The organism is Terriglobus albidus (genome assembly GCF_025685425.1).
Lineage (GTDB): Bacteria > Acidobacteriota > Terriglobia > Terriglobales > Acidobacteriaceae > Terriglobus > Terriglobus albidus.
This window is the reverse complement of record NZ_JAGTAS010000053.1, coordinates 173015-222367: the sequence shown is the minus strand read 5'-3', so window position 1 is coordinate 222367 and position 49353 is coordinate 173015. Positions and strand designations below refer to the sequence as shown.

The 49353-nt window shown below is 55.2% G+C and carries 26 protein-coding genes and 1 tRNA gene (1 of these 27 running past the window's edge); 13 read left to right on the top strand and 14 right to left on the bottom strand.

Annotation, left to right across the window (positions count from 1 at the left end; genetic code table 11):
- Window positions 1-899: 899 nt before the first annotated feature.
- Window positions 900-1397, top strand: coding sequence for a DNA-binding protein (locus OHL21_RS13005; RefSeq protein ID WP_263417700.1), 498 nt, complete (start codon window positions 900-902; stop codon window positions 1395-1397).
- A 22-nt stretch (window positions 1398-1419) separates the two neighbouring features.
- Here OHL21_RS13005 and OHL21_RS13000 read toward each other — a convergent pair whose 3' ends face one another.
- Window positions 1420-3453: an O-linked N-acetylglucosamine transferase, SPINDLY family protein gene (locus OHL21_RS13000; protein ID WP_263417699.1), complete on the bottom strand. Its 2034-nt coding sequence runs from the start codon at window positions 3451-3453 to the stop codon at window positions 1420-1422.
- A 303-nt stretch (window positions 3454-3756) separates the two neighbouring features.
- Between OHL21_RS13000 and OHL21_RS12995 the strand changes: the two genes are divergently transcribed.
- Complete coding sequence (locus OHL21_RS12995) at window positions 3757-5409, top strand: alpha-L-fucosidase (RefSeq protein ID WP_263417698.1); 1653 nt, start codon at window positions 3757-3759, stop codon at window positions 5407-5409.
- A gap of 297 nt (window positions 5410-5706) precedes the next feature.
- Here OHL21_RS12995 and OHL21_RS12990 read toward each other — a convergent pair whose 3' ends face one another.
- From OHL21_RS12990 to OHL21_RS12965, 6 genes are all read right to left on the bottom strand, one after another.
- Window positions 5707-9312 carry a TonB-dependent receptor gene (locus tag OHL21_RS12990; protein WP_263417697.1) on the bottom strand — a complete coding sequence of 1202 codons (3606 nt, stop codon included), beginning with the start codon at window positions 9310-9312 and terminating at the stop codon, window positions 5707-5709.
- Window positions 9313-9507: 195 nt separating this feature from the next.
- Window positions 9508-10326, bottom strand: coding sequence for a class I SAM-dependent methyltransferase (locus OHL21_RS12985; RefSeq protein WP_263417696.1), 819 nt, complete (start codon window positions 10324-10326; stop codon window positions 9508-9510).
- A 439-nt stretch (window positions 10327-10765) separates the two neighbouring features.
- Window positions 10766-11881, bottom strand: coding sequence for a ferritin-like domain-containing protein (locus OHL21_RS12980; RefSeq protein WP_263417695.1), 1116 nt, complete (start codon window positions 11879-11881; stop codon window positions 10766-10768).
- Window positions 11882-12499: 618 nt separating this feature from the next.
- Window positions 12500-12895: a DUF3106 domain-containing protein gene (locus OHL21_RS12975; RefSeq protein ID WP_263417694.1), complete on the bottom strand. Its 396-nt coding sequence runs from the start codon at window positions 12893-12895 to the stop codon at window positions 12500-12502.
- Between the two features lie 465 nt (window positions 12896-13360).
- The gene (locus tag OHL21_RS12970) at window positions 13361-13726 is read right to left on the bottom strand and encodes a MerC domain-containing protein (RefSeq protein WP_263417707.1); all 366 of its coding nucleotides are present in this window, start codon (window positions 13724-13726) and stop codon (window positions 13361-13363) included.
- 575 nt (window positions 13727-14301) lie between these two features.
- Window positions 14302-17049 (bottom strand): TonB-dependent receptor, encoded by a 2748-nt coding sequence (locus OHL21_RS12965; RefSeq protein WP_263417693.1) that lies wholly within the window; start codon window positions 17047-17049, stop codon window positions 14302-14304.
- 1011 nt (window positions 17050-18060) lie between these two features.
- Here OHL21_RS12965 and OHL21_RS12960 point away from each other — a divergent pair.
- From OHL21_RS12960 to OHL21_RS12950, 3 genes are all read left to right on the top strand, one after another.
- The gene (locus tag OHL21_RS12960; protein WP_263417692.1) at window positions 18061-20361 is read left to right on the top strand and encodes a TonB-dependent receptor; all 2301 of its coding nucleotides are present in this window, start codon (window positions 18061-18063) and stop codon (window positions 20359-20361) included.
- A gap of 9 nt (window positions 20362-20370) precedes the next feature.
- Window positions 20371-24360: a cobaltochelatase subunit CobN gene (locus OHL21_RS12955; protein ID WP_263417691.1), complete on the top strand. Its 3990-nt coding sequence runs from the start codon at window positions 20371-20373 to the stop codon at window positions 24358-24360.
- A 639-nt stretch (window positions 24361-24999) separates the two neighbouring features.
- On the top strand, window positions 25000-26955 hold the full coding sequence (locus OHL21_RS12950) for a TonB-dependent receptor plug domain-containing protein (RefSeq protein ID WP_263417690.1): 1956 nt from the start codon (window positions 25000-25002) through the stop codon (window positions 26953-26955).
- Between the two features lie 353 nt (window positions 26956-27308).
- Here the strand turns inward: OHL21_RS12950 and OHL21_RS12945 are convergent, their stop codons facing one another.
- Together OHL21_RS12945 and OHL21_RS12940 are read right to left on the bottom strand one after the other, a co-directional pair.
- Window positions 27309-28289: a methyltransferase gene (locus tag OHL21_RS12945; RefSeq protein ID WP_263417689.1), complete on the bottom strand. Its 981-nt coding sequence runs from the start codon at window positions 28287-28289 to the stop codon at window positions 27309-27311.
- Window positions 28290-28694: 405 nt separating this feature from the next.
- The gene (locus OHL21_RS12940) at window positions 28695-29978 is read right to left on the bottom strand and encodes a hypothetical protein (RefSeq protein WP_263417688.1); all 1284 of its coding nucleotides are present in this window, start codon (window positions 29976-29978) and stop codon (window positions 28695-28697) included.
- Window positions 29979-30215: 237 nt separating this feature from the next.
- Here OHL21_RS12940 and OHL21_RS12935 point away from each other — a divergent pair, with 237 nt between their 5' ends.
- From OHL21_RS12935 to OHL21_RS12925, 3 genes are all read left to right on the top strand, one after another.
- Entirely contained in the window at window positions 30216-33833 is a 3618-nt protein-coding gene (locus tag OHL21_RS12935; protein ID WP_263417687.1) for a TonB-dependent receptor, read from the top strand.
- 144 nt (window positions 33834-33977) lie between these two features.
- A complete protein-coding gene (locus OHL21_RS12930; RefSeq protein ID WP_263417686.1) occupies window positions 33978-36353 on the top strand; it encodes a glycosyl hydrolase family 95 catalytic domain-containing protein in 2376 nt (791 codons plus the stop codon).
- Between the two features lie 49 nt (window positions 36354-36402).
- Window positions 36403-38724, top strand: coding sequence for an alpha-N-acetylglucosaminidase (locus OHL21_RS12925; protein WP_263417685.1), 2322 nt, complete (start codon window positions 36403-36405; stop codon window positions 38722-38724).
- A 218-nt stretch (window positions 38725-38942) separates the two neighbouring features.
- Here OHL21_RS12925 and OHL21_RS12920 read toward each other — a convergent pair whose 3' ends face one another.
- Window positions 38943-40493, bottom strand: coding sequence for an FAD-dependent monooxygenase (locus tag OHL21_RS12920; protein ID WP_263417684.1), 1551 nt, complete (start codon window positions 40491-40493; stop codon window positions 38943-38945).
- Between the two features lie 1348 nt (window positions 40494-41841).
- On the opposite strand from OHL21_RS12920, the gene OHL21_RS12915 reads away from it, so the two are divergent.
- Window positions 41842-42135 carry a tyrosine-type recombinase/integrase gene (locus OHL21_RS12915; RefSeq protein WP_263417683.1) on the top strand — a complete coding sequence of 98 codons (294 nt, stop codon included), beginning with the start codon at window positions 41842-41844 and terminating at the stop codon, window positions 42133-42135.
- 15 nt (window positions 42136-42150) lie between these two features.
- Here OHL21_RS12915 and OHL21_RS12910 read toward each other — a convergent pair.
- From OHL21_RS12910 to OHL21_RS12895, 4 genes are all read right to left on the bottom strand, one after another.
- Window positions 42151-42227 (bottom strand) — tRNA-Asp (locus OHL21_RS12910).
- Window positions 42228-42443: 216 nt separating this feature from the next.
- Window positions 42444-43316, bottom strand: coding sequence for a copper resistance D family protein (locus OHL21_RS12905; protein WP_263417682.1), 873 nt, complete (start codon window positions 43314-43316; stop codon window positions 42444-42446).
- A gap of 2 nt (window positions 43317-43318) precedes the next feature.
- Window positions 43319-43678: a copper resistance protein CopC gene (locus OHL21_RS12900; protein ID WP_263417681.1), complete on the bottom strand. Its 360-nt coding sequence runs from the start codon at window positions 43676-43678 to the stop codon at window positions 43319-43321.
- A 17-nt stretch (window positions 43679-43695) separates the two neighbouring features.
- A complete protein-coding gene (locus OHL21_RS12895) occupies window positions 43696-44526 on the bottom strand; it encodes a hypothetical protein (RefSeq protein ID WP_263417680.1) in 831 nt (276 codons plus the stop codon).
- Between the two features lie 457 nt (window positions 44527-44983).
- Here OHL21_RS12895 and OHL21_RS12890 point away from each other — a divergent pair, with 457 nt between their 5' ends.
- From OHL21_RS12890 to OHL21_RS12875, 4 genes are all read left to right on the top strand, one after another.
- Window positions 44984-46699, top strand: coding sequence for a M20/M25/M40 family metallo-hydrolase (locus tag OHL21_RS12890; RefSeq protein WP_263417679.1), 1716 nt, complete (start codon window positions 44984-44986; stop codon window positions 46697-46699).
- 79 nt (window positions 46700-46778) lie between these two features.
- A complete protein-coding gene (locus OHL21_RS12885; protein ID WP_317889982.1) occupies window positions 46779-47534 on the top strand; it encodes an ABC transporter ATP-binding protein in 756 nt (251 codons plus the stop codon).
- Window positions 47534-48988: an ABC transporter permease gene (locus OHL21_RS12880; protein ID WP_263417678.1), complete on the top strand. Its 1455-nt coding sequence runs from the start codon at window positions 47534-47536 to the stop codon at window positions 48986-48988. Before OHL21_RS12885 ends, OHL21_RS12880 begins: the two co-directional genes overlap by 1 nt.
- Window positions 48988-49353, top strand: partial view of an ABC transporter permease gene (locus tag OHL21_RS12875; RefSeq protein WP_263417677.1) — the beginning only. 996 nt of this gene lie beyond the right edge of the window; 366 of the gene's 1362 nt are visible here — the first part of the coding sequence; its start codon is at window positions 48988-48990; its stop codon lies beyond the right edge, outside the window. Before OHL21_RS12880 ends, OHL21_RS12875 begins: the two co-directional genes overlap by 1 nt.

Below are 49353 nucleotides of genomic sequence, written 5' to 3'. Positions count from 1 at the left end.
CAGCTTCCGCCTTCTTCTCCATAACAGACGCAGCGGTTCCTCACAGAGCTACTTCTGATTCAACCCTAGCTCCCTCTCCTCAACTCACTTTTTCTCCTCTCACGTACAAAGTAAGTGACATTAGGCTTTCAGCCCACGGTATATCGGCTCGATATGAAATGGGCTTTAGCCCTGGGCTTTTTCCTCGCGTACAGAGGAGGCCCAGGGCTGAAGCCCGCTGAACACCCCATCCAGCAAGGCTGGATGGGGACCCGCTGCTCCCACCAGTTTCAGTCATCCTCTGTCAGATCAACTGGAATTTGTCGATACGCCGTGGTTGCTAGAGACGGGAGGGGCTGTTTAACCTCTTTGTCATTTCGGAGCGTAGCGGAGAAATCTGTTTCTCTACCAAGACTCTTCCAGGCTCAAAAGCCGGACAACAAAGCAGATCTCTCCGCCATCGCCGCGAAAATACAACCAACTCGTGATGAACATCATCTTGGCGTCCATGAGAGACAAGACGGAACACAAAACACCAGACTCACCCGTGGCAGGACGCCCCCCGGAAGCGGGGATCAACTCCAGCATCATGAAAACGCTGGGCTTGGTGGTTGTCTTCATCCTCGTAGCCGTGGCAATCTGGTGGTTCTATCGCAACTAGAGCATTTCTCCCAAAGGTGTAGTGCGGAGCCTTGGGTCCGCAACTCCTCCGGTGGTGAAGTTATAGCGGTTTGCGGCGTTTTCCTGTGAAGAAAGCGGCATTCGTAGAGCTATTCAAAGCTATATCTTGGGTTCCGCAGTCTTCCTTCTCATCGAACTTGCCCTCCGCTCTTAGCTGCTCCCTGAATTTCCCAGGCGAGACAAAAGAAAACCTCCCATGTCTCTTTTCTCGTCGTAGACACCGTGTAAAGGAGGACGAAATGCCTGACAAATCAACAACCGAACGCGCAAAGAACGATCTTCGTGAAGGGAAGTCTCCGTCGACAGCGGCTGGAGAATTCGTGCATGAAGAGATCGACCATATTCGCGAAGGGAAACACGGTGCGCGATCGCCGCAGCAGGCCATCGCGATCGGTCTCAGCAAAGCACGCCGAGCTGGAGTCCCGCTTCCTCCTCCAGGAAAAGGACAGGCGAAGGAGAGTACGCGCAAGTCCGCTGAGAGAGAGTACGAAAAGGGCCAGGAGGGAGCCGAGCCGCCTTCTCCGAAGCGCTCCCGGGCCAGGGAGCGAGTGCTACAGCGCGAATCTCACAGATCCGCAACACGCGGCGCTCTCTCAAAGCAGGCGAAGACGGCTTCAAAAAAGCGGACATCGAAGAGCCGGCATGAGGCAGCGATGAAAGCTGTGGCTACCAAGGGTAAAGAGGGACTCAGACGTGCGGCTCGCAAGGCGGCGCAGACCCGTGGCAAAAAGAAGTAACCACAGCGAAGGAAAGGGTCCGCTAGAAAGTTACAGGAGGCAATCCCTCACACCAACGCTGCCAGGCCAGGCGCAGCTTCTGTACCAGCGTTTCTACGAGCTGATCATGCTGCCGCAGTGCACTTGCGGCAAACATGGCAGGCAGCTTCTCTCGAAGCTCGTTCAAGGCCTGCAGATTTTGTGTCCAGAACATTGCCTTCTGCACAAATTCGTCGCGATCATGCGCAATAAACTCCGGAATTCCAACGTGCGACGCAATGGACGTCCCCAGGCGACTCGAGACCAGGTCTCCGCGTAGGGTAAGTGTCGGAACTCCCATACACAATGCATGGCTGATGGTCGTACTGCCGTTGTAAGGGAATGTGTCGAGGCAAAGATCGGCCATCCGGTATTGCTCCAGTTGTTCCAATACGGAGCGCGAGTGAAGGAAGAGCAACCTCTCCTCCTGGATACCCTCAGCGGCAAACCACGCTTTTACGGTCTCCGGCGCGGAACCATTAGACATGGTCGCCAGCATCATTCGCGAGCGAGGCAGGGCCTTCAAAACCCGGGCCCACAGTGCGATGTGGGCTTGGTTGAGCTTATTGATACGAGCCAGGCAGCAGAAGGTGAAATATTCTTTGGTCAACGCGGGAAGAGCATTTCGTTCCGGAGCCGGTTCATGTGGATCAAAGCTGGTAGTTGCTGGCAGGTAGAGGATCTTCTCAGCGAACTGAGATTGCTCAGCCGGCGTAATCAGGTTGGCATCGCCCACGAAATAGTCCATCGCCTCCAGGCCCGTTGTTGCGACATAACCTATCCAGCTCATTTGCAATGGAGCCGGTTTGTGGGCGAAGGTTAGCATGCGGTTGTCGCCACTGTGACCGGACAGATCGAACAAGATGTCGATAACGTCGGCTCGTATGGCCCTCGCAAGGGCCGCATCTGAAGCCGTAGCCGCTCCGCGCCAGTAATGAAACAGCTCTTGATACTGTGCTGTGTAAGCATCATGCTGGCGGCTGGCGTTATAGGCGTAGAGCTGCAGGCCATCGTACTGTACAAGCCGTTGCAGTGCGGGCATGAGATAACGCACCACCGGATGATTGCGGAAATCGCCGGAGACGAAGCCAATATGCAGGATACGGTCAGGATCCCGCGTGTTGAGATAGTTGCCCCAATGAGATTTCAGCGGCGTTTCGAATTGTGCTGCGTAAGCACGGTGTTCCGCGAGTATTGCCGTGGGAGTGCAGTTATCTCGAAGAGCGAGCGTGAATAGCAGATTGCTGTGACCCTGGGCCAGGTTGGGATCGATCTTAAGTGCGTGCCGTAGCAGCATCTCTGTCTCGGCGACGAACCCGTGCTGCCCCATCAGTTCGCCCAGATTGACAAAAGGCGGGGCAAAGTTTGCGTCGAGCTCGATGGCGCGACGGTAATACGCCTCAGCTTCGGGGTAGCGATGCTGCTTGCTTAGAAGTTGACCGTAGTTATTCAGCAGACGTACTTCCTGGGGCATGACCCGCACGGCGCATCGATAATGCAGATCGGCTTCCTCCAACTGCTCGCGCATGTTGAGGATATTCGCCAGGTTCCCATGCGTCAGGCCATGATCGGGATCCATGGTCAATACAAAACGGAGTTTGCTCTCTGCTGCTGTCAGATTGCCCATTTCGAGCAATGTGACGCCCAGGTTGTAAAACGGTTCAATAGAGTCCTGATGCAACGCAATTGCACGCTCGTAATGACGGATCGCCTCACCACGGCGGCCGGCGCCCTTCAATGCGTTGCCATAGTTGTTGTGATATTGCCAATCATCATGCAGACTTGCGGGCGCCTGCTGATAGAGCGCAATGGCAGTGTCCAGGTCTCCACCGGTAGCGATGGTCGCGGCGAGAATCTTCCAGACAAGAGGGTGTTGCGGGTCGCGCGCATTCAAACTGCGAGCCAGGGCCTCAGCCTCTGCGAAACGTCCTTGAAGGAAACACTGTTCCAGCGCCGACAACTCCTGAGGGGAGATCGCGCCAAAGTTAAAAAAGCCTCGAGAAGAAGGGGCCTGTGTGCCGGCAAAAGCGGATTTCAAGGGGCAGTCCTCCGTGAATTCGTACCCATGGACCAACCCTCAGCATGGACAAGGGAGAGTCACGATTGTATGTAGCAATGCCATTACCATCGGCGGGGTACAGTTTGTTGGAAGGCTCTTATCTGGAACTGAAGGGTACTCTAATCCTCAAAAAATCCATGCAAGTTGTTGATTTATAGGTGCATAATGGCCTCCCTTTCTACCTTTTGGACCCTATGCTCAGCTGCGGGGAATGAATACTATTTCATTCGTGAACTTGTTTTTTCATGTATGGTTTTCGTGTTGCTTCATCGGAGGAAATCTGTGAGGGAAGTGCGACCGCTGCGCCAAATCATCCATATCCTGAGTCTTCTGTTTCTGATTCTCGTTTCTTTTCCTCTGGCCGGGATTGCTGAAGATGACCCGGAAAAGGGATCGCTGAATAAGCCGGACAGGTTGGAATGGTTTCGCGACCAGGGTTTCGGTCTCTTTATTCACTGGAGCGTCGACAGTCAGCTTGGCGTAGTGATCAGCCACTCGCTGGTAGGGGCTTCACCCGAATACACCGATCGCTTTTTCAATGAGCTGCCGAAGACCTTTGATCCGGATCGTTTTGAACCCAAGGACTGGGCCCGTCTCGCACATCTGGCAGGTATCCGCTACATGATGTTTACGACCAAACATCATTCGGGATTCACAATGTTTGATAGCAAAACGACAGTCTTCGGAGTTATGCATACTCCCTTTCATCGTGACATCACACGAGAGGTCTTCGATGCCTTTCGTTCCGAGGGGATTTCGACCGGCGTTTACTTCTCTCCTGACGATTTCTGGTGGCTTCATCAGAACGGCAAGATCATCCGCCGCTCTGTGCCTGATGTGCAACCGAGGAATAACCCGGGACTGATGCAGTACGACCAGGGGCAAGTCAAGGAGTTGCTGACGAACTATGGCAAAGTCGATGAGCTTTTTCTCGATGGGGAGGCGGTCGGTCTACGCGACCTTGCATGGAAGCTCGATCCCAACATCATTGTGACTCGTGGCGCCATCAAGACGCCCGAATTGACTGTGCCAGGCATGCCTCTTCCCGGGGCATGGGAGACGTGCATGACGATGGGAACAGCCTGGCAGTACCAACCCCAGAATGAACACTACAAATCAGGGGGAGAGCTGATCCGTCTGTTGGTGCAGACACGCGCCAAGGGGGGCAATTTCCTCTTGAACGTCGGGCCGAAACCGAATGGCGAGCTCCCGATCGAGGAAGAGGAGCGTCTGCGTGAAATCGGTCTCTGGATGTTCGTCAACTCCGATGCAATCTATTCCGTGCGTCCCTGGGTCATTACCAACGAAGGTGATATCTGGTTTACCAAAAAGAAAGACGGCAGCGCGCTCTATGCCGTCGTCGAATCCAACGCTCCATGGCCTCGTGCTACATGGAAGGAATTCACGCTCCATTCCGTTCGAGCGACGGAAAAGACAGAGGCGAGTGTCCTTGGCCAAAACGATGAAGTCGTGGAATATCACCCCGAAATTACTCCCAAATCGACATGGCATCAGGAGAAGGACGGGCTCCATGTACGAGTGCTGCAGGCCCAGCGGTTACAGGACAATTTTCGCTGGCCGAATCCGGCGGTAATCAAGATTACAAATGTCGAGCCCGCTCTCAAGCCACCACAGGTACAGACGACCGGTTCAGTCGTGGGCACATCGGGAGAAGAGACACTCGAAGGATCTGTCCTCGATATGGGTGACCAACCCTCGCTCGAAGTGACCTTTGAATATAGACCGGTGTCCGGAGAGGATGTGAATTCACGGACGGCTGTCTGGACCGCGACTCCGGCGCAGACAATCTCCAGACCGGGACCATTTACAGCAAACCTCAACGGACTGGATCCTAAGGGCATTTATGAGTTTCGCGCAGTGATTCATCACCCGCTGTTGCCACTCTACGGAACAGAGCTGAAGATGAAGCGCTAGTGTGGTGAGTGTGAAGTTCATCGCAAAATGTTGTCATCCTAACGGTAGTGAAGAACCTGCTTTTTAACGCTTCGGATGGCAGGAGCACTTCATGATTTATGGCATGGACTAATGACTCAGGACACTGGAGCATTTTCCCTGTAGGTGTGGCGTAGGGTTTCCACATCTATGGGCGTTTCTGCAATGCACATTTTTCCGGGATGCCCAGCAACAGGGGAAATGCTCTAACTGAAAAGGATCGTAAGAAAGCCTGTCCGAGAGATGCTTCGGACAGGCTTTCTTTACTCCTGGATGTTCTCAGAACTGGAACTTACCGGCGAATTGAAGAATACGTTGTGCGTTTCCGGAAGCCACTCCGCTGATAGTGCCAAAGGTTGAAGGTGTCGTTACCGTTGCCGCAGGATTGCCGAGAACCGGATGGTTCAGGACGTTGAAGGCTTCAGCATCGAGTTTGAAGGACACGTTCTCGCGAATTGGGAAGATACGGTGGATCGAAGTATCGAGCCCCCAGGACTGCTGTCCCTGTAGGAAGTTGCGAGGGGCATTTCCGAGTGTTCCGATTGCCGGTGTTTTGAAGGCGCAGGGATTGAACCATTGCGTCCGGGTACGGGTCGGACCGGCGGGCGGTGCACAGGACGGGTTGCCGTCGACCGGACCGGATTTATAAGGATCACCGACAAGGTCGGCACGTTCATAGGTACCGGCATTACCGGTGTTGGCAATGTCACCTGCTGCAGTCACATTGAAGTTCTGGCCGGAGCGGGCGGAGATGATGGCATTTACCTGCCAGTTTCCAACGACATAGTCGCCGATCGTGTTTCCCGTCGAGAACCGCTTGTTCTTTCCGACGGGAAGCTCATACACCAGGTTAGCGGCGAGAATCTGAGGGATATTGAAGCTAGCAGGTCCGCGGCTGCCGCGCGGGTTATATGGATCCTCCGGAACTCCGCCTTCGACCCCGAAGTAGCCATCACCTCCCTCGTTCAATGTCTTGCTCCACGTATAGGCTACGGTGTATCCAAGGCCGTCACTGAATTGACGCTGGAACGAAGCCTGCAGCGCGTTGTAAGAAGCATTCGCGCCCGAGTGATCCCAGGACTTTTGTGGAACCGTATAGGGGAACGGTTGCCCCGTGTTGGTTCCGCGTGCGGCGAAGGATACGCACGTGGAGCATGGAGTTCCAGTGTTGTAGTAGCCGCCGATATCCAGACGGTGTGATGACGATCCAACGTAGTTGAGCGAAAGAATGGTGCGACGGCCGAACTGCTGCTCAATCCCGAAGTTGTACTGCTCAGAGTACGGATTTTTCCACTGCGGATCGACCATGTAGTTTACGTTCGATGACCCAAAAGGAGTCGCAGCCGGCAGGTTGCCGGAGTTGGCGGCAAAAGGATCCTGCGCCGAGGTGTAGATGGTTCCAGGAGTATTGGTTCCATTGATCTGCAGGGTTCCGGTATCGGGCCACGATCCCTGGTAGTTCTGGGTCATCTGAATAATGGCTGCCCAGTTGTCATAGGTCATGCCGAAACCGCCGCGAATCGACATTTTGTCGTTGACGCGATATGCGAAACCGATGCGAGGAGAGACATTGTCTTTGCTGCCGTGGAGAATCTTTCCGCCTGTGGCAACCCGAACGTGTGCAGGCAGGGTCGCGCTGGGAAGACACGGCGCGTGCTTGCGTTCACTGCATAGCGGCGGTAGCTTCTGGATAATATAGTCACCGGTATTGAAGTCGAAGTCGCCCGTTTCCGGCGAGCCCTGCAGGCCGATGGACTCATCCGTGCCAAAGGCCGGAATCACACTACGGTCATAGCGAACGCCGATATTTAATGTGAACGTATGAGTGATCTTCCAACTATCCTGAAGATAGATGTTGGCAATGCCTCCCGGGCGCTCCGTAAGAAAGACGTTGCGCTTGTTCTCGGAGTTGGGATAGTCGAGTAGAAAATCGGCCAGACCGAAGCCTGATTGAGCAGCAATTTGGGCCGAAGTGATATTCGACGGGGAGCCCGGGTTTGCCCCGGCCTGACCTGGAACATTGCCGAAGTTACCAGTCGAGGCTCCAGTAAAACTGACTTGTCCCTGTCGCAGTTGCGCCGTGTAATTCACCTGGTCCCATCCACCGCCGGCTTGAAGTTGATGATTACCGATGGTGTGCATCACGCTTCCCAACCATTCGTGAATGCTGGAGAGGTTTTTAGATGGGCTGTTGACCTCGCCGCCCGAGAAACCGTTAGTCACCGCCTGAGTCACAAGCAGGGTTGCACCTCCGACAAATGAATTGCACATATCTCCCGAGCAACCGTAGGTCTTCCAGAGGTTACGGTCGTTGAACTGCGTAACGACCGTGTTTCCAACGTGTGTACGACCGTACTGTACCTGCATGCTGGTCGCGGGGCTGAAGACATGCATCCAACTCACGCCATACTGTTCGGCAGGAATGTCCGTGGAAGTGAAGAGTGTCGGAAGTGTGCTGGGGGCTTCCTGGTTCCACTGTATGCCGGAATAGCGGAAGAAGATGAAGTCTTTCGTGCCGATGTGCTGATCAATACGGCCGGTGTAGTTGTACACCTTCTGACGAGTCGGATCGGTGATCTGGTAGTTGTATGTGGTCGGAGCAATCCCCGGAATAACGATCGGCCTAACATTCCCGAAGACTGCCTTGACGAAGGCGAGGGAATAACCGTTCATCTTGTTAACCGGAATCTGGTTGCCGAGGAATGCCGGACGATAGGGAACTGGTGCATTGTTGGCCACAGTTGGATCGTAGAGCTGGCAGGGATATGTTTGTGCCTTCGTGTCGCTGGCGGAACAGGTTCCACCCTTATTGACACCGGTGCTGGCACTGGAGAAGTCGCCGTTGAGTTGTGCCTGCGTGGGAATCAGAATATTGGTCGATCCGGCCTTGGAATAAAGCGTTCCTTCCATGCCAACCAGAAAGAACGTCTTATCGCGGCCGTCATAAAGCCAGGGAATGCGTATCGGGCCACCTACCTGGCCTCCAAAGGTGTTGAGGTGATAGGACGGCGGAGCAGAGATATACGGCTTGGCATCGAAGCTGTTATTGCGGATGAACTCCCAGGCGGATCCGTGAAAGCTGTTCGTTCCCGACTTGGTGACGATGTTCACCACGCCGCCAAGCGAACCACCATAGACGGCGTCGTTGTGAGAGTTAATCTTGAACTCCTGAATGGTGTCGATAATAGGTGGCACGGCATAGGTGTTGTACCAGGCCTGGTTATCGTTCATGCCATCAACAAGGTAGATCGTGGAACGGTTGCCGGCTCCATTGATGGACGGGAAGGAATAGCTCGTTGTTCCAGCCGCGGTGACTGCGGTGTTGCTTGCACTGCTGTTTTGACCGGTGCTGATGGGAGTCACACCAGGCGTCAAGGTAAGAAGTTGCGTAAAGTTACGGCCATTGAGCGGAAGGTTATTGACGGCCTTTTCGTCGATCACAGTGCCGAGCTGCGCGGTTGAACTTTCCACCTGCGCTCCGGTCGCCTCGACGGTAATGGTGTCGGTAACGCTTCCGGTTCGAAGCTCGGTATTGATGGTCACCGCCTGCGCAACACCCACGTCAAAAGCCGCCACTGTCTGCGTCTGAAAGGATGCTGCCGTGAAGGTGAGGGTGTAGCGCGCAGGTGGAATAGCTGTGAAGACGTATGCACCTGAATCGTTGGTGATGCTCTCACGGAGAACGTTTGTCTCGATGTTCCTCAGAACGACTCGGGCGCCCGGCAACGACGCGCCGGTGGGGTCAGTGACACTGCCGTTCACGGAAGAGGAAGAGCTCTGCGCTCTGGCAAGGGTGGCGCTGATGAGAAGGATGGCTCCGCAAAACACTGCCAGAACTCTTTTGCGGGACGATTTGCGTCGGCTCAGTGCTGCAATGGCTTGCATAGGGATGCCTCGCTACCTGGGAATCGGTCTGCTTTGAAGCGGGGCGAATCCTACAAAGCCGTTAAAAAGCCTGTCAAGGGAATTTTTCACTGATGGTGAAAAGTTTTCACTGATTAAACCTTGAATTGAGCAAGGGATCGCCACAAAACGAAAGAGCCCGGCGGCGGCCGGGCTCTGCGGAATCGAATATTTCTGTTATTTCTTGCGCGCGGTGATCTTCAGATACTGGTTCTTCACCAGCGTATGGATATCGGCGTCAACAGCGACGTTTGCCTCCGACCACAGTGCCACCAGGTCGCTATAAAGTGCTTCCTGTCCGGCTCCATCCAGCTTGCTGAAGGCCACCTTTGTGGGCCCGAAGTAGTTTCGGAAGAAATCGACAGCACCCGCTGGATTTACCCGCATATCGAAGTCGATAGGAACCAGCTCGGTCTCAATATCGGTGAAATACGGTTCCAGACGCGATCTCACGGTAGCCTCGTCGCCCCACAGGACGGGGGGCTGAACTCCCGGTGGCGGCGGCACATGTTTTGTTCCGGTCCTGAACATCGCGCCGGTGAAGCTACCAGGATTCCAATTGCCCATGGCCAGCAGGCCTCCAGGTTTCAGCACGCGTGCCGATTCTAAGGCGACCAGCTCAGGTCGAGGAGCGAACATTGCGCCGAACATCGTGGTGACCGCATCGAAGCTGGCATCGGGATAGGGAAGCGCTTCGGCATCGCCTTCATCGAAAGCAATTGTCAGCCCTTCCGCCGCCGCACGTTCGCGGCCTTGTTCCAGTAGATTGGTAGCGATATCAACGCCGGTCACGATGCATCCGCGGCGAGCGAGAGGAATGGCTGTGTTGCCGGTGCCACAGGCAACATCGAGCACCTTACTGCCGGCAGGGATCGCGAGTCGGGAGATGAAGTCTTCTGCCCCTCCTGAGATGGTTTTAGCAACAACGCCAAAATCGCCGGCCATCCAGGTCGAGCGCATGGAAGCTTTGATTTGTTCAATAGTTGGAGCTGACATTGGTCACCTCGTACATGACATTAGAGCAATTCTCCTAATACTGTAGATCTGGATAAATCTGCGGATGCCGTTTTCTTCGAAGGAAAACGGCGCAGACAGCCAATGCTCCGTCCTACACACCTTTAGGGAATTGCTCTAGGGGCCCGGGCGAACCTGCGCAGAATCCCATAAAAGTGCAGAACGGAACGCGGGGTTTGCAGCAGGATGGTACCAGATGAGAACCGCAAGAATCTCAGATATTTCGTCGCCGCTGCACTCCTCTCCCCGGGATACCCAGCAACAGGAAAATGCTCTAAAGCTGACTTCGAAGCGGTTTGGAAATAATAGTTACCAAAACCTCTAAGGCCACAATCCGATCTCCAGGCACCCAATCTTCGCGTCGTCTGCAACGCTGGGCGCCTGGAGTTTCGTAGTGGAAAATTCGAGCGATGAAGCTGGCTTAGTCTTCCCGAATTTCCCGCCTGGCCGCATCTGCTTCTCTTGCTAGTTGGGTAAGGAGATTGAAGAAGGCTGGCTGCTGACCGATGAAGAGTCCCATGGACGTGAGGAAATTGACTACGTTCATGGCGATGCCTCGTGTCTCTGTCGGACGAACGACTGAGCATGGCGGGAGCTTGCGGCTCAGGAATGGGCATGGCTCCGGCATGATCAGGTTTGTTTGGAAGGTTTCGCCGCCAAATGGTGACGAATTCAAATCTGGAAACGTCACGGTGACTCCAGTCACCGGATCTTTCACGTTGGTTAGAGTCGGCGCGTTGCCGGCTTTATCCTGCCAGGTTTGGAAATGCATGGCTTCCGTTGGGCCGATGCTGACGAGAATCCGCAGGACCTCGACGCTACTGGCTCTCTGGGCCATGGCTGAATAGAGGCTGATGCCGCCTTGTTCGACGGTTGGCATGTGGAATGCTGCGGTATTTGCGATGGCCTGCAGGAAGTTTGGGTCTGTAGTGTCGGCATCGGTGCGCGGGATAGCCGTGTGTTGACCACTCGCCAAGGTTGGAATTGCCTGCGGGAAAACGAAGTTTGGATCCAGGTCAGGATTGTTGGTGTCGCTGCGGTAGCGAGTCCACCAACTGGTGTCCAGTGTGAGCTGCATGAGATTCGTGAGGCGTAGTTTTCCGCTGGAGCCGGATGCTGTACTTCCTTTTAGCGTGCGAAACGGCTCAAGATTGACTGGTTCCGCTCCTTTGGAAACCAGATATGCATTGAGAAAGCTCTGGTGAGTGAATTCATCGTCAGTGTTGTCGTGAATGTACTGGGCCATATCGGAGTCCAGTTGTGAGAGCGCATCCGTATAGGCTGAATTTCCGTTTCCATCTGGTTCTTCCTTGTCCTGAACACCTCCGAGTTCGTTGTATTGCACCCAGAAGTCTGTCTCCAGGGTCTCTGCTGCTGCTGCGAAGCGGAGCAGGGCTGCATCTCCTCGAGAGATGCCACGGCGCCGTTCGTCCTGATCGTCATCGGCGAAAAGGGGTGAACCACTGGCAAGGAGTCCGGCGCCGGCAGCGGTTATTCCGTTCTTCATGAACGAACGGCGATTGAGCGCAGTTTTCATACTCGTCCACATATCTTGCATACGGGGTCTCCTTTATGAGGGTCGAACTTGCGCAACATGGTATGTAAGCAGCAAACGGAGGAATGTCTGGCGGAGGTAATAGGATTGTCTTTTTGACAGGACAATAAGTGATTGATGGCAAAAGTCTTCTTGCCTGATTTGGAGTTTCATAGCCAATAAATCCATACAATGTTGGGCTGCTCACGCAACAGAGCGCCTTGTTTAAGAGTTGCAAAGGTTCTTCGATCCATTGGAGACGACTACATTTGTTGGAGATGCCATGCGAGTCTCACGCCTGCTCCAGGCGCGCAGCGCCATCAGGTAAACAAACACGACACAGCCCATCGAGCAAGCCGGGACAGAATGCCATGAGGATGCGGTAAAGAAGCCTTCACTCGCCATAGGTTCACAGCCCCGAGAAGAATCAAGAACCAGGGCGCATGTGGGCCAATCTCGCCGCTGAGAAAGCCTTTGGGTGGATATGGATTGATAGCGTGGCTGGTTTGATCCTTGTAGCTATCATTGTCCGTGCCGCAACTCTCTCCCTGCAGGCCAAGAACTGCTGCGATCATTAGCTGAAGCTTGTGGCAAAGGCGGATCCCCGCCAGCCGGCTGCAGTTACCGCCCCATCTCTTGAATATAGGGAGCAGTCTGAACAAGCCTTCTAAGCGTTCCGCGCTCAGTCTCTGTTAGCTGGCTGTTGGCAGGGGAGTCAATGGCTTTTTGACGTTGTTCCGCCGGAAGCTTGCTGATGTTGTGGAAGGTTCGCGCAACGAGTCGCCGGCGTTCGAAGGGGAGCCCTCCTAGCTCGCGCAGGGCTGAGCGTACCTGTTCCCGTTGTGCAGGTTCGAGCCGCTCGAGTCCCTCAAGTCTTCGCAAGGTCTTTTCTCTCGTCTCGGACGGCATGGCATGGAGTTGTCCGAGGCGGTTGAAGATTCGCGCCTGCGTCTCAGGTGGTAACTGAGAAAAACCCGGCTCGCTACGCAATGCATTGCGTTGCTGTTCGAGGGTCATCTCGCGATGCTGTACAAGCCACTGAGATAGGCGGTCTCCTTGCGAATTGTCAGGCAGAGAATGTGGTCTCTGATTCCTCTGCATCTCTGCCGTGACCCCGCCTCGATCGGGAGGGTGTCGTTGCTGGCAATCGAGCGGGGATACGAGTGTGCTTACTAGAAGAACCTCAACCTGTATATAGCTAAGCCGCACTCGTATGTCTCCTGTCGATAGATTGCGAATCGTGACTTGAAGGCGGAACCCGGCTTTGATTAGGAGAACCTACAACCGGCCAAATGTTCCGCGTAGAGCATTTTCCCTGCAGGTGTAGTTCAGAGCATCCGCATCTATGGGCGTTTCCCGCAATGAAAACGCCGCTGTACGCCCCTTCCGGGATACCCAGCAACCGGAAAAATGCTCTAGCGTTGGCAAACAGACAAGTTATGAGTTCAACAGGCCAAAATCCGAAAGTTCATGAGCGCACATCTATTCGCTAGAGCATTCACAATTACTGCAGAACGTGTGATTTATCCGGTGGGCAGCAATCATCAAGCTACTCCCGATCATGGTCACTATCACTTCGAATCCATGGGAGGCGAGTGCTTCACCGAACCATGCGGCGCCAACAATGGATCCCAGGCCGGCTGCCATTAAAATGAGAACCCGCGAGCGGCGATGCCTGCGGAAACCGGTTGTCAAAGCTACCGCTCCCAATAGTGCGACAATCACCGAAAGCGTGCGGTGGATGCGTTCTTCCTCAGGCAAGAAATGCGCAATTACCGGAGAAAACGAAAGCAATATTGGAGTCAGGAGACAGTGCACCGTGCAAAATACGGAGGCACATATTCCCATCCTGTCGGCCCATTCACGAGAGCCGGCTGTTGAAATGCGGAATGTCGAATTCATTCGTTCTCTAGATCTTTCTGTGCCGTCGAGCCGAAAAAGTGCTCGTACAGGCGTATCTCCGTCGGATTATCTTTCCTTCCAGCGAAGGATCGAGCTTCTTAACGTCTGCGAACCGTTTCTCTCTATTCCTTGTAAATGCGAGCAATCCATGCCCCCAGATTCGCTGACAGGACCAGCAAGAGGAACAAAAGCACGGCAAGCCATTTATCCCAAACCGACCACCGAATTCGCTTCAAACGCTTCTTGGTGCCCCGAAATCTCCGGGGTCTGGGTACGTAGCTCATAGGCTTCACCTGCCGGCAAAACGTCATGAGGCGGCCTTGCTCTTCTCTATACAGAAGAGCAAGGCCCCCCAACGAACACGCAGGTTCGTTGGGAATCGGATTAAGGGGGACGAGTCGGCCGTCGTTAGAGCATTTCCCTGTAGGTGTAGTCCAGAGCATCCGCATCTATGGGCGTTTTCCCCAATGAAAACGCCGCTGCATGCTCCTTTCGGAATACCCAGTAACAGGGAAAATGCTCTAAAAATGGAAGCCGAGTTCAGCGGTCAACGAACGAGGTGTGACATAGTGCGTTCCGCTGAAGGTCGAGAGGAAGTTGTACAGAGCGTACTTATTCGCGATGTTCACTCCCGTCAGACGAAGGCTCCATTTGTGAGTATCACCCTTGAAGAGATTGTCAATGCCAATCGAGACATCAAACAGATTTCTCTTCTGAATACGGGGTGGGTTCTTGTCGTCGTTCTCGGTTCCGGGTGTCGGAATGGATACGAGATTGGAGGTCAACTGCGAAGCCAGGCATTGGTCGAAGCCGGCAGTTGGCGTTGCCTGGACACCGTTGCATGTAAGTCCAGCCTGAGACTGCTGATCGGCGGTCAGGCCGCTCAGGTCGATACCTGGCTGACCATTGATCGTGATGGATGGACCGCCGTTGATGGGATTGCACAGACTATTCTCATCGGTGACGTTGTAGCAGGGAACAGAACCTGCCACCAAGCCGCTATCGAACCGCCAGTTGAAGCCGACCCACGATCCCCGCTTTCCGGGAAGGGAATACTGCAGGTGGGTCGTCTGATTGAACTTCTCATCGTGGTCGATGCGGAAGGGATATCCACCATTGCCAACGGTCGCTCCAGCACCCGCAATCTGTGGCGGATAGAAGCGCGCTGCCACTGAGGACATCACAACAAAGGCAGAGATATTGTGGTAGTTCGGCACATCTGCACGCAAGACGAAGCCTGGAATCTTTGAGTTATGCCAATTGATCGGAAACGTGATCGGTGTGTTGCCAAGGACTCCGAAATCAAAAGCGTTGTGCGTGTACTTCCAGATGTAGTCGGCACTCAGCACGAAATTTTTACTGAAAGCCTGTTGTAGACCCGCATGGAATTCGTTGCGGAAGCCTGGCGTTAAGGTCGTTGAGACTCCAGGGGTGCATGCGAGCAACGGAGCAAGAACATCGTTTCCGCAGCCTTCACTGGAGATCACCAGATTCTCGTTGAACGGGCTCTCCAGAGTTCTGGCGTAGGACGCACGTAAGACGGTTCCCGTCTGTTTGATCGTGTAGGCGACGCCGACACGGGGCTCGGCCTGGCGAGCAACCGCGAGACCGTTATACAGGTCTCCGCGCATACCGACATTGAAGAGCCAGTTTCCTGCCTTGATCTGGTCTTGGATGTAGAGGCCGAGTTCTTTCACATCAGCTTGTCCAAAATAGTGGTAGAGGCCGCCACCGCGCGTCAGGTCATACGGAGCCAGAGCCGAGTCGTATGTTCCGCCGTCTGCAGGATCGTTCGACGCGAAACCTGCGGCAGCGCATTGCGAGGGATCAGAGAATCCGGCCTGCGAGTTACCAGATCCATCGACGCACGGAGCATTGAAGGTCGGATCGACAATACCCAGGTTGTCGCGCTCCCGGAGGAAGGTATGCTGATAAACCGCCCCCAGCTTGAGATTGTGGATACCTTTCACGTAGGAGTAGTCGGTTCGAAGGCCCGCATTGGTGAGAGTGCGGTCCTGCGAAACGGATTGCTGCTGCGTTGGGCTGAAATCGGCGAGCGGATTCTTGCTCGGATAATAGTTATACCCATCGCGCCGGACAAAACCACCGAAGTTGAATACCGAAGTCGATCCAACCGTGTGGGTATAGGTCGGAGCAATATTGAAAGTCACGATCTTGGAACGTTGGTCCGTATTGCCGACATTGTCAAAAACCGGACTGTCGGTAGCGCCGCCGCTTACGACGTTGGATATGTTCAGGTTGTCGTATGCATTCGGGGTCTGGAACCAGGACCGGCTCACGCCAGCATTCAGGTGGATCGAGTCCTTCGGCGAGAGTTGAAAGTCTACGCGGTCAAAGAAGTTTGCCTCGTTACCTTTGGCGTGGAAGACCTTGAACTCAGGAGGATCGAGGAAACGGCCGGTGTTCAGTCCATCGATTTCGAAGAAGTTTCCCCAATTTTTCCCGCCGTAGCTGAGATCGACAGAACCGGTTGATGAGCCGAAGGTTCCGTAAGACGTGGTGATGGAGCCTGTTGGTTTCGTAACTCCTTGACCCGATCGAGTCGTTACCTGGATTATGAGGCTGGTCTTGCCGCCGAATTCGGCCGGAGGAGCTCCGGAGATGACTTCAAGCGACTGAACGGAATTCGACGGAAGCTGGTTGGAGAAGACCTTGCTCTGCTGATCGGTAATGGGCTGGCCGTCAATCGAGAACGAGTTAGAGGCGTGGTCGCCAAGACCATGAAAGAGGCCATTTGAGTCGGCGGCGACGCCTGGAGAAGCCAATGTGACAAGCGAGCTCAAAGAAGAGGCTTGGCTTTCGAGCGGAAGTTTGCCAAAAAGACCGCGGTCCACGTCTGTATGGAAGGTCGAGTCGTTCTCGAGCAGGTCGCCGCTGTCAACGGTCACGACAGCGGATGTTCCTCCGACCTTCAAAGCCGTCGTCAGATTTACTGGAACGAAGGAGCGGACATCGACGTCCTGCGAGAGCGTGCCGAATCCCGACGACGAAAACGACAGGTGATAGGGATTCAGGGGAAGATTTGTGAACTGATACCGCCCCGAACTATCAGTCGTTGTCTCTCTCTTGTAGCGGCTGACAACGTTTTCGATCGTCACCGTCGCTCGTGGCAAAACTGCCCCGGAACTGTCGGTGACGACTCCATAAATTGCTCCTGAATTGCCTGCCGACTGTGCTAAAAGACCTGCGACACTCAAAAATAGAACAGCGAACAGCGACGCGAAAGCGCGCCGAATTGGCGTGAACATACGCTACCTCCCATAAAACTGGCCTGATTGTGAAAACGCGAATTTAGGACAAGTGCGCGTCAGCAGGCGGAGGCCGGGTATAGAGAGCGAATGCGAGGCGGTGCTGTTTGAAGGGCGAAGACGGCAGTGAGTCGATCGCTGCGAGAACCTGAAAGCCGAAAACGCAAATGGAACTCGCCACAGGTGCGACAGCCGTGTGAGCTGTTACGCAAAGGGCGCAATCGGCATGTGACAGGTCACTATCGAGGTGAATGTGCGACGTGGCAATCGTCGTACCAACCAGCATCAAAACCAGGCAGAGGACGCCGAGGAGAGCTCTCCATGGGGTCCTTTCGCGCATGTTTGTGGGGCGGGTAGGCATTTATGGTCCGAAGACTGCTTCCGTAATAGGTAACACAGTTCTAACCGATCAGTCTACTAAGTCTTAGCCTCCAACCTGTATCTGTCGGAGGTTGGCGTATCCCATACGTCGCGTGATGTTCACCCCAAAATACATCGATCATTACCGCGCCTCTAACTCTTTGGGTTGCAACCCAACCTCACAAAGTGCTAGTTTTCGGGAATGCCGCAGATTCTCAGACAGGTTCGTGCGCTTGCGCGTACTCTGTTGGTCGTAGCTATCATAGCGACCTTCCTCGCGGCTGTATTGGTATCTGCAGCTCACATCCATACGCGCGGCGATCATCATGATCACTGCCTCAATTGCCAGATGTCATTCCAGCTTCTGTGCGTTCTAGTGGCCTGTGCTGGACTCCTTGTCTTTCGTGTCCAGACACCTCGGCAGCCTGAGCGGATAGCTCTCTATCGGCGCAGCCGGTACTACAGCAGCATCTGGGTTCGACCTCCTCCCCGCTAGTCCCTTCCTCTCTTCTTCCATCGCATTACGCTCTCGTTCCGGCCTCTTGGTCGGATGAGGGGTGACCCATTGTCCGGCGGTTCTGCCGTAACGGTATACGTGATTCGCATGCGATGACGCGCTGAACCTGTAGCCACATCCAGGAAGGAACTCTCATGTCTCGTCTTTGCCTCTTCGCGGGCGCACGCCGCCTCGCGTTTCTATCCCTGTCTGTCAGTATCTTGTTGCTGCCGTCGGTTGCACTCTCTCAGGCGGCGACGCAGCCTCAGCCTGCCGACTCCCATGACAAAAGCGTTATCGCTCCAGTGAACGAAGAGGTCACCGTTACCGGAACCCGTACGCCCATCGAGTTGGAAAGCTCGCCTGTCTCGCAGGCCGTCGTCTCGCGGCAGGAGCTGGAGACACGCGATGTCCGCCTGATCGACAAGGCGTTGGAACAGGTTCCCGGAGTCATCAGCCTGCGCGCCCGCGGTGCCTCTGATAACGACTTCGGTCTGGGACTGCGCGGTTTCGCCGGACGCGGCGGCCAAGTCCGAACGCTGATTCTGCTGGATGATCAGCCGATCAATAACTCGTTCAATGGTTCCATCAACTGGGCGATCTTTTCCCCGAACGACATTCAGCGTGTCGAGGTGGCACGTGGGCCATTCTCGTCTCTCTATGGCGGCAATGCCATGGGCGGCGTTATCAACCTGATCAGCCGCCGGCCTGAAGCGCGGCACGCCGATCTGTTTTATCAGTACGGCAGCCGGGCTACCGATAACTACAACGTCCATCTCACAGACAGATACTTTGACCGTCTGGGTGTGACGCTTGGCTACAGCCGTTATAAGACTGGCGGCTACTCTCCGCAGGGTGCGTTTGGGACGTTGAGTACTTCTACCGCGGCGGCTACTCCCGTAACCGGTGTGAAGCAGTGGCTTACAACCACCGGCGGAACGCAGTACGAGATCGGTTCACGCGGAGCACAGTGGTTCAAGAGCGAAGATCTTAGGGCTCGTGTGGAATACACCTTCAGCCCACGCGTCTTCGCTTATGTGCAGTTCATGCACATGCACCGAGGCGACGGCTTCGGTGTCTATGCCAATAATCTCCGCAATACGTCTGGCGCTACGGTTCCGACCGGCCTGGTGAGCTTCGTTGACAGCAGCGGCGCGACTCGCAAGCTGAGCTTTACTCCATCCACCTTTCTGGGCGGGCCGTCGGGCGCGACGACGAACTTCTATCACACTCAGGTGACTGCGGATGTATCGCCGCACTGGAATCTACGCGTAACCGCCGGCCTGAATGTGAACCCAACCTTCTGGTACGTCACTCCCGGAGCAGCGGCCACGCTGACCGGCGGCGCCGGAACCTCGGCGAAGCAGTTCGGCCAGTCTCTCTATGGAAACATCCTCACCACGCACACCTCGCGTTGGGGAACGCTGCTCTTCGGCACCGAGACGCGCGCCGACCGTGCTTCGACAGTCACGCGAAATGCAACCAATTGGCTGAGCCGCGACACGATGACAAATGTCACGCTCAACGCCGCAGGAAAGACGATCGACCAGTCAGGGTATGTGCAATACCAAACGAACTTTGCTGATCGATTGAACCTGATCGGCGGAGGCAGGTTCGACTACTGGAAGACCTACGACGGCAGCAACCTGGCAAGCGCCACCGCCCCGCTGTTGAACTACGGCAACCGTTCGCAACATGCGTTTACCGGCAAGATAGCCGCGAACTATCGTCTACCTGGCGACTGGCACCTTCGTGCCAGTGTTGGCAATGCCTTTCGTGGACCATCGGTCTACGAGCTCTACTACAACTTCGTCATCACAACGACGAAGTATGTCGCCAATCCGGACGAGAAGCCGGAGCACCTGCTTGCATACGAAGCGGGTGTGCAGCACACCTTCAAAAACAGATATTCGATCGAGGCCACCGGATATACGAACCGCGTGACCGATCTTATCTACCGGACTAGTGACCTGGGGACCGACCCGACGGGAAATACCAAGATCCTGACGAATGCAGGGAAGAGCCGTACCTGGGGCGTGGAACTGTCGACCCGGCAGAGGCTTCTCAACTGGCTGGAACTGCGGGAGGGATACACCTACACCAACTCGATCATCCTCGAAAACCAGAGCTTGCCGGCGACCATCGGCAAGACGTTGCCCTACGTCCCGGCGCATACGCTCACCTATCAGGCCAACCTGTCTCCGAAGCGCTTCGCCATCAACTGGACGGGACGGTATGTAAGCCCGGTCTATTCCAGCGACACCAATACCGACACCATTCGCCGCGTTCCCGGAAGTTACGACCTGTTCTTCGAGATGGACGGAACAGTGACCTATCGGGCGACAAAGAATATCTCGCTCGTCGCCAACGCCGACAACATGCTCGACCGCAAGTACTTCCTGTACTACCGCAGCCTTGGCCGCTCGCTGTTTGCGGGCGTGCGGCTGCACTTCTAAGGAGGGCGTATGCAAAAGCTTCTGATAACTGGTCTCGTCTTGTCTTTGGCGACATTCGGTTTTGCGCAGTCCGCAAAGCCGAATGTGGTCGTCGTGCTGCACAGCTCGCAGACTATGCCGGCGGCGATGCAGCGGTTCAAAGCACTGGTAGGTTCAAATGGTTGTGAGTGCACGGTACTGCAGGAAGAGGAACTGACACCGGAACGGCTACTGCATGCCAAAGCGGTGTTCATGCAGCATCCGTCGCAGGAGATGCTTGATCGCCTGAAACCTTCAGGGTTACAGGCGATCAAGGCAGGCATGCAGATTGCAACCGATGTGCCGGAGTTTCTTGTCCGTAACTGGAATGTGGAGCCTTCGACAAAGTTGACCGGAAGGTTGATGCCGTACTGGAACTACGGTGGTGAGGAGAACATGTTGAGCTTTCTGCTGGTGCTGTACAAGGCCGCCGGTGGTGAGCTCAAGCAGCCTATCCCCGCGCCGATTCCCGCGGCGAACAAAGGCATCTACCATCCGGATGCTCCGAAGCTGTTTCCGACCATGAGCGAGTATCTCGGCTGGTATCGGAAGACAAAGCCGCATCAGGGAGCGCTGGTGACGGTCAACTTCTTCTACACCTACCTAAAAGACAAAGACACTGCAGTGGTCGACGCACTGATTCATGAGCTCGAGAAGCAGGGGCTGGCGGCGGCTGGTGTGGTGGGTTCACCGCATTCCACACTTGCTTCCACGTTCGATCAACCGGCGAACGATCCCATCCGCGTCATGATGATGTTCACCTTGGCTTTGGCGAAGCCTGACGATCTCGCGTTGCTAAAGCAGCAGAACATCCACGTCATGGACATGATGCTGACTCGGCAGTCGCGTGCGGAGTGGGAAGCGGCGGATCGCGGCGTTACACCGGATCGCATTACGGCGATGCTCTCGTCGCCGGAGGCGTATGGCGCCACCGAGCCAATCATGGTGGGCACAACAGAGGGTGGGGCAAAGGGAGTGCCCTCGCACCTGGAGGCCATCCCCGAGCGTGTGCATGCAGCGGTACTGCGTGCAAAGCGATGGGTGACGCTGGCGGAAAAGCCGAACGAGCAGAAGAACCTCGCGATCATCTACTTCAACAATCCGCCGGGGAAGGGAAATATCGGCGCAAGTTATTTGAATCTTGCTCCGAGTATTCGCGCTGTCCTGCAGCGGTTGCACGAAACCGGCTACGGGACCGGCGACCATATTCCGACGGCAGAGGAGATCCTGCAGCAGCTTGCAACCGTCGGTCACAACACCGAGAACTGGGAGCCGGGCGAGCTGGATCGCATGGTTCACACTGGTCGTGTCGCCCTCGTTCCAGTCGGCGAGTATGAGAAGTGGTTTGCGGAACTGCCAAAGCAATTCCGCGATGCGGTCGTGGAGCGATGGGGCAAGCCTGCAGATGCACGCTTGATGACATGGACGGCTCCCAGCGGAAAGAAATCATTCGTGATTCCGGGCGTGCAGTTAGGCAACGTTTTTCTCGGTCCGCAGTTGCTGCGTGCCTCGGCTGACCAGTACACCTCCGTGCAGCATAGTGCGACTCTTCCGCCGCACCATGGATACATCGCTTCGTTCCTGTACTACCGCCATGTGCTTGGTGTGGATGCGATGGTGCAGATGGGACGTCACGGAACGCTGGAGTGGCTGCCGGGAAAGAATGCCGGCCAGGCTGGATGGGATACCTCAGAGGTGTTGCTGGGGGATCTTCCGAACATCAACTTCTACATCATGGACGGCGATGCGGAGGCGATCCAGGCACGTCGCCGCGGAGCCGCTGTGCTGATCTCCCACTTGACGCCTATGCTTGCACGCGCGGGAGCGGAGGAGAGATTCGATGCCCTCAATGAGGCACTTAATCGCTGGCAGGAGACGCATGAGACTGCTCCGGCTCTCTCAGCCGAGTACGCGAAGACCGCCCTCGCTGAGATGGACAGGTTGGGTGTGACGAAACAGCTCGGCATCGACTCTTCTAAAACGGACGAGGCAATGGAGAAAGGCATTGCTTTTCTCGACAGCGTGGAAGAGGCTCCTTTGCCGCTAGGGCTGCCGACGCTGGGACAGATACCCTCTGACGATAGGCTCCATACCGGTCTGCGGACGTTCCTGGCGAACGGTTTTCTGCCGGACGAAGCTAAGGTGGTTGCGCCTTATCTGGATCGGTGGACAGACGCAATCTTTACAGGGCAGCCGGTAACAGTCGCTACCGAGGTGCCGGCAAAGATAAAAGAGAAATCGGAGAAGAGCATCGCCGAAGCTCGACAGTGGATCGCTAATCTCCGCGTCTCACCGGAGCAGGAACTGGCTGCCTTGCCTAAGGTTTTGCGCGGAGAGTTTCTGCCGAGCGGACCGGTCGGCGATCCGTTGAACAACCCTGACTCGCTACCGACGGGACGCAACCTTAATCAAGGCGACCCGAATCTTCTGCCCACCCATGCTGCCTGGGAGTTGGGAAAGCGGATGGGGGATGCACTGATGGAGCAGTACAAACATCAGCATGGAAGCTATCCCCACCATATTTCGATGGTCTTGTGGCAGGGTGAGACTGGCCGCAACCAGGGAGCGATGGAAGCCGAAGCGATGTACCTCATGGGCATACAGCCGGAGTGGAACAACAGAAATGTGGTTGACCGGCTCTCACTCATTCCGGAGGCGCAGCTTAAGTATCCGCGCGTCAACGTGGTGTTCACGGCAAGCGGGCTGTATCGCGACGGCATGGCTGAGAAGGTCATCATGCTGGATCGCGCGGCCCGCATGGCCGCTGCCGCAGGAGATAACGCGCTGTCACGGCAGAACCGCGAGACAGAGAAGGCATTGGTTGCTGCAGGTATGGGCGAAGGCGATGCGAAGGAGCTTGCCGGAGGTCGCGTCTTTGCGGAGGCTCCCGGAAGCTATGGGACAGGCCTGTCGAATTTTGTGGAGCAGTCGCGCGATGTGGATGAGCATCAGACGATGGCCGATCTCTACATCGCGAAGGTGAACTACGTCTACACGGAAAAGACCTGGGGCAAAACCGTTCCAAAGCTGCTGCAGCATCAGCTCAGGGGGAACCAGGTGGTGATGCACAGCCGCTCCTCCAATCTGTATGGAGCGGTCGATAACGACGATGTCTACCAGGCCATGGGCGGTCTACGTCTGGCATCAGAGGCAGCAGGAGCCAAGCCGGACATCGTGATCAATAACCTTCGTCACGCAGGCCATGAACGGGTGGAGGGTGCACGCGATTTCATCGCGACGGAGCTCAACGCACGCAACTGGAATCCGCAATGGATTCGCGAGATGCAGAAAGAGGGATACTCCGGCGCGCGAGAGATGATGCGTGCGAATGAATACTTGTATGGCTGGAAGGCGACTGCTCCGGAGACCGTTGCTCCCGAAGTATGGAAGAAGATGTTCGATGTCTATGTGAAAGACGAATATCACCTTGGCCTAAAGGATTTCATGGAGAAGGCGAATCCCGCTGCGCGCCAGGCGATGCTCGGGCGGCTGCTGGAAGTCGATCGTCAAGGAACGTACAAATTTACGCCGACCGAGCGGAACCAAATGGTCGAAGAATACGCTCGGAACGTGGCGAAAAACGGATTGGCCTGCACAGCGAATACCTGTGGTAATGAAGCCCTCAAGAGGAACATTGACCATGCTGTTCAGCAACTGGCACGGGAACAGCAGGACTCTACGCTCCGGACCGGCTTCCAGCGGGCTGAAATGCAAAGCACGAAGGTGCCAAAACCATCGGCCGCAACTCCTGCGGTGGCTGAGCCGAAGGCCACCCATCACGATCTTCCCAGCAGTCTGAACGGATACAGGGTAACCTATGTAAAGGCGACACGCTTCCTGGCATCCTCGCGTCAGTTTGCGAAGGAACACTTCCTATCTTTTATCTTGTTGTGGACGCTGTCAGTGGGGCTCGGCGTCCTCATCGGAATTGTCAGAAGGAAATGGATTCGTAACACCGTGCTGCAATTGATGCCGCGCTAGAGCATTTCCCTGCGGGGTGTACTGTAGGGATTCCGCATCTATGGGCGTTTTCCGCAATGAAAACGCCACTGCACGCTCCTTCCTTGAAGTTCATAGCAAAATGTTGTCATCCTTGAACGTTCGGGGGCCCCGGCGAATTTGTTCGCTGGGGTGATTCGTGAAGAAACCTGCTCTTTCAACGCTACGGATGGCAAAAGCACCACTGCGCCCGGATGTCCCCGTCAGCTTAGCGACCTCATTTATCCTGATCGTATGGAGTTCGCGCGACAGAATCGCTTGATGGCGTTGTGGCTGTGCGTGCTGCTGGTGTGCTTCACGGTCATTCCATCGCAGTGCGAGATCTGCGAAAAGCTGCCGTCGTTGCATCTTTCTTCTCAAACCAGTCTGGGAATCGGCCATTTTGCTATCCCTGATACCTGCGACTGCATCTGCTCCTGTTGCGTACTTCAGGCGATTCCAAGGGCTATCTCCGTAGAGGCTCAAGAACGGATCGTTTCTACGGAACCTTCTTGGGAACTGCCGCATCCGGAACTAGACCGGTATACCTCGATCTTCAGGCCACCTCGTTCTGCCAGCATTTCCTAGCGTGTCCTTCCGTGCCAAGGCACGGACGCACCCACATGGAACCTGGAGAAAACAATGCGTCAATATTCTTCGACTCTAATGGCAGCATGTCTGGCCGTGTGGCTATGCGCCTGTCTTTATGGACAAGCGCCGTCCCCGACTACACCGGAGCAGCAATCGAAACCCGCATCCGTGCAGGATGAGGTGACCGTGTACGCCACGCGCACCGAGGGCCGCCTGGAAGATCAGCCCACCCGTGTCGAGTTGCTCGATCAGGAAGAGGTCGACGAAAAAACGATGATGACCCCGGGCAACATCGTCATGATGCTGAATGAAACCAGTGGCATTCGTGTGCAGAATACGTCGTCCTCCTTGGGATCTTCCACCGTCCGGATACAAGGCATGAAGGGCCGATATACCCGCTTTCTTGCCGATGGCCTGCCACTTTTTGGTCAGCAGGGTGCCGGACTGGGCCTTCTACAGATCCCACCTGTTGACCTCGGACAGGTTGAGATCATCAAGGGCTCCGCTTCCGCACTCTATGGAGCAGGGGCAATGGGAGGCGTTGTGAACCTGATTACGCGGCGGCCAGGGGATAAACCGACGCGCGATTTCATCGTGAATCAGACCTCGCTCGGAGGCACGGATGTTTCCGGCTATCTGGACGGTAGATTTTCGGCGCACAGCAGTGGATCGCTGCTTGGCATGGGAGATTGGCAAATTGCACGCGATCGTGACGGCGATGGCTGGGCAGATCTCGCCGGTTACGGACGCGGTATCACGCGGCCTCGATTTTTCTGGGACAACGGAAAAGGAAACAGCGGTCTGGTCACGGGCGGCTTCACCTATGAGAATCGAACAGGCGGTACATTGTCAGGCCGCAACCTGCCTGCCACCGGCATGCCCTATATCGAGTCCTTACGGAGCGTGAGGGAGGATGTGGGGATCTCCTCTCGGGTTCTCGCGGACACGAAGTACCTTGTTACTCTTCGAGGTTCCTATTCCAGTCAACAGCATCGACATTTTTTTGGAGACGATCTTGAGCGGGATCGCCACGAACTGCTGTTTGGCGAAGCCGCGGTACGCGGCGCGCGTGGACGGCACTCGTGGGTGGCGGGAGCTGCTTTCGAACGGGACGCGTACCGGCCCAGAGATGTCCCGCAATATCGCTATACGTATCGCAATTCTGGCGTCTTCGCGCAAGATGATATCCAGGCAGCGCCATGGCTTTCCTTCTCCGTGAGCGCACGGGCAGACTTTCATAGTCAATACGGCGTGCTGTTCAGTCCACGTGTTGCCGCGCTTCTACGCAGACGCGGCTGGACGAGCCGGCTGTCGCTGGGACAAGGCTTTTCTGCTCCGAGCGCACTCACCGAAGACACCGAAGCAGCAGGGCTTCGCCGGCTAAGCGTAATCAAACCGTTCTTTGTGGAGCGTGGGCGTGGGCTGACCTTCGACCTGACGAGAACCTGGAAGCACTGGACGGCGACGAGTACGCTATTTACTTCGATTGTCCATCATCCACTCTATACAGATCAGCAAAGGGCCTATACTCTGCGCACTCTTGCAGACGATACTACGAACATCGGCGTAGAGAATGTAGCGACATGGCGTGAAGGCCAGTTCTCGGCGGTAGCCTCCTACACCTTCACGCAGGCGAGGCAGAAGTCTGGAAACGTACGTCAAGATGTAGAACTGACTCCACGGCACAGCGCAGGGCTGGTCGGAACCTGGGAGCGCGAGAATGTCGGACGAGTTGGTGTGGAAGCCTACTACACGGGTACGCAGCGGCTGGACGACAACCCTTATCGTGACCAGTCTGAGCCATATGTGTTGTTCGGCTTTTTACTCGAGAAAAGATTCGGACACTTTAAGGCATTTCTCAACGCCGAAAACCTTGGAGACGTACGGCAGACGAAGTACGATCGACTACTTAGACCGGCACGTGGTCCGGATGGCCGATGGACCACCGATGCTTGGGCTCCATTGGACGGCCGTGTATTCAATGGAGGCGTACGTGCAAGCTTCTAACCCCAAAATGCTCTTGTAACGAGAACGTAGTTCGCCGTGAGTGGGGGGAGGGAAGAGGCTACGCCGCGTCATCAATGGCGGTGCGCGCCCGAGGATGCCTGGGCCTTCTAAGCGCTGACATCTTGATGGCCGTCTCCAAACTTATGCACCGATGCAGGTGAGTGACTGCGCGAACGTCCTCCTTGCCAACGGCTTCGATATCCGCTGGTTGGGGATGGACTGGATCCATTAGCAACTACTCAACAACGGCGTAAAGCTCTCAGACCAATTTCAGAGTCGCTTTTGGAATCATCTATCGACACTTGCTACGCAAGGCAATGAAGTCGGCTTCATTACTTCCAATCATCCTCTCTTTAGACCGCCCGAGCTACCAGCACTGACAAAGGCAAATATGTGGGAAGGACGGTTTTCAGAGCAAAGCCGGATGCACGCAACAGACTATCGTACTGGGCCTGTGTGCGCTCCCGCCCTCCGGTGGCGGTCAGCATGATAACGTCGAGAACCTTGGAGAGATGAGGTCCTTCACTTTGGTCCAAGAGGTTCTCTATGAGGAACAAGGTTGCTCCAGTAGGCGCGGCTCTGCGAATTGCGCTGAGAATGCGTATGCACGGTTCATCTTCCCAATCGTGAAGAATATTAGAGAGCAGATAGGCATCAGCTTCGGGTAATGGATCTTTGAAAAAATTTCCAGCCCGGATCTGTATTTGCGAATGAGGCTCACACCCGCCAACCACCTCAGGCAAATCGAACAGGATGCCGCGCGTCGAGGCCGCATTGCTCAATAAAGCTGTGAGCAGGTGTCCCCGGCCGCCGCCGATATCAGCGACGACGCCATAGTCGGTAAGATCGATTTCATCCCAGAGAGCGTCGATTTCTGCATGGGATTTCGCAGTCATCGCATCATCAAAGACACGCCTCGCTTCAGGGTGCCTGGCAAAATGTTCCCAGACGTCGCAGCCTACGGCCTCTTCCATTCCGGATTTGCCGCTATATACAGATTCGGTTAGCGCTCCGGCTGCATGCCAAAGAGCGGGACTACCATGCAAACGCGCATACGCCCTCAGTGACCGTGGATGGTCCGACCGTAATACCTTAGATTGTTCCGTATGAGTCCAGCCCTGCTCGGTCCGCTGGAAGACGTTCTCTGTTGCAAGTAAAGTGAGGATACGTTCCAGGATGTCGGCGTGGACACCGAGGCGCCCACCCAAATCAGAGGATGACACGGGTTCCTCGTCAATCGCATCGGCAATACCCAGCTCTGAAGCGATATGGAGGCAACGAGGAACGTAGTGTCCAATCGACAGCATTAAGACTTCGGTTTCAGGAGAAGACATTGCTCATCGCTCCGAAAATGAATTGTCCAAGGCTCGCCTACACAACATCACACACACACTAATCCGTGTAAAGTGATTTTCTAACTGAGATGCGACTACTGCGCGGATCGTCGATCATGCTGGTTTAGCCCCGACATCTCGTCGACTCGCTTGAGGATCGCCTCTGAAGAGGCAGAATTCTCCAGCGGAGGTGGGTCCGACAACACCCAACAGGACGGCCAATAATGAACCGGAAGCGATGCAGCGAAAGGGGAGGGCCGCAACTCGCATAGCTACTCAGCTACTTACCGTTCATGCCGCCAGAATCCCGATCCCGCCCAACATTCCCCCTTCCAGCGCTGCTGTCCCGCGAGAGACATAACGGGCCTATTCGATTCTGTCCTGGGGACATTCGGGCTAGATCATTTAAGGCAAAAGACGATAGGCCACGATCTCCGGTGCAGAAGAGTTTCCTTGTACTACTCTCGCTTTGATCAGCAGCTCAAAATGGCCTAAACGTCCATCGGGTCGCGTTACCTTCTTTTCAAAGGAAGACAAAGCGTTCTGATCCAGCACGAAATCACAGACTGCTTCCGTTCCAGCCATGCTGGTGCCTTCAAGCAGCAGGGCGTGGCCCACACCGTCGATTCCCGAAGTAAATGCAACGATGCCGAACCCATATGTATCCGCAGCTACAGGATCGACACTATAGCGCGCCTGCTCACCATCGCGCGGAGAGCGCACGGCTACGAAGTCGACTCCTTTGGCTGGATCATTGCCCACGCTGTAATCAATCTTGTCCGCAAACAACTGCCCCCAGGGATTGGCTCTTACGCCTCCTAACAGAATCAGGTTCGAGGATTTGACATCTCCAAAGGTCAAATAACGGGTGTAGCGAACCTCAAGCTGAGCATTCTTTGCCTGGGGCAGCCGTCCGACCCGAAATGCCATATTAAGGTCGGCAATACTTGTATCCGGATGATCTCGAAACCGCCGCAACGTCTCTGCGGACGGCTCGCTCCCCGGCTGACCCAAAAGTGCCCGGTAGTCATGGTTCATGTAAGAGGTCAATGGCAGAGCATGTTCCTGGCTTGTTTGAAGCAGAGACAGAGCACTATCTGCAGGCACAAAAAAGGTTCTGCGATTGGGAGTCAATAACTCAGACCACATCCGATCTCCAGCTAGGGGTGCTGAATGGCTTCTGAAGAGAAGCCAGCACGAGCAGACGATCAAGAGGGCCACAACTGATATGCCAGTAGCGATCAGAGCGCGCCGCCAGCCTTGAGTTGGCGGGATAACCGGCTGTGATTTAGGAGTGACGGCAGGGGACTCACCGGGAACGTCAAGCGCCGGGCGCAGCTCAAAAGTGGGAACATAACCGCCCTTTGGGATCGAGATAATCCACTTCGAGCGGGGATCGACGGAAGAAAAGTAATGCTCGAGCCGGCTCCGGAGGATTCGGGCGCTCGCCCTTACGATGCTGTCTTCGGCGGGATTATAGGTCTCAGCTCGGTTAAAGACCTCGATACCAATCTGCCGTTCGTTCAGCTTGACGGAGTTGCCCCGGAGTGTATGGAGGCAGATATAGGAGAAGAAGCTGGAAAGCCGTGAGGCCTTCGAGAAACCAGGGGACTGCAGGATCTCCTCTACCAACTTCCAACGGTCGTCCGAGGTCTCCGGAAGCGCCTTGATGCGCTCCCCAGCCCTCATTCGCCCCCGTTCCTCCGTTTGATACATCGCTTAACACTGCCCCATAACGTATTCATTTTGCGTCGGTTACGCGTCAACACCTGTTTGTCACAGTGAAATACGTTGCTTCGTGAACATCCCCGTAAGCACACTCACGCCTATTCTCCGACACCAATAGCAATACAGGAATTGAAGTGCCGGGGACAAGCATGACCTGCGCCGTACCTTCATGCATTACACGATCGGGAGACAGCACGGATGTCTATTCTTTTTCACCAGGTTCAGAGGCTGATGGCCGGCGCCGCCGCAAAGGTTCAGGCAATGCTCAACCCCTCGCTTGCAATTGCATGGATCGCCATACTTCTATGCTTCGGTTCGAACATGGCGATTGCCCAGACCTCAAGCGCGACTCTCAGCGGGCATGTCGTTGACGAGAGCAACGCGGTCGTGGTCAATGCCGAAGTCATCTTGACCGACGAACAGACAGGGGTCTCCGTCTCGACTCGAGTCCGGACAAACGGCGACTTCATCTTTCCGGATATCCAGCCGGGCACGTTCAGCGTGACGATTCAGTACCCAGGCTACAAGGTGCTGCGCAAAGTAGATCTTCGGCTCAGTGCCAACCAGAATCTCAGCGCCGGTACGCTCATCCTTCAGGTCGGTGGCACCTCCGAGTCTGTCACCGTCTCGGCAGATATCACGCCGATCCAGACTTCCAGTTCCGAGCGTTCGGACGTTCTCGATAGCCACCAGATCAGCAATCTGCTCGCCATTGGCCGAGACACCATGGCAATGCTGCGCATTATGCCAGGCGTTGTGGGAGGGGGAGGCGCAACCAGTCTCGGTACAGCTACCACTCCTACGATCAATGGAGTCAACAGCGAATACAACTCCGCTACCGTAGATGGTGTTACTGGCAACACGCGCGGAAACAACAGCCTGGACACTCCACTCAACCTCGATGCTGTCAACGAAGTCACCGTAATGGCGGCCAACTATCAGGCACAGTACGGCAAGACTGCCGGGGCGAATATCAGCATCGTCACTAAGAGCGGCACCAGCCAGTTCCATGGTGCGCTCTATTATTACTTCCGAAACGAAGACTTGAACGCCAATAGCTACTTCAACAAGTTCAACGGTCAGGCTCGCCCACGTTATCGCTACAACACATACGGGGGAACCCTTGGAGGCCCAATCTTCTGGCCTGGCCACCTTAACTCGGCGAAAAACAAGCTATTCTTCTTCGTCTCGCTGGAGAACTCGCCGATTACGTCACCCGATGGGCTCAAGTATTACTACGTCCCAACTCCGCTCGAGATCTCGGGAGATTTCTCGCAGTCCTATGCGCAGGGCAACGTCAATCAGGTATTAAAGAACATCAAGATGCCCGGACAGACCACCGCAAGCTGCCCGGCGAGCGGCGCCCCGGGGCCCGGTTGCTATCCCGGAAATAAGATTCCTGTCAGCCAACTCAATGCGCAGGGTCAAGCGCTACTCAAAATCTTCTATAACAACACCATTGGCGCCAACCCTGGTTTTGCTTTTAATAACCGCGCCATCAGCGCCGGCAATTACAACTACATCACCAATTACTCAGCCAGTGCACCGGTCAATCAGGAGATCTTCCGTATCGATTACTTCCCGACGGAGAAACTGCACGTCTTTGGTCGAGGCGACCTTGAAACTGTTAATAACAGCGGCCATAGCTCCCCGGCTGCTCCCGCACCCTGGCTCTTGCCCATAAACTACAGAACTGCCAATCCGAACTTTGTAATCAACACGATCTGCACCTTTAGCCCGTCACTGGTAAACGAAATTAACCTGGGAACCGCGGGCTGGAGCGAACATCAGCTATACAACGATGCTGACCTGGCTAAGGCCCAGTTGGATCCCAACGGATACAACATTGCAGCGTTGTACCCAGGTGTAAATCCCCGTAACCTGCTTCCCAGCGTAAGCTTCGGCCTCACGAACTCTCCGGCGCTCTCATGGGACTATCGCTTTCCGATGGCGGATCAGGTTAGATCCTTCAGCGCTACGGATAATCTCACCAAGATTCTGGGATCGCACACCGTCAAGATTGGCGTGGACGCACAAACGGACTCTTATCTGCAGGTTGCCAACAACCGCGTTGGCAACTTCTCCTATGCGTCCAACACCAGCAATATCAATGACAGTAACTACGCCTACTCCAACGCAGTTCTGGGCAATTTCAACACGATGACTGAAGTCACCAAGCTGGCCAATTTCAAGCCACGCACCATTACCTTTGAGTGGTACACGCAAGACACCTGGAAGGTGACAAGTAAGCTGGTCCTTGATTATGGTGTTCGTTACTCATGGGCGATGGCGCAGCGGTTAGCGGCTGGCAATAACTTTGTGCCAAGCCTGTACACCCCTGGCCAGGCGCCGCTTCTCTATCAACCGACCTCGCACAAAGATTCAAATGGCCTCGCGCAGGCCCAGGATCCAAGGACCGGGGCCTATGTCCCGGCAGCATACGGGGGCCTTTTTGTGCCTGGAACAGGAAACCTTAATAACGGCATTTTGTATGTCAACACCCCCGGCTATCCGCAGGGAACACTCTACGGAAACGGCATACTCTTCGCCCCCCGCGTCGGGTTCGCCTACGATCCTCATGGCGCCGGCAAGACCGTCATTCGCGGTGGCTATGGCATCTTTTACAACGTTCGGGCACGTGCGGGGCAGTCGGGTGACATGGCGCTCAATTCCCCAACGGCCAACTCTCCGACGCAATACTACGGCAATCTCAGCAATTTTCAGTCTGCAGGCGGTCTAAGCGGGCCTTTCACGATCGGGCATGTCATCCCGCTACACGCGCCGCAGGTCTCTACGATGAACATGAGCCTCGGCATTCAACAGGCCTTGCGGACAGGCGCCGTCCTCGATGTGGCCTACGTCGGCACGCTGGGCCGCCATCTCAGCAACTATACCCCTATCAACGAAGTTCCCTACGGCGCGGAATTTCAATACGTCAACCAGAGCGCCGCCGGCGGCACCCTATCGGACAACTTCTTCCGTCCCTATCCCGGCTTCGGGACCATCAACATGCAGAACTTCAATCTCACCTCTAACTACAATTCGCTGCAGACTCGTGTCAGCCGCCGCTTCGCCAAAGGGCTTGAGTTCGGTGTCTCCTACACATGGTCTAAGTCGATGGACTACACCGACACCTATAACGGGACGATTGCCTTGTATCAGCCTCTTCGTTCCTGGAACTACGGGCCTGCGGGATGGGACATCCGGCATAACCTTGTAGCTAATTACCTTTGGAGCCTCCCCCATGTCAGTGGGCTCTGGAGAAACTTCGCCACGAAAGCACTGTTGGACAACTGGCAGATCTCCGGCATCGCCTCACATCTCAGTGGCGCACCCGGTTCGTTCACCTTTACAACCAGCAATAGCGCGAACATTACAGGTGGCGGCGATGGAGCACGTCTGATCCTTACAGGCGATCCAATGCAAGGTGCGCCTCGCACCTTCAATCAGTGGTTCAATACCAGTGTGGTCCAGGTACCCATGGCCGGTATCATTGGCACGGCTACTAAGCCCGCGGTGCTGGGTCAGACAGGAAATGCTCCGAAGGTCAATTACTACCTTCCAGGCGTCACGAACTTCGATACCGCGCTCTTCAAGAACATTCCGGTAGAAGGCAGGTTGGTCGTTCAGTTTCGTCTTGAGACCTACAACACCTTCAACCATGCGGAGTTCAATGGCGTAAACAGTGCGGCGACATTTGCCACAGCCGCAAGCGCAAGCAACCCGAATCCTGCTCAGACCAATACCAACTTCGGGCGGTTGAGCAGCACGCTCAATCCCCGTTATCTACAGTTGGCGCTGCGCATCAATTACTAATAGCAAACGGTTTTTGTCATGCGCGTCATGACAGGATAGGGCAAGAGTTGGAAAGATGGAGCGATCATTCGGAGAGAAAATTGCACAAAGCTCTTCCGGTGCTGTAGCTCGTTCCGGCTCATGCCCTCGATGTGGAAAGGAAACATGCGATCCCTTGTGATCAAAATCAGCTTCAACAGTTGTCTAATTGCCGCCACCATCGCCACAACGAGCATGGTTGGCCAGTCCCTGGATCGCAACAAGGATTGGAACAAAGTTCAATCCCTTCTCGCACCCATTCAGGGAATCGCAGAGGCTCCTCCGGCCGACGTGGTCACGTCAAAGCTCACCGCTGGAGCGATCATGGGTAACGGCGACATCGGCGTTGTTGCCGGAGGAACCGAGTCCGAGCCGCGCTTTTATTTCGGCAAAAGCGATTTCTGGGGCAGTTACAGCAATAAGCCGCGCCATCGGCAGGAAATATCGATCCTCTCTCTCGGGAGTCTCTCGCTTTCGTTCAAAGCGGCTGGCGGCCAGTGCGCAACAAAGTACCGCATGGCGCAGGACATCCTGCATGCGCAGGTTACGACCAATCTGACGCTCAATGGCACTCCCATCCACATCCGTTCTTTCACTGCGGACGATTCCAACACGTTCCTGGTTGAGGTGCAGACCGATAAAGGAAGTCCCAGTGTAAGCCTGGCGCTTGCGCTCGTATTACCCAAGCCAGATGCCGATGAGCCTGACCGCTATCCAGGCACTGCGGGCGCCGATCACAACGATCTGTGGGTCACACGCCAGAACGATTTGAAAGGACCTGACGCATACACCTCTCGAGTCGCCATTGGCGTGCGAACGATCGGCTCCACGCCTCGAAACGCAACCCATACAGCCGGCCAGGCCACAGAAGAAATCACCTTGAAAGGCGGTGCTCCGGTCTGGATTGTCACCACCTTTGAAAGCGACAGTCGTATGGGTCCGTCTGGCCCTACTGTCGACGGTCTCGTAAAGAAGGCGCTTACTCGCGCCGATCAAATCTCACCGGCCGGCATTCAGCAAGCGGAAGCCAGGCATGAGGAATGGTGGAAGCAGTTCTGGCTCAAATCTTTCATCGATGTCCATGACGAAACATTGCATGACTACTACTATGGGGCGCTTTATGTGCTCGGTAGCACGAATCGGCCCGGCAAACTTGCCACCTCCATGTTCGGCAGCTTTATCACTACTGATCAGGCTGCATGGGGTGCTCGCTACTTCATGAACTATAACGCGGAAGCGCCGTACTATGGCGTCTTCTCCAGCAACCGGGCAGAGCTAGCCGAACCCTACAATGAGATGGTTATCGCGCAGGTCCCATGGCAGACCAATAGGACTGCACTCGCTGGTTACAAGGGAGTCTCATTTCAGCGAACCTTCACCCCATTCAATAACTTTCAGCCTGCGCCTGCTCTTGTTCCGATAGCTCCAGTCAAGGATTACAAGAAACTCCCTGCTGATCAGAAGTCAAACGCCACTTTCAGTGTTCTTCCGCTCATCTCTTATTACGAGTACACCGGAGATACCCACTTTCTGCGGGAAAAACTTTATCCGATCCTCAAAGGCCTCGACGCCTTCTGGCGCGACTTTGCAGTGCGGGACGAGAACGGTAAATGGTCTTTCGTCCATAGCGCGGCTCACGAGGGCGGAGATGATGTCGATCCCAATCTTGATATTGGTTTTGCCCGGCGCATAGCTGAAGAGCTTATCGAAACCAGCAAAGTTCTGAACGTCGACGCGGAATTGCGTCCAATATGGCAAGCGTTCATCGACAACCTCGCTCCCTATCCCTCCGGAGAGGTTAACGGGAAGCAGGTTTATTACATCGCTAAAAGCATCAAGAACGACATAACCGATCATGGCCTTTTTGAGCCTGGCAATCAACCGATCAATCTTGAAGGCCTGGTCTACCCAGGAGAAAACCTGGCGATCGGAGGCGATGCAGTTCAATTACAAATAGCCAAAAATTCCATGGAAGAGATGAACTCCTGGGGTGTCACCCGCGGCGGCAACTCCTTCAATGGCTTCTGCAAGATCTTCGTTGTCGCCGCTAGAATCGGCTGGCCTGCCGACGATCTCGTCAATAAGTTTCGTGCAGCCATCCTTCATCAGTGGCGTCCCAGCAATCTCTCCGTAGCCCAGGGTGGCGGAGGGATCGAGACTTCCGGTTCTATCGAGGCGCTCAACTCAATGCTCCTGCAACATGAGCTTGGCGTGCTAAGAGTTTTTCCTGACTGGCCCGCAACCATGGATGCTTCTTTCACGCGTCTCCGTGCCAAGGGTGGTTATCTGGTCACGAGCGCTCAGAGCAAGGGATCGGTCCTGAATATCGATTTTACGAGTGAGCACGGTGGTCGTCTCACAGTGCAATCTCCCTGGGGCTCGAGGCCAGTTGCTGTCACTACTATTGGCAGCGGTCTCATACAAACCTTGTCCCCAGGGATGAATGGTCAATTCACGATGGATACGCGCCAGGGAACTTCCTACCGTATTACGCCAAAGTGAAACGTCAGCACGTTCTTCAAATAGCTCAGATCGGTGGAATGGAAGGCGAATGTATCTCTCTCGACGCAATGTTCTTGAAATTATCGGTTCAGCGGCGGCTTTCGCCGTTGCTCCAAAGCTCTTCAGAGCGGCTACGCCTCATGTCGCCGCACTGGAAGAGAAAGATATCATCGCGACAGCAAGAGGACTGCTCGGCCGTGTTGTCCCGAATGTTGCAGACAAATTCGATATCGAGGTGGTCTCTCCTGAAAACGGCGCAGATGTCTTTGGACTGGATAGCAGGAACGGACGCATTGTGCTTCGCGGTAACAATGGCGTTTCGATCGCATCGGCCCTCAATCATTATCTGAAATACCACTGCTATCTCCAGAAGACCTGGTGGGACGATGCTCTGCCTCTACATGCGCCGCTTCCAGTAGTCCAAAAGCCGGTCCGTCGAGTAACGAAGTTCCGCTATCGTTCTTACTTCAACTACTGCACGTTCAGCTATACCGCGCCCTGGTGGGACTGGCCACGATGGCAGCGAGAGATTGACTGGATGGCGATGCATGGAATCAACATGCCGCTCGCCGTTACTGGGCAGGAAGCAGTTTGGCAGAATACACTTCGCCGCTTTCGTATGGAGGATGACGAAATCCGCGCCTTTCTCTGCGGTCCGGCTTTCTTCGCATGGCAATGGATGGCGAACCTCGAAGGCTGGGGCGGTCCATTGCCACAGAGTTGGATCGGGTCCCACATCGTGCTGGGCCGGCAGATTCTCGAACGTGAACGCAGCTTTGGCATGACCCCAATCCTGCAAGGCTTTGTGGGTGTCGTGCCGCGAATGCTGAAACAGAAATTCCCCGAAGCCAATATTCAATTAAAGCCAAAGTGGTGCAATGTCTTTGATGGTACGGCGCAGCTCGATCCTCTCGATCCGCTTTTCCGCAAGATGGGTATCGCCTTCCTCGAAGAGCAGCAAAAGCTTTTTGGCACGGATCACCTCTACGGCGTCGATCCTTTTCACGAGAGCAAGCCACCGAACGGCACAGAGTCTTATCTGCAAAACGTCGCCAAAGAGATTCTTGCGACACTTCGCGCGGTCGATACCAAAGCTGTCATCGCGATGCAGACATGGTCGTTACGCAAGCCGATCGTAACGAGCATCTCCAAGGACAATCTCATCCTGCTCGACCTTACAGGGAGAAACGCGCAGAAGAATCAGGGCTTCTGGGACCGCAGCTATGTGACCGGCGTACTGCACAACTATGGTGGCCGCGTCTTCATGGGAGGCAGTCTCCAGTCCGCGCTCAGCAACCCTTTTGACTTGCTTGATGGCCAATGGGGTAAGAATGAAGCCGGCATCGGAGTTTTTCCCGAAGGCACAGAGCAGAACCCGGTCTTCTACGATGCTGCGACGGAAGTTGCCTGGATGGACTCCGCACCCGATGCCTCTCAGTGGCTGCGCAGTGAGATAAGTGCCCGGTATGGCCGTAACATGAGTACTGTACAAGAGGCCTGGGCTCTTTTGTTGCAATCGCTCTACAAAAATGGTGCTGAGAGTGGCTCTATGGAGAGCCCGATCTGTTCCCGTCCGGCGCTTTATCTCGATCGGGCAGCGCCCAATGCCAGTTTTCAACGTCACTACAATCCCGACCTGGTATGGCAGGCGTGGGAGCTTCTTCAGAAAGGGGCATCCGACTTCGCTACCGTCGATAACTACCGATTTGATCTTGTCGACGTGGCTCGACAGGCATTGGCTGATCTTTCTATCGTCCTCCATCGAGATATCGCGACCGCATACGAACGCCAGAACAACATCGAATTAGCCAACGCCGCCAAACGCTTTCTGGACTTGGCCAGCGATATGGATAAGCTGCTTGGAACCCGTAAAGAATACCTGCTAGGTGTCTGGTTGAACTCCGCAAAGAAGTGGGCAACAACACCAAAAGAGCGCAGACAGTATGAAAGGAATGCCCGTCTGCAGATAACAGTCTGGGGTCCCAGCGCACCGAATGCGCTTCTCTTTGACTATTCCAATCGTCAATGGAGTGGCCTGATTCGTGGCTACTATATTCCGCGATGGAGGCATTTCCTCGAATACCTCGTCAGTCAGCCATTGGGAGAGAAGCGATTCACCGGCAGAGGTCTTCATCTGGAATACCAGCGCCCCGCCGACGATGCCAACCCCTTCTACAAAGAATTGGCGCGATGGGAACAGGCATGGTCCGACGAGACCGACAGCTATCCTGACATTCCATCTGGGGACAGCATAGCGGAATCAGCACGTCTGCTTACAAAATGGAAGCCTGCACAAGAAGAAGGCTATCGTCGATATGATATACAAGCCAAACCGAACTGCTGCGACGATCTCGGCCATTCAATAAAGTAGTTCAGTAATGGCGACTCCGTTGATCTCTTGTGAGATATGCAAAGCTGTCATGACCGATGAGATAAGTAAGAATTAGAGCATTTTCCCTGTTGTCGGGTATTTCTAAAGGGCGTGAAGCGGCGGAAAATGCCCATAAATGCGGAGGCCCTACTCTACACCTACAGGAAAAATGCTCTAGTCGCAGCCAAAACGCATCGGCAGTTGCTTGCCAGAGAATGTCAGGCAGAGGGCTTGATGTTCCATCGGTCAAGATAGGCTCGGAGGTTTGCTGGGTTCCCGATTGGGTCTGCCAAACCTATATGTCCATCGGGCCGCACGAGATAGAGCGCATTACGCTTCAGCCCGGCTCGTTCCATTTCTGCTCGCCAGGGAATGGCATGCAGCGCTAAATCCCTGCTGCGACAGACAGTCGAAAGTTCCGGCGATGGCTCGCCATAGACGTGAACCTGCCATTGCAGCGTCGTCAAAAACTTGAAATTGTCCTCGGTTCCAAAGGCATTTGCGATCCACGGCAGACGATCTCCGCTGCGGATCTCTCCAGCCTTGCCGGTGCTCATCGGACTCTGTCGATAGTGGATGACGGTCTGTGAAACGGTTCGAAACATTAATCTGCGAAATGATCCAATTTCAAAAAAAGACGGAATAACAAACGGAGCAATGTTTCGTCTTATCTGCCGCGCGATGCGACCTCTACTGGTGACCAGGCTGAAAGCCCGGTCGGTGGTCGCTACCAACCGGCGCGCAAAGTCGATCCGCTCCGGTTCGTAACTATCCAGGATCGCTTCGCTTGCACATCCATTGAGCACCGCAGCCAGCTTCCAGGCGAGATTCACCGCGTCCCCGATGCCGGTATTCATGCCTTGGCCTCCGACCGGGCTATGGATATGAGCTGCATCCCCAAGCAGGAAGCTGCGGCCTTTCCGGAATTGTTGGGAGACACGATGATGCACGTGATAGGTAGAGAACCAGTTCACTCTTTTTACGTCGATCCGCATCCAGTTGACGACATCTTTGCTGACGTCGTCCCAGGAAAGCTTCTCATCTGCCTGTTCCGGTTCTCTTCGGACGGCCCCTACCAGTCGAGCACGACCGTCGTCTTTCAGTGGAAAGACAATCAGAAAATCTGCCGTATCCAAAGCAACATGGAGTTGGCCATTGATGGCGGCGCCCCCCGCGTCCACATCGGCTACGTAAAATAGGTGTTCGTAAGTTCCTCCAGGGAAGCCAATGCCTAGTTCCTCGCGCACCTTTGAGCGGGCGCCATCGCACCCCGCAACGTATACCGCCTGACAGCTCTCCTCAGAGCCATCAGGTCTCTTTAGGCGCGCCAATATATGCTTGTCCACTTGTTGTAGGCCGAGCAACTCTGTCTGGCGCTCCACATCCACGCCAAGGGAAGCAAGCCGCCTAATGAGGAGCTTTTCATGTTCGTCCTGCGGGAAAATCAGTACATATGGAAAGGGAGTAAGTCCCTTGCCCATATCACCGAATGCCGCGGAGCGCCCCCGCTGCCTTCCTCCGGACCAGAAGCTGATCGTGTCAACCCGCCGGCCGCCCTCTATTACTTCCTCCGCCAGTCCGATCTGCCGGTAAAACTCCAATGTGCGGACCTGTACGGCCAGTGCACGTGAAGTCGTGCCTGACTCAGAGACTTTGTCAATGATCCTGACTGGCACACCCAGACGCGTGAGCCAGAGAGCCAGCACCAGACCGGTAGGGCCTGCACCAACAATCAGAACGGGGATTTCACCATGATTAAGCGCGGACATACCCATTTTGGATGCCGCGTGGGTACTCTATGAAGTCTGGCGACAAGAGCAACACTTGGACCGATAGGTCAAGCGACTTTCCTTGTAACCGATCGGCCGGTCAGATCGGCCGCGATTTTCTGACAAAGGATGCAGGACCGCTTATGCTCTCGAATCGCCTCTTTCAATGCGATGATGGCAGGATTAAGGGCCGCGGCTACACCTTCGATCGACATGAAATCGCCGCCGCTCGATACTCGATACGTGTCGATTAGCCGATTTGAAAGAAGGTCCAATTGTGGACAACGAGGATATGGCATAGTCACCACCCGAAACGTCTGGATCACCTAATAGAAGAAGCCGCTAACGCTGAACCCGAATGAGAAAGAACTATTGTCAAAGCCTCCTTGGTTGGCGGATTGGGGATAAATGAGATGCGGAGGTCGTGTTCGAGGTTGGTTTCGGAACCTCTTGACGCATGCGAGTTCCAGGTTTTCAGAATGATGGCGGGGACGGCGGGCTCGAACCCGCGACCTCTGCCGTGACAGCTAATCTGTGTCGCGCAACTAATTGAAACCAGGCGTAACGGACGGCAACCTGAGCGCTCTGAATCCCTCTTGGCAACGTTTATTGGACCCGTCGGACCCGAGACCTTTGCCCTGTAAACTTTTGCCCTGGCCTCGGCCGATCTTTGCTTTTGACCCAAATCGATTCCTGAGCACGCGGATGTCATGGCGGCGAGCAACGCGGTGCGGGGGCTAGATGGGCGGTTTCGATGTGTTCGTGGGCGGCGTGGGCTCCGGCGCGATGGCTCCCATGCCGTCGAGGGCGGGGCTCCCATGCGGTCGAGGGTGGGGATGCTCGCTGCCGCACCCTAACTCAATTCAGACGGGCCAGGGTGGCGACCTTGCCACGAACCGGGTATCCCATATCTGACGAAGCCATATCTGGGGCACGTAGGATGTTCCCTTAATCCCTAATACCGCGAAAGAATCGATATATGCCAAGGAGCATCATAGCGTTCGCCACAACAGAGCAGCCTGCTAATGTGAGCCAAGAAAATATTTGGCTGAATGGGACGTAGTGAAAGCCATTCTCGGTCTTTATCGTGAGGCCGCGTCCTTGAGGCCCAAGTAATCTCGATATAACCGAAAGGAGTACTCCGCAAGCGAGAAGGATAGTCACTTTCTTGTATTGCATTAGGTCTCCGATGAAATTCACTTGCAAGCTACAGGAACCTGAGAATGCCGAGCCCATTCCGACTGGGAACAAGTTACGTTACATTCGCATCTGTCGATACAAGATGAGTATCAATAGTCATTCGCACATGGAGGAGTTTGAGTTATAGCCGGTATCGGAAAACGGCAGGTTGCGTTCTGAAATCGGTTGGCACACCTTCCGCCACACGTTCGGCACACTGCTTAAGGCGAACGGGGAAGACGTCAAAACCGTACAGGAACTCTTGAGGCACGCCAACAGCAGGATCACGCTTGAGGTGTACACGCAGGCCGTGACCTCGAACAAGCGGGCCACAGAGCAAGGTTGTAAGGATGATGATTCCCGGCGTGGGTCAGAACGCGGGCGAGATGGACCCGCAGAAAGCTCAGGCTGGAGCGTAATGGACCCGGATTTACTTGTCACTTGGGATGCCATACGAAGCTAAGTTCTTTGCTTTATATGGCGGGGACGACGGGGCTCGAACCCGCGACCTCTGCCGTGACAGGGCAGCGCTCTAACCAACTGAGCTACGTCCCCAGCTTGCCTCAACTGCAAGTTGGATGGGATTCAGACTCGAGCATCTTGCAGGCGCAGACAACTCTCATCCTAGTGGCCGGCTCTGGACTGGACTCCCACAGGAGGAACCGCCATCAACCAACAACAAGATTGAGTGTAGCAGAAGATGGGCAGCTTGTGTCTATCTTCCGGCAAAGATTCGAGATTGCTGTGGAAAGAAGGACATAGCGGCCAGGCTCAAGCTGCTGGGGCGACACTTCCGAGCCATGCCGAAAGTAGCAGAATGACCAGCATCAACACAGCCTCCACGCGCAGGGTAACGCAGAGCCGGTGCATGGTTTGCTTCGTGGGCGGATGCTGGAGGGTTCGCCTGTTTGTTGCTCCAAGAGCGAGTGCCGTTAAAACAAACAATAGCTTGATGGCAAGCAGCAGCACCCATCGCGTATGCAGGGTGCCTTGGATGTCTCCGCCGACTCCCAGCCATGTATTCCAGATGCCGCTCATGAAGATGAACACGATCGCTGTCGCCGACTGCATGGAGAGCCTGTTTCCATTTGCATATTGCTGTTCGGTATCCGCAAACGAAGATAGAAGCCATGCGGAGAGCATGACGCCCCCAGCCCACACCCCAGTGGCGACCAGATGGATCCACTGTGAAAGCTCGCGGAGGGAGTAGTTCCCGTCAGATGCAGCGTGGCCGGATGCCGATCGGAAGAGGGAGAGTACAAACAGGGAAGCTGCTACTAACGCCAGCCGTGATCGCCGCGGAAAGGGAATCAGAGCTGCTGCGGCGGCAACTCCAGCCGCGATTGCCTGTGGCAGCAGAATCCAACCGGCATGGGTCGACAGTACATCACGAAACTGGGGCACGAGTTCCGAAAAGCTGGCAGCGCCCGTCATGCCGGCTGTCAATATAACCAGTTGTACCGGTTGTGCGGCTGCTATCAGCAAGGCAGCCAGTCCGATCAACACAAAGAGCTTCCTGCCATACGTAGCAGGAAGCGTCTTCCAGATAAATGCAGCGAGGGCCCCCAGGCTGAGGCTGAAGGCCACATCGGCTACACCGCTTGCCAGTACATGCAACGCCAGCAGTTGTCCTTCAGAAAGCACGTCTACTTCACCGTGAACTTGTACTCACCTTGCATTTTATGTCCATCCGGAGCAACGGAGACCCAATGCACCAGGTAATCGCCGGGCGTAAGCTTGGGCACTGCAAGCGTCAGGGTCTTGGGATCTCCAGTAACGCCTGCCGACTTCTCTGTCCCAATCGCCGTGCCTTTCTCATTGGTCAAAGACAATGAGCTGAACTTCGCCTCGACAGGTTCCGAGAAGGTGACAACGATCTTTGCGGGAGCAGGCCCCGCCGAATCGGCCGCTGGCAACATCACCTTAGGATGGGCGTGGGCCATGGCAATGGGGACGCAGGCGGTTACGGTCATTGCAAAACCAAGGGCACATGTCTTCAGATTCACGACTGATTTCTCTCCTATTAGCTGGCAAGCATGGTGAATTCGGCAATGTAGAGCTGGTTGCCGGCGCCGCGGAACTGTAGCCACAGTTTGTACGTTCCGGCTTCCTTGATGGCGACGTGCAGCATCAGCTCTCCTGGGGACGAAGCGGAGTCCGGCATCTCCGGCGTGGGTTTTGACATATCCATGTCGCCGTCCATCGCCATTGGATGGACATGAACATAACTCAGATCTTTGTCATTCAGAAAGACTGCATGTGCGGGAACCCCGAGATACGGATGCAGGTCCTTCGCCGGCTTACCGTCTTTCAGAATTTCGACATCGATCATCTCCATCCGTCCGGCGTGCAGCCTGACCGTCGAAAGGTCTACCTCGTATGGACCAACCTGGACTCCCATACCCGTCGACGGAAGTTTGCGAGAGGCTGACGCAGTCTGACCGATGGACAGTTCAAACCTGAAGACCTGGTGATTGAGTTTATTGGGCTCTCCATCAGCATAGACGTGATACAGCGCGGCACGCGGGAACTTCTGCGTGATCAGAAAGTGACCGGTCGGGGAGAGTTGCGGATGAATGTGCAGAAAGGTCTTAAAGTCGTCGCTGACAAGCACGACATGAAGCTTCTGGGTCATCTCAACCTGATATTGCTTGATTGGTGTTTGCGATTTCGGGAGCGTCATCCAGAAGTCGAGCTTCTGCTCAAGCGGGTTAGCGGCAGAGGTCGCTTTCAGATAGCCGTCCATCTGTGCGGCTTCACCCTGCAGCGCTGAAACGCCCTTTAGCGTCTCGGCTGGCGACGAAGCGGTACAAGCTGCCAGACCAAGAAGAAATGCAACAACGGTGACTCTCATACAAACCCCGGAAGGATGAATGGATAGCGCTGCGATGTAAATCTGTTGCCCGGCTGGGCATTGTGAGTGAGGTTCACGGAAGAACGTACCGTGATTTTGCTGTGACTATAGCGCACAAACCCTCTGCTTACAAACTGGAAGCGCGTAATTGAAAAACCTTGTTTCTTGATAGAAGAACTTGCCTTGACACGATTTCTCCTCTGCCCATAGGCTTGCTTCATCAAGAGACAGCTCTGCTATTGCCGATTTTTCCATGCCATTTTTCCGTTCTCGCATGGCAGGCACAGGTGTCAGTCGTCCCGGGTTTTCAAGAAGAATCCCAGGCTTAGATAGCCGGATCAACACTTTAGAAGTCCGTAGTTCCGTCGTACACGCTTCAGAGCGATAAAACGGTTTTCACTTGCGTCGCCGCGAGGCAGACGCCCTTCTATTTGCATTCAGGGAGTTTTCGAAGATCATGCGATCCAGGTTAATGGCTGTGTGTTTGATCGGTCTGCTTGCAGGACCGGTAGCGTGCAACAAGAAAGCAACCAAGACTTCATCGGTAATCAGCAAGCCAAAGCTGGGAATCAATCCGAATGGTGCCAGTAACTCGGGGCCTGATGAGAGCAAAGCTCCACCGGAACTGAAGAAGGTATTCGATTACATTGATGCTCATATCGACGAACATGTCGAGAACCTGCAGAAATGGATTCAGCAGCCTTCCATCTCTAACTCAGGAGAAGGTATTCCGGAATCGGCTGAGATGGTGAAGGGGTTCTTCGATAAGCTCGGCTGCCAGACGACCCGCGTGATCGATGTTGGCATTACCGAGTACGGCACTCCAGGTAACCCGGTCGTCTATGCCAAGTGCGACGAGGGCGCGCAGAAGACCGTCGCTATCTACTGGCAGTACGACACCATGCCAGTGACACAGCCCGACCTGTGGGTTGCGCCTCCATTCGAGGGTCGTATTATTCCAGGTAAAGACGCAGGTCTGCCGAATATTCCTCGTGTCATGATCGGCCGCGGAGCCACCAACTCCAAGGGCCCAGAGATGGCTCAGCTCAACGCTCTAATGGCGTACAAGCAGGTAAACGGCAAGCTGCCCGTGAACCTGATCTTTATCGCAGAAGGTGACGAAGAGCGCATGGATATCGGTCTGCGCAAATTCTTTCAGGATCACTCGGACCTGTTGAAGGAAGCAGACGCCCTGTACGCCGGTGGTCCCTCTGAGGGATGCGTCTACGTCGAGCTCACTACCAGCGGTACCAAGTGGGGCCGCGGTCCTACAGTCAGCGACGTACACGGCGTGATGAAGCGCACAACCGACTCCCCGGCATGGCGTCATATCCACATGCTGGCTTCGCTTACCTCTCTCGATGGCAATACGCCTCTGATCCAGGGCTTCTTTGACAACATGGAGAAGCCGACGCCGGAGCAGATAGATGAGCTCAAGAAGCGTGCCGCCAATACGAATCTGGAGCAGATGGCGAAGAACCAGGGAGTTGCCCGCTATATGTCCGACGATCCGGTCGAAGTTCTGAAAAATGGCCGCTTCGGCACCAGCTTTAACCTCGATGGTATCTGGGGAGGCAATATGTATGCCGGCGGTGCGGGCGCTATCCTTCCCAACAAGATCACTTCCAAGCATAACTTCCGTTATGTGCCGAAGATGAACGGCCCGGATCTGATCAAGAAGCTCCGCGCCCAGTTGGATAAGAATGGGTACAAAGACGTAGAGATCAAACTGATCGGCGATGTGCCGTGGTCACGCGGATCGTCTCCCGACACCGATATCTCCAACGCGCATAAGAGGGCAGGCGAATTGCTCGGTGTCACCGCCGATCGCAATGGGCCATTCATGATGGCATCGCACTATAACTTCCTCGGCGAGGATAAGCCCCTGGGCGTTTCGCAGGCGGAAGCGACCGGCGGCTACTGGCCCTCTTATCTCTTTGCCGATGGTGAAGTCGGCCAGAAGGTCGGCAGTATCTCCATCCCGATGGGTATGGGTGCTCGCGGCGGACAAGGGGGACGGGCTCACGCTGCCAACGAGTACTATGCGGTTGAAGGTTCACGGTGGGACAACGGTATGGCCGGGGCCGAGAAACTGGTCGCGGCCAGCATCTACTACTACTCGCAGATCACGACGGTTCCACCGAAGCCAAAGACCTCCGCGGCCTCGAAGTAAGTCTCCATCAACGTAACGACCTCCAGCAGCGTCTTTCAGGGCGCTGCTAGAGGTCCATACACAGAAAGAGACATTCGTCATGAATCCTGTGATTTCCGTTCGTAGCCTGACGAAGACCTATCATGTCGGTGAGCACCAGGTCCATGCTTTGCGTTCGATCTCGCTGGATATCTATCCCGGCGAATTCGTTTCGGTGATTGGCCCTTCCGGTTCCGGGAAGTCGACACTGATGCACATCCTTGGGTGTCTAGATCAGCCGACCAGCGGGCAGTATTTTCTCGATGGGCGCGATGTTTCCCGCCTCAGCGATGACGAGATCTCACTCGTCCGGAACAAGCAGATCGGCTTTGTCTTCCAGGGATTCAATCTGCTCACCCGCACTTCGGCCTTGGAAAATGTCGAGCTCCCATTGCTGTACGGTACCGGGAATGTTTCCGCAGCGGAGCGCCGGAAGCGCGCCATGGCCGCACTGGAGTCTGTCGGTCTGGAGTCCCGTTGGGACCACCATACCAACCAGCTTTCGGGCGGACAGCAGCAGCGTGTCGCCATCGCACGCGCGTTGCTCAATAATCCATCCATCCTGCTGGCGGACGAGCCAACTGGAAATCTCGACAGCAAAACATCGATCGAAGTAATGGAAATCTTCCAGTCGTTGCAGCGTGAACGCGGCATCACCATCGTGCTCATCACCCATGAGATGGATGTAGCCGCCTACGGCTCGCGCATCATGACCTTCAAGGATGGCAACATCCTTACGGACGTAGCGAACGACAGCCGGCGCCACGCCAGCGGGGAACTGGAGAGTCTGCCGATTGCCGTCGAAGAGGTGAGGTAGTGGTCTTACCCAATACACTCGTGATTGCGTGGAAAGCGCTGCGGCGCAACCGGATGCAGACCGCCTTGACCATGCTGGGCATGACTATCGGCGTGGCCACCGTCTTGACGATGATCGCTCTCGGCAGCGGAGCGCAACGGGCGATCCAGGACCAAGTCAAGGCAGCCGGAATGAACATGCTGCTGGTCACCGCAGGTAACTATCAGGCCCAGCGGGAGCGCCCGCCGGATGATGCCATCGAGATGGGCCGCCTCCGTAATCCGGAGACTGAACATCTGCAGCTTGCGATGTTTCATCCGGAAGACGATCCGTTTGCAGTTCACGATCACCCAACTTCGCGCCAGCGTCTCGGCGACTCAGAGGCTGGCCTTGGGGCGGCGGCAACTTTGACGCTTGATGATGCCGAGGCTGTCCGCGAGATCAAGGGGGTACAGTATGCGGTCGAAGGCGTTCATGAGAACGTGCACGTTGCCAGCGGCGATACCCGCTGGTTCACACGTGTCCACGGCGACGGTAGTGCACTGCCTGAGATACGCAGATCCTGGAGATTCACTCACGGCGGATTCTTCAGCGCAAGGCAACAGCGGAATAAGGAGCAGGTTGTTGTTTTGGGAAGCATTGTCGCGGAGAAGCTCTTTGGTGATAAGAGTCCTGTCGGCGAGACGGTTTCCTTATGGAAGCAGCCGTTTAAGGTGATCGGCGTCGTTACCAGCGCGAACTGGATGGTAACTCCCGAAGCCGGGGATGACCAGTTTGACGCCGTCTATATCCCTGTGACCACCATGCAGAGTCTGCTCAATCTTACGAAGCTCAACGATATTACTGTGACGACAGAGTCGACCGGAGATGTAACCCGTGTCGCAAAGACAATTACAACCGTTCTACGCTCGCGCCACGGCATCGATACCAATCATCCCGACGACTTCACCGTGACCAGTCAGGCCAGTAAGGCGCTGCTCAAAGGTGGTCTCCGTCCGGATGTGGCGCAAGCGGTCACCGGAAACGTCTCCGGCCTGGAAAAGATCACGCTCGATCAACTCGGCAAGACCCTCGATAAATCCAGCAGGACGATGACTGCATTACTGGCCAGTATCGCGACTGTGTCGCTAATCGTCGGCGGCATCGGCATCATGAACATCATGATGCTCTCGGTCACGGAGCGCACCCGCGAGATAGGCATTCGCCGCGCCGTCGGTGCACGTGAGAAGGAAGTTCTGATGCAGTTCATCTACGAGTCAGTAACACTCAGTGTAGTTGGAGGTCTGCTGGGCATTCTGATGGGCGTTGTCGCCGCAATCTCTATCTCACATGTCGTACAGTGGTCGACTAGCGTTTCGCCGTTTTCGATCGTGTTGTCGTTCGGCATCTCCGCAGCGGTCGGCGTCTTCTTCGGCTACTATCCCGCTCGGGAAGCATCGCGCGTCGCACCTTTGACGTCGTTGAGGTTTGAGTAATGGTGATCAGCAAAAGCTTCAAGATTGCGGTTAAAGCTCTCAAAACCAATAAGCTGCGCACCTGCCTTGCCATGCTCGGTATGACTATTGGCGTCGCAGCGGTGCTGACGATGTTCGCTCTTGGCACCGGAGCTCAGCAGTCTGTCTCTAAGGATGTGAAATCGGCCGGCACAACCCTTATCAATGTGCGTGCCGGCAACTTTACACGCGGCGGAGAAGAGTCCAAGATCGCCACCGGCCTAGGCTCAGCCACCAACCTGATTGCTGACGACGCCGAAGCTATCCGCTCCCAGGTGCAAGGTGTGGCTCATGTCTCTCCGTTGACACGCATGCGCGGATGGGTAGCCTACGGCAACGACAAGACC

Bases quoted from the DNA above. Each gene is read 5' to 3' on its own strand.
- OHL21_RS13005 (WP_263417700.1), top strand. From the start codon at position 900: ATGCCTGACAAATCAACAACCGAACGCGCAAAGAACGATCTTCGTGAA.
- OHL21_RS12935 (WP_263417687.1), top strand. From the start codon at position 30,216: ATGTCTATTCTTTTTCACCAGGTTCAGAGGCTGATGGCCGGCGCCGCC.
- OHL21_RS12965 (WP_263417693.1), bottom strand. From the start codon at position 17,049: ATGTTCACGCCAATTCGGCGCGCTTTCGCGTCGCTGTTCGCTGTTCTA.
- OHL21_RS12940 (WP_263417688.1), bottom strand. From the start codon at position 29,978: ATGAGGGCTGGGGAGCGCATCAAGGCGCTTCCGGAGACCTCGGACGAC.
- OHL21_RS12990 (WP_263417697.1), bottom strand. From the start codon at position 9,312: ATGCAAGCCATTGCAGCACTGAGCCGACGCAAATCGTCCCGCAAAAGA.
- OHL21_RS12885 (WP_317889982.1), top strand. From the start codon at position 46,779: ATGAATCCTGTGATTTCCGTTCGTAGCCTGACGAAGACCTATCATGTC.
- OHL21_RS12890 (WP_263417679.1), top strand. From the start codon at position 44,984: ATGCGATCCAGGTTAATGGCTGTGTGTTTGATCGGTCTGCTTGCAGGA.
- OHL21_RS12955 (WP_263417691.1), top strand. From the start codon at position 20,371: ATGCAAAAGCTTCTGATAACTGGTCTCGTCTTGTCTTTGGCGACATTC.
- OHL21_RS12960 (WP_263417692.1), top strand. From the start codon at position 18,061: ATGTCTCGTCTTTGCCTCTTCGCGGGCGCACGCCGCCTCGCGTTTCTA.
- OHL21_RS12980 (WP_263417695.1), bottom strand. From the start codon at position 11,881: ATGAAAACTGCGCTCAATCGCCGTTCGTTCATGAAGAACGGAATAACC.
- OHL21_RS12970 (WP_263417707.1), bottom strand. From the start codon at position 13,726: ATGGGAATATGTGCCTCCGTATTTTGCACGGTGCACTGTCTCCTGACT.
- OHL21_RS12985 (WP_263417696.1), bottom strand. From the start codon at position 10,326: ATGTCAGCTCCAACTATTGAACAAATCAAAGCTTCCATGCGCTCGACC.
- OHL21_RS12975 (WP_263417694.1), bottom strand. From the start codon at position 12,895: ATGACCCTCGAACAGCAACGCAATGCATTGCGTAGCGAGCCGGGTTTT.
- OHL21_RS12930 (WP_263417686.1), top strand. From the start codon at position 33,978: ATGCGATCCCTTGTGATCAAAATCAGCTTCAACAGTTGTCTAATTGCC.
- OHL21_RS12925 (WP_263417685.1), top strand. From the start codon at position 36,403: ATGTATCTCTCTCGACGCAATGTTCTTGAAATTATCGGTTCAGCGGCG.
- OHL21_RS12920 (WP_263417684.1), bottom strand. From the start codon at position 40,493: ATGTCCGCGCTTAATCATGGTGAAATCCCCGTTCTGATTGTTGGTGCA.
- OHL21_RS12895 (WP_263417680.1), bottom strand. From the start codon at position 44,526: ATGAGAGTCACCGTTGTTGCATTTCTTCTTGGTCTGGCAGCTTGTACC.
- OHL21_RS12945 (WP_263417689.1), bottom strand. From the start codon at position 28,289: ATGTCTTCTCCTGAAACCGAAGTCTTAATGCTGTCGATTGGACACTAC.
- OHL21_RS12950 (WP_263417690.1), top strand. From the start codon at position 25,000: ATGCGTCAATATTCTTCGACTCTAATGGCAGCATGTCTGGCCGTGTGG.